Origin of the sequence: Vibrio sp. 10N.247.311.14 (assembly GCF_041467715.1) — a bacterium.
In the GTDB taxonomy this organism is placed as follows: Bacteria; Pseudomonadota; Gammaproteobacteria; order Enterobacterales; family Vibrionaceae; genus Vibrio; species Vibrio crassostreae_C.
The window spans coordinates 1-57,276 of the sequence record NZ_JBFSVE010000033.1; the positions used below are offsets into that span (position 1 = coordinate 1).

Annotated in this window: 48 protein-coding genes and 3 pseudogenes; 27 read left to right on the forward strand and 24 right to left on the reverse strand. The window is 45.0% G+C overall.

Going from position 1 to position 57,276, the window contains the following annotated elements; translation table 11 throughout:
• Positions 1-89 precede the first annotated feature (89 nt).
• From AB6F11_RS13235 to AB6F11_RS13255, 5 genes are all read right to left on the reverse strand, one after another.
• Positions 90-413: a DUF4144 domain-containing protein gene (locus tag AB6F11_RS13235; protein WP_104216019.1), complete on the reverse strand. Its 324-nt coding sequence runs from the start codon at positions 411-413 to the stop codon at positions 90-92.
• A gap of 31 nt (positions 414-444) precedes the next feature.
• Entirely contained in the window at positions 445-711 is a 267-nt protein-coding gene (locus AB6F11_RS13240) for a Txe/YoeB family addiction module toxin (protein ID WP_102393978.1), read from the reverse strand.
• A complete protein-coding gene (locus tag AB6F11_RS13245; RefSeq protein WP_017061616.1) occupies positions 701-958 on the reverse strand; it encodes a type II toxin-antitoxin system Phd/YefM family antitoxin in 258 nt (85 codons plus the stop codon). Before AB6F11_RS13245 ends, AB6F11_RS13240 begins: the two co-directional genes overlap by 11 nt.
• A gap of 186 nt (positions 959-1,144) precedes the next feature.
• Positions 1,145-1,936, reverse strand: coding sequence for a CLCA_X family protein (locus tag AB6F11_RS13250; protein WP_102393977.1), 792 nt, complete (start codon positions 1,934-1,936; stop codon positions 1,145-1,147).
• A 120-nt stretch (positions 1,937-2,056) separates the two neighbouring features.
• A complete protein-coding gene (locus AB6F11_RS13255; RefSeq protein WP_102393976.1) occupies positions 2,057-2,746 on the reverse strand; it encodes a flavin reductase family protein in 690 nt (229 codons plus the stop codon).
• A gap of 233 nt (positions 2,747-2,979) precedes the next feature.
• Here AB6F11_RS13255 and AB6F11_RS13260 point away from each other — a divergent pair, with 233 nt between their 5' ends.
• The 3 genes from AB6F11_RS13260 to AB6F11_RS13270 all read left to right on the forward strand — a co-directional run bounded on the left by AB6F11_RS13260 (position 2,980) and on the right by AB6F11_RS13270 (position 6,702).
• Positions 2,980-4,311 (forward strand): ferric reductase-like transmembrane domain-containing protein, encoded by a 1,332-nt coding sequence (locus AB6F11_RS13260; RefSeq protein WP_017064979.1) that lies wholly within the window; start codon positions 2,980-2,982, stop codon positions 4,309-4,311.
• Between the two features lie 139 nt (positions 4,312-4,450).
• Positions 4,451-4,858 (forward strand): hypothetical protein, encoded by a 408-nt coding sequence (locus AB6F11_RS13265; protein WP_102393975.1) that lies wholly within the window; start codon positions 4,451-4,453, stop codon positions 4,856-4,858.
• Between the two features lie 470 nt (positions 4,859-5,328).
• The gene (locus AB6F11_RS13270) at positions 5,329-6,702 is read left to right on the forward strand and encodes a carbohydrate porin (protein ID WP_102320859.1); all 1,374 of its coding nucleotides are present in this window, start codon (positions 5,329-5,331) and stop codon (positions 6,700-6,702) included.
• A 134-nt stretch (positions 6,703-6,836) separates the two neighbouring features.
• Here AB6F11_RS13270 and AB6F11_RS13275 read toward each other — a convergent pair whose 3' ends face one another.
• The gene (locus tag AB6F11_RS13275; RefSeq protein ID WP_017067468.1) at positions 6,837-7,823 is read right to left on the reverse strand and encodes a LacI family DNA-binding transcriptional regulator; all 987 of its coding nucleotides are present in this window, start codon (positions 7,821-7,823) and stop codon (positions 6,837-6,839) included.
• A 234-nt stretch (positions 7,824-8,057) separates the two neighbouring features.
• Between AB6F11_RS13275 and AB6F11_RS13280 the strand changes: the two genes are divergently transcribed.
• From AB6F11_RS13280 to AB6F11_RS13290, 3 genes are all read left to right on the forward strand, one after another.
• The gene (locus AB6F11_RS13280) at positions 8,058-9,497 is read left to right on the forward strand and encodes a sucrose-specific PTS transporter subunit IIBC (RefSeq protein ID WP_017064972.1); all 1,440 of its coding nucleotides are present in this window, start codon (positions 8,058-8,060) and stop codon (positions 9,495-9,497) included.
• 195 nt (positions 9,498-9,692) lie between these two features.
• On the forward strand, positions 9,693-10,652 hold the full coding sequence (locus AB6F11_RS13285; protein WP_104216020.1) for an aminoimidazole riboside kinase: 960 nt from the start codon (positions 9,693-9,695) through the stop codon (positions 10,650-10,652).
• The gene (locus tag AB6F11_RS13290; protein ID WP_017069759.1) at positions 10,649-12,094 is read left to right on the forward strand and encodes a sucrose-6-phosphate hydrolase; all 1,446 of its coding nucleotides are present in this window, start codon (positions 10,649-10,651) and stop codon (positions 12,092-12,094) included. The genes AB6F11_RS13285 and AB6F11_RS13290 overlap by 4 nt, the downstream gene beginning before the upstream one ends.
• Before the next feature lie 142 nt (positions 12,095-12,236).
• Here the strand turns inward: AB6F11_RS13290 and AB6F11_RS13295 are convergent, their stop codons facing one another.
• Entirely contained in the window at positions 12,237-13,679 is a 1,443-nt protein-coding gene (locus AB6F11_RS13295) for an N-acylglucosamine 2-epimerase (RefSeq protein WP_104216021.1), read from the reverse strand.
• A 143-nt stretch (positions 13,680-13,822) separates the two neighbouring features.
• Positions 13,823-14,470, reverse strand: coding sequence for a glutathione S-transferase family protein (locus tag AB6F11_RS13300; protein WP_017069761.1), 648 nt, complete (start codon positions 14,468-14,470; stop codon positions 13,823-13,825).
• 98 nt (positions 14,471-14,568) lie between these two features.
• On the opposite strand from AB6F11_RS13300, the gene AB6F11_RS13305 reads away from it, so the two are divergent.
• The gene (locus tag AB6F11_RS13305) at positions 14,569-15,420 is read left to right on the forward strand and encodes a LysR family transcriptional regulator (RefSeq protein ID WP_104216022.1); all 852 of its coding nucleotides are present in this window, start codon (positions 14,569-14,571) and stop codon (positions 15,418-15,420) included.
• A 15-nt stretch (positions 15,421-15,435) separates the two neighbouring features.
• Here the strand turns inward: AB6F11_RS13305 and AB6F11_RS13310 are convergent, their stop codons facing one another.
• Positions 15,436-17,226 (reverse strand): sigma-54-dependent Fis family transcriptional regulator, encoded by a 1,791-nt coding sequence (locus AB6F11_RS13310; RefSeq protein ID WP_104216023.1) that lies wholly within the window; start codon positions 17,224-17,226, stop codon positions 15,436-15,438.
• A 327-nt stretch (positions 17,227-17,553) separates the two neighbouring features.
• Here AB6F11_RS13310 and AB6F11_RS13315 point away from each other — a divergent pair, with 327 nt between their 5' ends.
• Positions 17,554-19,074, forward strand: a complete 1,521-nt coding sequence (locus AB6F11_RS13315; RefSeq protein WP_104216024.1) for an aldehyde dehydrogenase family protein — start codon at positions 17,554-17,556, stop codon at positions 19,072-19,074.
• 127 nt (positions 19,075-19,201) lie between these two features.
• Here AB6F11_RS13315 and AB6F11_RS13320 read toward each other — a convergent pair whose 3' ends face one another.
• Positions 19,202-19,939, reverse strand: a complete 738-nt coding sequence (locus AB6F11_RS13320; protein ID WP_104216025.1) for an NUDIX domain-containing protein — start codon at positions 19,937-19,939, stop codon at positions 19,202-19,204.
• A gap of 224 nt (positions 19,940-20,163) precedes the next feature.
• Positions 20,164-20,565, reverse strand: coding sequence for a hypothetical protein (locus AB6F11_RS13325; protein ID WP_017061631.1), 402 nt, complete (start codon positions 20,563-20,565; stop codon positions 20,164-20,166).
• Between the two features lie 306 nt (positions 20,566-20,871).
• Here AB6F11_RS13325 and AB6F11_RS13330 point away from each other — a divergent pair, with 306 nt between their 5' ends.
• Positions 20,872-21,954 (forward strand): pyridoxal phosphate-dependent aminotransferase, encoded by a 1,083-nt coding sequence (locus tag AB6F11_RS13330; RefSeq protein ID WP_017061632.1) that lies wholly within the window; start codon positions 20,872-20,874, stop codon positions 21,952-21,954.
• Between the two features lie 77 nt (positions 21,955-22,031).
• Here AB6F11_RS13330 and fghA read toward each other — a convergent pair whose 3' ends face one another.
• Entirely contained in the window at positions 22,032-22,871 is an 840-nt protein-coding gene (gene fghA, locus AB6F11_RS13335; protein ID WP_104216026.1) for an S-formylglutathione hydrolase, read from the reverse strand.
• A gap of 154 nt (positions 22,872-23,025) precedes the next feature.
• Positions 23,026-24,174, reverse strand: a complete 1,149-nt coding sequence (locus AB6F11_RS13340) for an S-(hydroxymethyl)glutathione dehydrogenase/class III alcohol dehydrogenase (protein ID WP_012601124.1) — start codon at positions 24,172-24,174, stop codon at positions 23,026-23,028.
• 320 nt (positions 24,175-24,494) lie between these two features.
• Here AB6F11_RS13340 and AB6F11_RS13345 point away from each other — a divergent pair, with 320 nt between their 5' ends.
• The 3 genes from AB6F11_RS13345 (at position 24,495) to AB6F11_RS13355 (ending at position 28,668) form a co-directional block, all read left to right on the forward strand.
• Positions 24,495-24,839 (forward strand): multidrug efflux SMR transporter, encoded by a 345-nt coding sequence (locus AB6F11_RS13345; protein ID WP_017069768.1) that lies wholly within the window; start codon positions 24,495-24,497, stop codon positions 24,837-24,839.
• Between the two features lie 232 nt (positions 24,840-25,071).
• Positions 25,072-27,369 (forward strand): formate C-acetyltransferase, encoded by a 2,298-nt coding sequence (pflB, locus tag AB6F11_RS13350; protein WP_104216027.1) that lies wholly within the window; start codon positions 25,072-25,074, stop codon positions 27,367-27,369.
• 369 nt (positions 27,370-27,738) lie between these two features.
• Positions 27,739-28,668 carry a PD-(D/E)XK nuclease superfamily protein gene (locus AB6F11_RS13355; RefSeq protein WP_102398049.1) on the forward strand — a complete coding sequence of 310 codons (930 nt, stop codon included), beginning with the start codon at positions 27,739-27,741 and terminating at the stop codon, positions 28,666-28,668.
• Positions 28,669-29,004: 336 nt separating this feature from the next.
• On the opposite strand, the gene AB6F11_RS13360 is transcribed toward AB6F11_RS13355, so the two are convergent.
• Entirely contained in the window at positions 29,005-30,210 is a 1,206-nt protein-coding gene (locus AB6F11_RS13360) for a hypothetical protein (protein ID WP_017068538.1), read from the reverse strand.
• Positions 30,211-30,568: 358 nt separating this feature from the next.
• On the opposite strand from AB6F11_RS13360, the gene folK reads away from it, so the two are divergent.
• The 4 genes from folK (at position 30,569) to folM (ending at position 32,905) form a co-directional block, all read left to right on the forward strand.
• Positions 30,569-31,066, forward strand: a complete 498-nt coding sequence (gene folK, locus AB6F11_RS13365) for a 2-amino-4-hydroxy-6-hydroxymethyldihydropteridine diphosphokinase (protein WP_102320872.1) — start codon at positions 30,569-30,571, stop codon at positions 31,064-31,066.
• Positions 31,067-31,163: 97 nt separating this feature from the next.
• A complete protein-coding gene (gene folX / locus AB6F11_RS13370) occupies positions 31,164-31,535 on the forward strand; it encodes a dihydroneopterin triphosphate 2'-epimerase (RefSeq protein ID WP_017067658.1) in 372 nt (123 codons plus the stop codon).
• An 18-nt stretch (positions 31,536-31,553) separates the two neighbouring features.
• A complete protein-coding gene (folE, locus tag AB6F11_RS13375) occupies positions 31,554-32,192 on the forward strand; it encodes a GTP cyclohydrolase I FolE (protein WP_102398130.1) in 639 nt (212 codons plus the stop codon).
• A complete protein-coding gene (gene folM / locus AB6F11_RS13380; protein ID WP_104216029.1) occupies positions 32,189-32,905 on the forward strand; it encodes a dihydromonapterin reductase in 717 nt (238 codons plus the stop codon). Before folE ends, folM begins: the two co-directional genes overlap by 4 nt.
• Before the next feature lie 104 nt (positions 32,906-33,009).
• Here folM and AB6F11_RS13385 read toward each other — a convergent pair whose 3' ends face one another.
• Entirely contained in the window at positions 33,010-33,930 is a 921-nt protein-coding gene (locus tag AB6F11_RS13385; protein WP_102393950.1) for a helix-turn-helix domain-containing protein, read from the reverse strand.
• Positions 33,931-34,130: 200 nt separating this feature from the next.
• Between AB6F11_RS13385 and AB6F11_RS13390 the strand changes: the two genes are divergently transcribed.
• Genes AB6F11_RS13390 through eat form a run of 3 tightly spaced genes read left to right on the forward strand, consistent with a single transcriptional unit; the run spans position 34,131 to position 37,827 of the window.
• Positions 34,131-35,543, forward strand: a complete 1,413-nt coding sequence (locus tag AB6F11_RS13390; RefSeq protein WP_102393949.1) for an ethanolamine ammonia-lyase subunit EutB — start codon at positions 34,131-34,133, stop codon at positions 35,541-35,543.
• Positions 35,536-36,405, forward strand: coding sequence for an ethanolamine ammonia-lyase subunit EutC (gene eutC / locus AB6F11_RS13395; protein ID WP_102393948.1), 870 nt, complete (start codon positions 35,536-35,538; stop codon positions 36,403-36,405). Before AB6F11_RS13390 ends, eutC begins: the two co-directional genes overlap by 8 nt.
• 24 nt (positions 36,406-36,429) lie before the next feature.
• Entirely contained in the window at positions 36,430-37,827 is a 1,398-nt protein-coding gene (gene eat / locus AB6F11_RS13400) for an ethanolamine permease (RefSeq protein WP_102320877.1), read from the forward strand.
• A 408-nt stretch (positions 37,828-38,235) separates the two neighbouring features.
• Here eat and mpaA read toward each other — a convergent pair whose 3' ends face one another.
• A complete protein-coding gene (mpaA, locus tag AB6F11_RS13405) occupies positions 38,236-38,943 on the reverse strand; it encodes a murein tripeptide amidase MpaA (RefSeq protein WP_102393947.1) in 708 nt (235 codons plus the stop codon).
• Positions 38,944-39,116: 173 nt separating this feature from the next.
• Between mpaA and AB6F11_RS13410 the strand changes: the two genes are divergently transcribed.
• From AB6F11_RS13410 to AB6F11_RS13425, 4 genes and pseudogenes are all read left to right on the forward strand, one after another.
• Positions 39,117-40,742: an ABC transporter substrate-binding protein gene (locus AB6F11_RS13410; RefSeq protein ID WP_102393946.1), complete on the forward strand. Its 1,626-nt coding sequence runs from the start codon at positions 39,117-39,119 to the stop codon at positions 40,740-40,742.
• 170 nt (positions 40,743-40,912) lie between these two features.
• Positions 40,913-41,398: pseudogene (locus AB6F11_RS13415) on the forward strand (LysR family transcriptional regulator); the annotation flags it as partial.
• Positions 41,399-41,408: 10 nt separating this feature from the next.
• A pseudogene (locus AB6F11_RS13420) lies at positions 41,409-41,632 on the forward strand (GGDEF domain-containing protein); the annotation flags it as partial.
• A 208-nt stretch (positions 41,633-41,840) separates the two neighbouring features.
• A complete protein-coding gene (locus AB6F11_RS13425) occupies positions 41,841-43,346 on the forward strand; it encodes a bifunctional diguanylate cyclase/phosphodiesterase (protein ID WP_102393945.1) in 1,506 nt (501 codons plus the stop codon).
• A 157-nt stretch (positions 43,347-43,503) separates the two neighbouring features.
• Here the strand turns inward: AB6F11_RS13425 and AB6F11_RS13430 are convergent, their stop codons facing one another.
• From AB6F11_RS13430 to AB6F11_RS13445, 4 genes are all read right to left on the reverse strand, one after another.
• A complete protein-coding gene (locus AB6F11_RS13430) occupies positions 43,504-44,919 on the reverse strand; it encodes a fructose-specific PTS transporter subunit EIIC (protein WP_102393944.1) in 1,416 nt (471 codons plus the stop codon).
• Positions 44,920-44,932: 13 nt separating this feature from the next.
• A complete protein-coding gene (locus AB6F11_RS13435) occupies positions 44,933-45,373 on the reverse strand; it encodes a PTS sugar transporter subunit IIA (RefSeq protein ID WP_017071406.1) in 441 nt (146 codons plus the stop codon).
• A gap of 247 nt (positions 45,374-45,620) precedes the next feature.
• Entirely contained in the window at positions 45,621-46,838 is a 1,218-nt protein-coding gene (gene manA / locus AB6F11_RS13440) for a mannose-6-phosphate isomerase, class I (protein ID WP_102393943.1), read from the reverse strand.
• Positions 46,839-46,932: 94 nt separating this feature from the next.
• The gene (locus AB6F11_RS13445) at positions 46,933-48,837 is read right to left on the reverse strand and encodes a fructose-specific PTS transporter subunit EIIC (protein WP_102393942.1); all 1,905 of its coding nucleotides are present in this window, start codon (positions 48,835-48,837) and stop codon (positions 46,933-46,935) included.
• A 379-nt stretch (positions 48,838-49,216) separates the two neighbouring features.
• Here AB6F11_RS13445 and AB6F11_RS13450 point away from each other — a divergent pair, with 379 nt between their 5' ends.
• On the forward strand, positions 49,217-50,056 hold the full coding sequence (locus AB6F11_RS13450; protein ID WP_017061655.1) for a helix-turn-helix transcriptional regulator: 840 nt from the start codon (positions 49,217-49,219) through the stop codon (positions 50,054-50,056).
• A 17-nt stretch (positions 50,057-50,073) separates the two neighbouring features.
• Here AB6F11_RS13450 and AB6F11_RS13455 read toward each other — a convergent pair whose 3' ends face one another.
• Positions 50,074-50,847, reverse strand: coding sequence for a PTS sugar transporter subunit IIA (locus AB6F11_RS13455; RefSeq protein ID WP_372179566.1), 774 nt, complete (start codon positions 50,845-50,847; stop codon positions 50,074-50,076).
• 7 nt (positions 50,848-50,854) lie between these two features.
• On the reverse strand, positions 50,855-51,157 hold the full coding sequence (locus tag AB6F11_RS13460; RefSeq protein WP_017069788.1) for a PTS fructose transporter subunit IIB: 303 nt from the start codon (positions 51,155-51,157) through the stop codon (positions 50,855-50,857).
• Positions 51,158-51,485: 328 nt separating this feature from the next.
• Between AB6F11_RS13460 and AB6F11_RS13465 the strand changes: the two genes are divergently transcribed.
• Positions 51,486-53,351, forward strand: coding sequence for a fructose-specific PTS transporter subunit EIIC (locus tag AB6F11_RS13465; protein WP_102393941.1), 1,866 nt, complete (start codon positions 51,486-51,488; stop codon positions 53,349-53,351).
• A gap of 124 nt (positions 53,352-53,475) precedes the next feature.
• Here the strand turns inward: AB6F11_RS13465 and AB6F11_RS13470 are convergent, their stop codons facing one another.
• Positions 53,476-54,060 carry a TetR/AcrR family transcriptional regulator gene (locus AB6F11_RS13470; protein WP_017087226.1) on the reverse strand — a complete coding sequence of 195 codons (585 nt, stop codon included), beginning with the start codon at positions 54,058-54,060 and terminating at the stop codon, positions 53,476-53,478.
• Between the two features lie 139 nt (positions 54,061-54,199).
• Entirely contained in the window at positions 54,200-54,373 is a 174-nt protein-coding gene (locus AB6F11_RS13475; protein WP_017061661.1) for a hypothetical protein, read from the reverse strand.
• Between the two features lie 495 nt (positions 54,374-54,868).
• On the opposite strand from AB6F11_RS13475, the gene AB6F11_RS13480 reads away from it, so the two are divergent.
• Together AB6F11_RS13480 and AB6F11_RS13485 are read left to right on the forward strand one after the other, a co-directional pair.
• Positions 54,869-56,848, forward strand: coding sequence for a methyl-accepting chemotaxis protein (locus tag AB6F11_RS13480; RefSeq protein WP_102393940.1), 1,980 nt, complete (start codon positions 54,869-54,871; stop codon positions 56,846-56,848).
• A gap of 120 nt (positions 56,849-56,968) precedes the next feature.
• Positions 56,969-57,276 (forward strand): annotated as a pseudogene (locus tag AB6F11_RS13485) (IS4 family transposase); the annotation flags it as partial.

Below are 57,276 nucleotides of genomic sequence, written 5' to 3' on the forward strand. Positions count from 1 at the left end.
CGCTTGTACGGTGGTGTGAGAGGACGGAGGCCGTGAGGCCTCCTCCTACTCGATTAACAGGTTTCGTTTATTAGCTTTTAAATGAACTATTAACGTGGCTCAAAAGCCAAAGACTGAATCGCTTCTTCAATCGTCAGGAAGTGGATCTTCATCAGGCACACTTCGGCTTTCTGGAACTCATGATTTCGTATCAGCTTAGTCACGCTTTCTACTGAATACTGCTCAGTTCGTTTCGCTAGCGACAGTTGATTTGAGTTCGATTGAAGTGCGTAACTGTCACCTTCAGAATCGATGAGGTAATCATCTTCACCCAAGATCATGTCTGAGCATTCTGCCTGAAAATCTTGTTCTGACGCGACGTAAATAAGCTCATCATCACCGTCGAGTTTTACCAAAGATGGCCAATTGATCATTACTGCCCTTTCTATGTGCTGCTTACTGCTTTTAATAGTGGTGACGACAAGCAATTATATAAAAGTTATCGTCATCTGCTTTATACACTAATCGATTCTTGTCATCGATTCGTCTTGACCAAAAGCTAGACAGGTTGCCGACTAGTGGCTCCGGCTTTCCAACCCCTTCAAAGGGCGTTCTTTTGGCGGCTTCAATCAACTTATTTAGTTTCTTGAGCGTTTTCTTGTCTTGGGTTTGCCAGTATAGGTAATCTTCCCAAGCATTATCTGTAAATACAATCTTTCGATCATTCGTCATTATTCAATTCTCGAACGGTTGTATTTCCGGCTTCGAGTTGAGCAATAGATTCAGCCAATCTTTCAGCGTTTTTAGGCGAGCTCATTAGGTACAAGGTTTCTTGCATTGAATTAAAATGATCAAGAGACATTACCACGGCATCTTCTGAATCTCGTCTGGTTATTACCGTAACATCAGAATCGTCTACTACTCTATCGAGCACAGACTTAAGGCTATTTCTGGCCTCAGTAAAAGAAACAATATTCATCACTTATTTACCCTGTTGTTTTTGGATATGTTTAATCTTTCAATATATACAGAATAGTTAATCATTCATGAGTTAACTATTGTACATGTCCCGCTTGTTGTACATGTTATATCAGAGATTAAACATGATCAACTTATGGTACATGTCACTCACTGTAAATCTGCAGAGTGCTACTGACTCAAAATGCTATTTACTTAAAGATCGGCCCAACGGCGCGAAGTAACCTTGAAGCGCTTGATAAATCTCTTTGCGATGCGCCATATCAGGATACACGGGGTACATATCAGGCTTGGTTGTGCCATCCACTAGATAAGCGTTCTTGATATCGGAACACGATTCAATCACGGATTCAAAAGCGCGCGCCATCATCTCTGTGGGTAGTGAGAAGTAACGGGCAGACATCGCTTTGTCGGCAATCACACTGCGAGCCACATAATCGTGTTTGTCCAAGTTATTGTCGCTAAGCAGTGTGGCATCAAACAGAGACATCAAACTTTCGTTTAATGGATGAGGTCGCACCGTTCTATCGTGCAACCAACAGTCGCTGGCGAACAGGATCTGCTTGCGAGGGCCAGAGGTATCGCCGATTTCAAACGCTTTCTCAGCGATATAGTGGTCAAATGCATGCCAAAACTCGTGAGCGAGCGCGCCAGCTCCGGCATTCTTCGCGAGGGCTAATTCTCGTTGGTTCGGGGCATAGTGTGCTTGTACGCCTTTTCTGCCGCCACTGCCGAACGCTAAGCCTAATGTGCCGCGAAGGCCAATCGCTTCTGGTGGCAAAGCCAAGATGTAAGCCAAGTCGGCTAGCGAATCGAATATCAGATTTGCGGCCAACTCTTTTTCTTCTTTCGTCACCCAAGCACCCACACGAATGCTGCCCATACCGAAGGTTTGTTTGATGTCCATGAATGACACCTGATCGCCATGTCGGTAGTCTGGGCCTTCGCGCGTTTTGTATTTAAAGTGAGTTAACTTCAAAAGGGTCCTTGGAAACAGACGTAAGAATGAATAGTGTGCTCAGTGAGATGCGCCTGTGTGAGATGCATCTCTTGGAATTAAAGGACGTTAGCACTTTTGATAGCAAATTGCCGAACAAAATTAGTTTAGATTGAGTTCGAAAGCTTCCCATGAAGTTGGGTTACCTTCACGAGTGAGTGGAAAGAGTGGCTGTTGTGGTTTTGCATAGCTTAATCGGTGCAGTCTTTGAGTTACGTGGTAGCTATCAAGCCCTGATACCGTGACCAAATCCAACGCTTCTAAATCAAGGTAGCCATCCGGCATCACGGCGCGTTTGGGTGCGTGAATCGTTATAACTTCACCGATCAACATTTGCGTTTGATTGCTTTCGATTGTTATCTGTTCTTTGAACGCTAACCCTATCTTTAAACTGCTCTCCAAGACGAAGGGAGCGGGGAATGTGTCGTCATAATAGGCCGTTAAGCCGACCGCGTTGAATTCTGAGACTGGTTTAGGGTAGCGAGCCGAGGTTTGATGGGCCTTTTTAACAAAGTCAGCACCAATGCTGTTAACGGTGAAGTACTTAGTTTCTAGGATGTTTTCTAGCGTATGACGTCGGCTTTTATCTGGGCGAACAATAAAACCAAGCAGCGCGGGATCAGACCCTAGGTGAATGACAGAGCTCACTATCGCAAGGTTTTCAAGCCCCTGTTTATCACAAGTACCAATTAGGTTGGCGCTTTTAAATCCAGATAGGGAGTTAACCAAACGAATGCGGTGGCGCGGGTTCATTGTTTGGATATCTTGTTTAGAAAGGGTCATGTCCTTCATATCTTCTCTTCTTCTCATTTATTGTTATCTTCGAGCATGCTCACTAACGGACTTATATGTACGAAGAATCCGCTTTTATCGATCAAAGAGCGCTTATTGGCCGTGGGCAGTTTGTCTCTTTTATCTCTGCTACAGCACAATGAACGAGATCCTTTGCATAGATTTACGTACGTTGACGTCCCTTTACATCACAGGAGCTAAAGTAATGATGTCGTCTTTATGAGTGTTAACAAATGAAAACAGTCCGCAATATCATTTGGGCAATGATTGCCACAATGTCAGCCTTTTGGTTTGCGATGGAACCGCAATTATTCGCTTCAAGCGATGTCTTTGAATGGCGCTCAGCCATGATTCAGTACTCAGGTATTTTGTCTCTGGTGTTAATGTCCATCACAATGATCTTGGCGATGCGTTTGCCTATGGTTGAGAATTGGCTGAAAGGTATGGATAAAGCATATCGAGTCCATAAATGGCTCGGTATCGGTGGTGTTGCACTGGGTGTGACGCACTGGTTGTGGTACCAAATACCTAAGTCATTGGTGGTGTCTGGTGTGTTAGATAAGCCTGTTCGACACGATGGTTCAGGGCCGCAAGCTGTTTTGACTGGATGGGAGTTATGGGTCAATGAATTACGCGGTATTGCTCAGAGTATTGGCGAGTGGGGCTTCTACTTGTTGCTCATTTTACTGGTGGCGTCACTATGGGCGGCAGTGAAGTACAAACCGTTTAAATTGTCGCACCGTCTGATGTCGGTTGCGTACCTGTTTATCGCTTTCCACTCAGTAATCCTGCTTAAACGAGCGTATTGGGGAGAACCTATTTATTATCTAACTGTGGCATTTGCTTTGGCTGGGTCTATCGCAGCGATTTACAGTTTGTTGGGCTTGGTTGGGCGTCGTAATCGTCACTCAGCGACGATTATCTCGACTCGCTATTTTCCACAAGCTGAAGTGATGGAGCTGGTGTTAAAACCGGAGGCATCTTGGCAAGGTCACAAAGCTGGGCAGTTTGCGTACTTGCGTTTCGGTAATGAAGACCCGCATCCGTTTACCATTGTTTCTGGCAGTGATGATCCAGAGCTGCGCTTTTTGATCAAAGAGCTAGGTGATTTTACTAATGGCCTATATGAACGAGTGAAAGCGGGCGATGCGGTTACGGTTGAAGGACCCTATGGTCGACTTTATTTTGACCTAAGCAAGCCACAAATTTGGATTGCTGGTGGTGTCGGGATAGCGTCGTTTTTTGCAACACTTGAAGCGCTCAAAACAGAACGAGATCATCCTCGTATTCAACTGTTTTATTGTACTCGCGGTGTTGATAAGCAATTAATCGATGAGTTGTGGCACCTAGCACACGCGGTTGGTGTGAAGTTGACCGTGATAGATACCTTGCACTCACCGCGGCTAAACGCCGGAAGAATTGTCAATCAATGTGGCGACCTCAACGAGTACGAGATGTATTTCTGCGGGCCGGAGTTGTTCTCTACATCACTGAAAAAAGAATTAGACACCTATCAATTTGATATTGAAAAGCACTACCACGAAGAGCTGTTTGTGATGCGTTAAAGCCAACTATTGGAGCTGTGATTGTTAAATTAGTCAATCGGCACAGTGTAAAAAGGCGTAAAGTCACTCAATTTGTTATTGCAGCGGTTTGCTATTGAGCGATACCATATAGGGCTGTTTCTTTGGTAAAGATGTAATTATGTCAGATGAAAAACTCGCACTCGAATGGATGCGCCAACAAGCTCATAAAGTTGACCCATACGTTATCGATCCATCGTTTGATGAATGCGTTGAGTTGCTTGATCCTGCCTTCAAGAAAGGCAAGAATGTTGCTCAACTCAAGTATCTGTTATCAGAAGCAGATCGCCGAGCGGGCGCGGCAGAACGTAAGCATGCGGCTTTAAAATACGCCAAAGAGAAAAGCCCAAATGCTGGTCAAATCTTGCGACTGCAAAGCAAGCTTCAACAAGTTCAGTTGGCGTTGAAATTGGCGACTGGCGACAACAACATGACCATCTCTCAGTTCTGTTCAGAGTATGACGTGACTAAGCGTGACGGCAATACGGCATGGAACGAAAAGCTGGTGGAGCAGGGTAAGAGAAAGTAGTCTTTTAAACGCTTTATTCTTCTATAAACTGTCACGTTAGTTAATGTCATACACTTTTCAAAAAACGACCTATTGTTATCAATGAACGCCTTTCTAAAGCCTGAAAAATCGCTTCTCAGGCTTTAATTTTTATAGCCAACCTGTTGCATTTTTTAGCGCCTTTCCTAATTCTCGTACTGGATTTTCTCTCTATTTTTCTGAGATATCTAATGTGCGCGATACACTATTTTTCGCCCATTAATCAATTTCACTTGTGACAAAGTTATCAGAATTATGCATTTTCGGTAACGTTCCCGAAATTATCGATCTATCATCCACTCAGATACAAAAGTGAAGTAATCAACACGACTGATTTCTATTTCTTCTTCGATATAGAGCTTATACATCAAAAGTATAAGCCGAAATGTGCTTACGAATTGTTTTGGGAACGTTTGCAAATAATCCAAAACAATTAACGTGAGAACATCAGAATGAAACGACACATTTTAGCGGTTGCTGTAACAATGGGGCTAATGACTACATCGGTATTAGCAAGTGAAGACGTTGCAGCATTAGAGCAACGTATTAATGAATTAGAACAAAGGGTTGCACAAACAGAGCAGGTCTCTACCGAGGCCAATGAAAAGGCTTCTTCGTTTGAGTTTCACGGCTATGCTCGCTCTGGGTTATTGATCAACGACGACCTAAACGGCGCGACAGGTACTGGTCCTTACATGACAGCGGCGGGTGCCATTGGAGCTCCAATTGGACGTCTTGGTGTTGAAGATGATCATTACGTTGAAGCGAACTTGATTCATAAGCGATTTGCAGACGATGGCTCTAGTGCTTTGTTTCGCATCATGTTGGCCGACAGTACTGAGACAAATAACGAGTGGACTGCCAGCGAAAGCCAGTTGAATGTGCGACAAGTGTATTCAGAACTGAACCGTCTGAGCATGTTCTCTGAATCTGAAGCGTTTTCTGAAGCAACGTTTTGGGCGGGTAAACGATTCGATCGCGACAACTTTGATATTCACTTTTTCGATTCGGATATTGTCTTCTTATCAGGTACTGGTGCGGGCGTTTATGACGTTCAGATGAGCGACAACTGGAAAGCGAATTTCTCTATTTATGGCCGAGATTTTGGTGAGATTGATAGCTCGTCAACAGATGTAGAAAACTACATTGCAACCATGAATAACCGTATTGGCCAATGGCAAGTGATGTTGAGCGGTATGACCTCAGCAGACAACGATAGCCGCCTAAATGGCGCAGCTGAAAGCGGTGTACACGCAATGTTTGCGTACCATGGAGACAACTTCTTTGGTCTGAGCGAAGGCTTCTCTAAAACGGGTATGTTAGTGGGTAGTGGCCTAGGTGCAGAGCTAAAAGGCATCGGTTCAAATGGTGATCTACTGGATGACGCGAAAGCCGTTCGCCTGTTTAGCTACGGTGTCACTCGCATTGGCGACAACTGGCGCTTAGCACCTGCATTAATGGCAGAGCATAGCCAAGACCGTTTGAAGAAGAATGACGAGTTCACATGGGCTTCTTTAAACGTTCGATTAGCTCAAGAGTTCACAGAGAACTTTGAGATGGTTTACGAAGGTTCATTGCAATACATGGATTTAGACAACTCGACAGAGCAAGCGAGCGGCGGTTTCTACAAAGCGACAGTTGCACCAACACTCAAGCTTTCAACTAGCACTGGTTTCTTTGACCGACCAGAACTGCGTTTCGCTGTGAGCTATGTGGATTGGAGTGAAGACCTAAATGGTTACTCGATCAGCACTGAAGCAGATGCTGCAACGATGGGAGAGGGCGGCGAGGTTCTGTTTGCACTGCAGATGGAAACTTGGTTCTAATTGCTTGATATATCGTTTAGATAGAGAGTGTTACTCATGATGTGATAGTCGCATCACCAAATGCCAACCTTATCGTTTCAACTCGAAGGTTGGCATTTTTTATCTTGGGATAACCTGATCTCTGAAATAAATCGCTAGCAAGACTCTCGGTCAATAGTGGTGAAGGTCAACACCATCTTGCTCATTTCAAAGCCTTTTTTCTCAATACGGTCGAGTAGCAGCTTGGCTCCATTTTCTCCCGCTTTATCAAACGCATAGTTAAACGTAGACAGCGTTGGTGTGCATACTGAAGCAAGTTCATCATCACCCACGCCGAGTACCAAGACATCCTTTCCTGGAACGAGGCCCGCTTCTTGAATTGCTCTGATCGCACCGATTGCGATACGGTCAGTGGCGCAGAATAGGCCGTCGAGCTTGGTGTGCTCCTTGAGATACTGCTTCGCCAGTTGGTAACCTGATTCTATGGTGAAGTCGCCACGGGCGTGAAATTGCAGTGTGAGGTCGTTAAATTGAAGCGATTGAGCGAAGCCTTCCGATCTCATCTTATCAACCGCAATATCATCACCTTGCACACCGATGAATCCCATATGCTTACAAGCTTTCGCTATGAGGCGATTACCCGCTTCAAACCCTACGCGAGTGTCGTCGTGCACAATGCTTGGGATGTTAAACATTGACCCGTCTTGACCAACCAATACCACGGGTACGGCAGAGCTTTGAATCGCTTTGACTAATTGGTTGTCGAGGTGGGTCGCGTACAGGATGATTCCTTCAACACGCTTCTGGTTAAATATCTGAATATATTCAAGTTCTTTATGGTGTGTTTGGTGTGTGCTCGCTAATAATACATGCTTGCCCGCTTGCTCTAATACGGCGGTTAAACCATCGACACCCTGAGAGGTGGCATGGGAAGAAACCCTAGGAACAATCACGCCAACCAGGTTGGTTTTTTGGGACTTTAAGTCTTTAGCGACTTGGTTTGGGAGATAGCCACACTCTTCAACCGCTTTACGCACCTTCACCTTGGTCGCGTCTTTTACGCCATACTCATCATTGATTACTCTTGAAACCGTCGACTTGGAAACTCCAGCGAGACGAGCGACATCATGAAGACTAGCCATTATTCATTATCCAATTGTAATTTTAGTTTTGGGATTGTTTGCAAACAGAGCATCAAATTTACCTGTTATTAGGGGATTTTAACCCTGTCTTCTTATCCTAGGGAGATAATTTGAAGATCATTCTCACACTATTGAGCAGTTATCTTTGATCATTTGTTATTTCTAGGCAAAAATTTGTTTTGCAAACGTTCCCGAAAATTCAAAAGCTCAAATGATAATCCAATGGGGTATGTAATGAATTATCCAAAAATAGCAAAAGAGCTGCTTTCTCTATTAGGTGGTAAAAGTAATATCACCGCACTCGCACACTGCGCGACTCGTCTGCGTCTTGCGGTTGCAGACCAAGATAAAATTGATGAACAGGCGATTGATAACCTAGAAGGGGTTAAGGGCCAGTTTAAAGTGGCAGGTCAATATCAGATCATCTTTGGCTCAGGCATCGTAAACCAAGTTTATGCTGAGTTGGCTAAGCTGACTGAAATGACGGAAATGTCGACCAACGATGTGGCGTCTGCAGGTGCTGACAACCAAAATATCCTGCAACGCGCGGTGAAAGGCCTGTCTGATATTTTTGTACCAATCATTCCGGCGATTGTTGCTGGTGGTTTGTTGATGGGTATCTACAACCTATTGACGGCTCAAGGCTTATTCATTGATGGCAAATCTTTAATCGACGCTAATCCGGGTTTGACCGACTTAGCAAACATGATCAATACATTTGCTAATGCTCCTTTTGTGTACTTACCTATTTTATTAGCATTTTCAGCGAGTAAGAAGTTTGGTGGTAACCCATACCTTGGCGCGGCTTTAGGTATGTTGATGGTTCACCCAGACTTGCTTAACGGCTGGGGCTTCGGTGGCGCATCAGTGTCGGGCAGCATTCCGGTTTGGAACATTTTAGGTTTCGAAATCGAGAAAGTAGGCTATCAAGGTTCAGTACTACCCGTTCTTGTTTCTGCGTTTATTCTAGCGAAAGTTGAGCTTGGGCTGCGTAAAGTTATTCCTTCGGTTCTGGATAACTTGCTAACGCCGCTATTGGCGATTTTCATAACTGGTTTGTTAACATTCACGATTGTTGGTCCATTTACTCGTGATATCGGCTTCCTGCTTGGTGACGGCCTAAATTGGTTATACAACAGTGCTGGCTTCATTGGCGGTGCGGTGTTTGGTTTGATTTATGCGCCGTTTGTTATTACTGGTATGCACCATAGCTTTATTGCTATTGAAACTCAGTTGCTTGCGGATATTGCAACAACTGGTGGTACGTTTATCTTCCCTATCGCGGCGATGTCTAACGTGTCACAAGGTGCAGCGGCACTGGCGGTTGGTTTCATGAGTAAAGATAAGAAAATGAAAGGTATCGCGATTCCTTCTGGTGTGACTGGCTTGCTTGGTATTACTGAACCTGCAATGTTCGGTGTGAACTTGAAGCTTCGCTATCCATTCATTGCTGCGGTTTGTGCCGCTGCGATTTCAAGCGCGTTTATCACGATGTTCAATGTGAAAGCACAAGCACTGGGTGCGGCGGGTATTCCTGGCATCATCTCAATATCACCAGAAAAGATTGGCTACTACGTGGTAGGTATGATTATCGCGTTCGTGACTGCCTTTGCTCTGACCGTTGTTTTAGGTCTGCGCGAGCGCAGCAAGCAAAACATTAAAGCAACAGCTTAACGTTTCTCCCTAGAAGTGAAGCCCCCCTTTTCACTTCATTTCCTAAGCTTTGGGGTGCTAGCTAGGTGATTTGGCTTAGCTAGCCTTTTTATATTTTTACATGACAGCGTGAAGTGTCACCTTGCTTTTGGTTGCTACTGCTTTCGATTGCCATCGCTTTCGGTTGTCATGATTTTCAGTTTTAAGGTAAGAAAGATGAATCAAGTTTGGGTAACTGGAGACGCCGTCGTCGACCTCATTCCGGAGACTGACGCGACATTATTGAAATGTCCGGGCGGTGCGCCTGCTAATGTCGCGGTAGCGATTTCTCGCCTTTTAGGCAAAAGCGCATTTTTTGGCCGAGTGGGTAACGATCCGTTTGGCACTTTTATGGAAGTGACTCTGCAAAAGGAAGGTGTGAATACCGATCGCTTGGTGAAGGACCCTGAACAACGCACGTCAACCGTGGTGGTCGCTCTTGATGACCAAGGCGAGCGTAGCTTTACGTTTATGGTTAAGCCAAGTGCCGACCAGTTTATGTCTGTTGAAGACATTCCCGAATTTAAGAAAAACGAGTGGCTACACGTCTGCTCGATCTCTTTGGCTAATGAACCAAGCCGAAGCAGCACCTTCGAAGCCATCCGACGCATGAAAGCCGTGGGCGGTTACATCAGCTTCGATCCAAACCTTCGTGATGAAGTGTGGCAAAACCCATCTGAAATTAAGTCTGTGGTCATGAAAGCGGTTGAGTTGGCGGATGTGGTTAAATTCTCAGAAGAAGAACTGGACTTCTTAACCGATTCAACTTCGATGGAACAAGGCTTGGCTAACATTGCAGATCTTAACAACACGCTTGTTCTGGTTACGCAGGGCGCGAAAGGCGTTTGGCGAGTATTTGAAAACCAAGGTGTGTTGATTTCAGGTCGCTCAGTGACGCCAGTGGATACCACGGGTGCAGGCGATGCTTTTGTTGGCGGTTTGCTTGCAAAGCTTTCTCAAGATGATGAGTGGAACAATCAACAAGTCGTCGATTCTGCAATTCAGTGGGCGAATGGGTGTGGTGCACTGGCGACCACGCAAAAAGGCGCAATGACCGCACTTCCAACGCAAGAAGCTCTTACTCAGTTTATTCAAAAAGACTCTTCAAATACGAATGCCGTAGAGGAGAGTGTATGAGTTTGAACTCGAACTGGACAGTAGAGCAAAGATATCGCCGTATAGAAGATATTTCTCTAGAGAGTATTGATGCGATGGTAGAGCTTCGCAAACAAGACTCTGGCTATCCAAGCTACCATATTGCGCCTAAGTTTGGTCTGCTTAATGATCCGAATGGTCTGTGTTTCTTTAATGGTGAACACCACCTATTTTACCAATGGACGCCAGTTGGCCCCGTCCATGGTATGAAGTACTGGTACCACCTTTCTACCAAAGACTTCGTTCATTTCGAAGACCACGGCATTGGCTTGCACCCAGACCAAGATTACGACTCTCACGGTGTTTACTCTGGTGGTGCATTGGTTGAAAACGACAATGCATTGTTGTTTTTTACAGGTAACAAGCGCGATGGAAATTGGTTGCGAGTGCCAACTCAATGTTTTGCCAAGATGTCTGCTGACGGCAAAATAGAAAAGCACGGCGTGGTTATCGAAAACGATCACTACACCGAACATTTCCGAGACCCAAAAGTGTGGAAACAGGGCGGCGATTATCTGATGGTTGTGGGTGCTCAAACGCCTCAAAATACTGGCTCTATGGCGCTATATTGCAGCCGAGACCTGATGAATTGGCAGCACAAAGGTCCAATTCAAACTCGTTACAACAACCTTGGCTATATGTGGGAATGCCCAGATTTCTTTGAAATAGAGAATCAGTCGGTGATGCTGTTTTCTCCACAAGGTGTGTCTAGCGAAAATCCATACGATTTCAAAAATATCTACTCGGTGGCTTATATCGTCGGTGACCGCCTAAATCTCGATTCGGTAGAACTGGAAAACCACCAAGATATTGCGCAACCAGATTATGGCTTCGATTTCTATGCACCACAGACTTATTTAGATGATACAGGCCGCCGTATTCTGATTGCTTGGATTGGTCTGCCTGAGATTAATACACCATCTAATGAGTATCAGTGGGCGGGCATGTTGTCGTTACCACGCGAACTTCAAATCCAAGATGGCTATCTTGTTCAGTCTGCTTTACCTGAATTGAAAGCGCTACAGGGTGAAGCTGTGGTGGTTGAAAATGCTCTTGAATTGGATACAACCAGCTTCATGGTTGAGCTCGAAACTGATACTGACGAGTTTGAGTTTACACTTGCTAACGTTGCGGGTGATAACATCGTGTTCAGTGCTACAGAAAAGGAGTTCATGCTTGATCGCAGTAAGATGTCTCAGCTCTACGCGGAAGAGTTTGGCTCAGTGAGAAAAGCACCGAGGTTGAGCACCAAGCAAACCATCGAGGTTTATGTTGATAAGTCAGTGATCGAAATCTTTATCAATGGCGGTAAGCACACAATGACCAGCCGTTTCTTCATTGATGACTTGAGTTCATTGTCGATGACTGGTGACGTGAACACCGTTTATCACTCGATGAACCCAATTAAAGGGTTGGACAACTAACCTCCGCTTATCTCCATCAAGAAAGCCGCTGATCAACAGCGGCTTTTGTTTGGTCTGCGACATCACTATTGTGCTAACTCTTTGACCTTGTCCATTCCCCGTAGCCCTGAATCTCAAGTCCATTTAGAACAAATAACCAACGCTAAGGTCGAATGTTATTGAAACTGACCTTCTGCGTTCCGTCATCTTTATTCAATAGCTCCACCACATCGCCTTGATAGTAATACGGTTCCATTGGCATCTCGCTGTTGGTCGGCCTTGCGTAATGCAATACTGCTGGCTTCGCGTCAACTTGCTGTGCGTATAGATAGCCAATCAGCGCATGTTCAAACTGGTGATAACCGTTGCCCCAATGGAAAGCTTTGGTGCGTTTTGGCTCAAGCCCGACACCGCCGTATTTATGGTCGACCCATACATCATGAAAAGTGGGTAGGGTGTATTGCAGGACGTCTTTCATTGAATCATCGACAAGCGAAACCGTCATGGCTGCTTGATCAAGCTCCGCCCATTCCCATGATGAAGCCCAATTTGTGTTTGGTCTGCTTTGCCAGCCAGTTATCTCTTGTCCTTTCCACGCTTTCTGAAGTTCTTCGCCATAATATTGGGATACACTCACGAAATTTTTCTGATATTGCGCATGAACGAGAGTGTGTTTCATCCCTTTGATGCCAAACTCTTTCCATTCAGAGTTATTCAATGTTTGGCCTGTAAGGTAAGTCATCCAATACGCTTTGATGGTGTGCCCAAAATCGTTGTGATTAGCATTCGGCATCTTGGTGGCTTTGCTGTGAATGGCCCCGTAGAAGCGTTGTTCATCTTCAGAGTGGTAGTGCTCGACCATGGTTTGTGTCAGCCAACTTAGATCATCAAGCCATCTTGTCTTGGTGGGCTCTTTTAGCAGGGGAGCGACTAACAGCATGTAACCGTTAATCTGATCAAGTTGCGCGACCAGTTCACGCTGTGTGGCTTTGCCATCTTCACCATCCGCAAGTACCCAAGCAAGACCGCTGTTGTCGCTAAGTCGATATTTATCAAAGATAAAAGCTTGTTGTGCGATGAGTGCTTCTTCTACCTTTTTGTCTTGAGTCAGGTAGTAGTACATGGCAAGGCCAACTAATGCATACGCTTGATCTTGAGAAGTACGCTGCTGCCAATTTTGGCCTACTTTTCCCTCTTTTGTGTAGCCGATAAAGCCGCCGTTTTGCTTATCTTCTAGCTTATCAATGATGTAGTAGGCTCCTTGCTTGGCAAGCGCTAAAGCCTGCTTATCGCCACTAAGGTGGTAGAGCACGCCATAGGCATAAGTTTGACGTGACTTCATCCGCGTAAACTCTTTGCCAAAGTGTGGCGTGATCCAGCCTTTGTTTAGTTCATGGCACACATCAGAAACATCGAGCAAGGTACCGTCATCACAGCGGAAAGTAGGGAAGTTTCCTACCGGTTCTCCTTGAGCGCTAGGCATTAACCAATAAGGTGCAAGCCCTTCAGTCGCATGGTTGAGCCACTCTTCTCCAGAAGGAAGATGGGCGTTGGCAGATACGGCGAAGCTAGTAATACTGAGTAATGCGATCGTTGCTCGTAACATGATGTTTATCTTAACTATTTGAATTTCTTTGAATATAAACAATCACATCTGCACATTGTGATTAGGCGATCACAATCGACCAAATTAATAAGGTTTAGATAAAAGCTCACAGACTAGTGAGCTTTGGAAGGGTGTCTTGTATTTTATACTGGCTTGCCCGCCTCATCTTCTTCAACCACATCGGTTTCTAAGCTTGCCTCTGCCAGCCATTTTTGTATTGATGGACTGTTAAGCACACGTTGTTGATACTGCGATGCCTTTTCGGAAAGTTGTATTCCATAGGTTTCTACGCGCAATGCGACGGGTGCAAACATCGCATCGGCAATCGACCATTCACCAAATAACCATCCCTCTGGGTATTGTTCCATTTGTGCAGACCATATTGCATCAATACGAGCGATGTCTTTCAGTGCGTCTTCACTCAGTGTGAGCTTTCGTTGTGCGCGGCAGTTCATCGGCATTTCATTTCTGACGGCAAAGAACCCAGAGTGCATCTCGGCGGAAATTGCTCGGGCATGGGCGCGTTCTTTCACTGAGCTAGGCCACGCTGCACCGTCCAAATAGGCATCGTTAACGTATTCGAGAATCGCCAATGAATCCCACACCGCAACATTACCATCAACTAGGGTTGGAACCTTGGCCGTTGGCGTCACTTTCGCCAGAGTGTCGTAAAAATCAGAGGTGAACAGCTTGAGCTTGATGACTTCTGCATTCAGGTTGTAGTTGTCGAATATTAGCCATGCGCGCAGTGACCAAGTTGAGTAGTTCTGGTTTCCAATATAAAGCTGCATCGTTGCTTCCTTGCGTTTGGTGGGCATGCATTTGAGATTAGGGGATTGTATTGCGGCGCACTAACGGATAATTTTGATGCAATACATTAACAAAAACGATGGGTGGTGATTTCAATATGGATATTGATGCTTTGCGAGGCTTTCTCGCGTTTGTAGAAACCAGTAGTTTCACTCGTGCAGCGAAACAGATAAATCGCACCCAATCGGCATTCAGTGCTCAGATGCGTAAGTTGGAAGAAGAACTCAACGTCACTCTTTTCCAGAAAGAAGGACGTAATTTAATACTGACTGAAGCTGGCTTAGCGCTGCGATCTCATGCCGAACAGTTGGTCGCCCTTCACAATACCGCACTTAAGCAAGTAAAGCGTTACGGAGACAAACAACCTCTGCGACTCGGCTGCCCTGAAGACTACAATGACACCATTCTGCCGAAAGTGATTCGCCTGTTGCAGAAAGCAGAACCCACCTGTTCAATCCAAATATTCAGCCTGCCCAGCATTACGCTGAGAGAGTGGTTGGATGACGGCAGGCTTGATGCGGCGATTGTCACCCGAGCGCCCGATAGTGAAGAGGGTTACTGGCTCACTCATGATATCGGAGTATGGATAAGCAGCCCTGATTATGTGTTCGATGAGTCTAAACCAGTGCCATTAGCCTTGTTTCAGACCGATTGTAAGTACCACGCCGCGGCAGTGAATGGCTTAACCAAGCAGGGCACGCCTTATCAGTTATTGGCGTGTAGCAATACCGCTTCAGCGCAGCGTGCAATCGTGAAAGCAGGATTAGCGATTGGTGCGATGGGTAAGCTAAGCGTGACTTCAGATTTGAAAATTCTTGATGATATGCCGCCGTTGCCTTCGGTCGATATTGTGCTGATCCTAGCGAGTAAGCATCACCCGGTATTGGATAAAGAAGTGCTCAATCAACTTGTGGAGCTGGGTTCTGAGTAGCTTAGGTTCATCTTCCTATTGGAGGATTCCCAAGCTTTTCAATTTTCGATAAATGGTGTTGCGGCTGATACCGAGTATTCTCGAAGTCTTACTTATGTTGCCTTGGTTGGCTTGATAAGTTTGCAACAAGGTTTCTTCAACGGTGCTTCTTAAATCGTTACTCGCTGTACCTTTTATGGCATTAGAAGTCATTAGCTGGTGCTGATTATCGTGTGCTAATGACGTGAGATGTTGAGCAAGGTGGCTGGGCACATGCTCGAGTGTGAGTTGGGGTTCATCACTTGCTAATAGAGCAGCAACCTTAAGTAAGTTGTCTAATTCGCGGATATTACCCGGCCAAGAATAGGCGCACAGTAAGCTCATCAAGTGCGGGCAGATTGTCTGTTCGTCTTCGGCGTATTTACGATGAATGTGCTCGATTAAAGCGTGCTTGTCTTGTCGGTGTTGTAGGCTTGGCAAGGTGAAGGCTAAGCCATTGAGTCTGTAATACAGGTCTTGCCTAAACTCACCTGTTGCGACTAACTGCTCGAGGTTTTTGTGAGTTGCAGCGATGATCTGACAATCGACTTGATAGCTTTGATTAGAACCAACTGGCACCACGGATTTGTCTTGCAGAACATGCAGTAGTCGGCACTGAGCTTCTAAAGGCATGTCGGCGATCTCATCTAGAAATAGAATCCCTTTATCTGCTTGACGGATCTTACCTTGGAAGCCCTTGTGGCTTGCTCCCGTAAAGGCGCCCGGCGCGTAACCAAACAGTTCAGATTCGATAAGGTCTTTAGGCAGCGCGCCACAATTTACCGCTACCAAGGGCGAAGACTTACGCTGGCTTTGCTTGTGCAGCGCTTTAACAAACTCGCCTTTGCCAACTCCTGTTTCTCCTAAGATCAACAAACTGATCCCTTTATCGATTACCTTGTTGGCTTGCTGCCAAGCGTGTTCGATTTGTTGCTCGCCATGGTGCAAATCACACGATGCTGAAATGGAGCGCGTGCGTTTGGTGGTTGGTTGTTTGAGGTGTTGTTTCTCAAATACAAAAGGCGTGTCTAATGAGGTTCGGTTGAAGAGGGTATCGATACTCTCACCGACGATCGAGGTTTGATCCAATAGTTGAGAGGCGACCTGATTGTGTGCCACCACCTCCCCAGCTTCATTGGCTATTACAATCCCTTGCCAACCACTGTGTAATAACGATTTCTCACATGCGAGGTCGATGCGAGTGGTGCCTTGTGGGATGTGGCTCAGTAGCTGGTTTTCAACAAGCTGAACCATATTTTGAACCAGTAGCTGCACCGAACTGTCGTGCTGTTGCTGCTCACTGGTAATGTCCAATACGCCAACCATGTTCCCTTGGTGATCAAACACAGGGCTTGCTGAACAGCTGATAAATCGATGCTGGTGGATGAAGTGCTGCTCACCAATGATGGTCACGGGTTTAGCTTCAACAATCGCGGTGCCAATCGCGTTGGTGCCCTTAAGTTGTTCCTGCCAACACGCTCCTGAGCTGAGTGCAATTGATGTCAGCTTCTCCTTAAACCGCTCCTGTCCCCAACTCGCCAGAATCACCCCTTCAATATCGGTCAGAATCAAACGACTGTCGGTACGAGCAAACATCTGATTAAACAAAGGCAGCGCATTGCGTTCGACGATGTGGATCAAGTCAGCCGATTGATGACGTCGCTGCTTAAGAATCGATTGTGGTAGGCGAATGTCTTCAGGAAGTCGTCTCTGTTTTAGACCCGCTTCTGTGCTGCGGTGCCAAGAGGACGAAAGCCAATCTGAGGTGTTTGCTTGTTGAAGGTGCATGACTGTTCCATGTCGTAACAGTGAGGGTGTACCAATTTGGAACAGTTGAACACTGGAGTGGTTTCCATACGTCCGTTCAATGCCAACTCACTTTGGGTTGTAAACGTTTGGTAATCATAGTTTTACAATTTATTAACAACAAGTTTTGAAGTTCTGGCGTGTGATTTGCGTTGTTACTGTTGTGAAGAAAACACGAAGTATCAGTGTTTTAAACAGAAAGCATAAACATGGGCGTCTCGCCATGAGTTCTTTTCTCAAGGGGAGCCGCCACAAAAATAAGACAGCTCTAGCTCAATAACGAATATCAAATCGAAGAAGGATCTAACTATGATTTACGCACAGCCGGGTAGTGACAACGCAGTGGTGAACTTTAAAGCTCAATACGATAACTTTATCGGTGGCGAGTGGGTGAAGCCTGTCAGCGGCGAGTATTTTGATAACACTTCCCCAGTGAATGGTCAGGTGTATTGCCAAGTGGCACGTTCAACAGAGGCAGACATTAGCTTGGCACTCGATGCGGCGCATGCGGCTCGTGCTAGTTGGGCTGCGACCAGTGTGACAGAACGTTCCAATATCCTACTTAAAATTTCCGATCGCATTGAAGCGCACCTAGAAGAAATCGCGGTGGCGGAGACGTGGGAAAACGGCAAGCCTGTGCGTGAAACTCTAGCGGCAGACATCCCGTTAGTTGTTGACCACTTCCGTTACTTTGCAGGCTGTATTCGGGCGCAAGAAGGCAGCGCAGCCGAGCTAGATTCAAACACCGCGAGCTACCACTTCCCAGAACCCATCGGTGTGGTGGGGCAGATCATTCCTTGGAACTTCCCGATTTTAATGGCGGCTTGGAAATTGGCTCCAGCACTGGCTGCGGGTTGCTGTGTTGTGATGAAGCCAGCGGAGCAAACACCGACATCGATCTTAGTGATGATGGAGAAGATCGCTGATCTTCTACCTGCAGGCGTAGTCAACATCGTCAATGGTTTTGGTAACGAAGCGGGTCAAGCGTTAGCAACCAGCGATCGTTTAGCGAAATTGGCCTTTACCGGTTCGACAGAAGTCGGTCACCACATCTTGAAATGTGCGGCTGAAAGCTTGATTCCATCAACGGTTGAGCTTGGCGGTAAGTCTCCAAATATCTATTTCCCAGACATCTTTAACCATGAAGACGAATACCTTGATAAGTGTGTCGAAGGCATGTTGCTGGCGTTCTTCAACCAAGGTGAAGTGTGTACCTGTCCATCACGTGTGCTGATCCATGAATCGGTGTACGACAAGTTCATCGCCAAGGTGGTCGAGCGTGCTCAAACTATTAAACAAGGTAACCCGCTAGATACTGATACTCAGGTTGGCGCACAAGCTTCAAAAGAGCAGTTCGATAAGATTCTGAGTTACCTTGAAATCGGTCGTCAAGAGGGTGCGAAAGTGCTGATAGGTGGCGAAGTTGCGCAGCAATCTGATGATCTCGGTAATGGTTATTACATCCAGCCAACAATGTTGGAAGGGCACAACAAGATGCGAGTATTCCAAGAGGAGATCTTCGGTCCTGTTATCGCGGTGACGACGTTTAAAGATGAAGCAGAAGCACTCGAGATAGCCAATGATACCGAATATGGCTTGGGTGCAGGCGTGTGGACGCGTGATGCAAACCTCGCGTATCGAATGGGTCGCAACATTGAAGCCGGCCGTATCTGGGTGAACTGCTACCACGCTTACCCAGCTCATGCCGCGTTTGGTGGTTACAAGAAGTCGGGCATCGGCCGTGAGACACATAAGATGATGCTCGATCACTACCAAAATACTAAGAACCTGTTGATCAGCTACGATACTAACCCACTAGGATTTTTCTAAAATAGATAGGTTCTAGAACAGTCTAATTAGGAAGTCACTAGCAACGAGATGGCTTAAACAATATAAGTAAAATGAAAAGCAAAACGCCAAGTTCTTATGAGCTTGGCGTTTTTATGTTTGAATCGCTTTAGTTTTTCGAAAAGAAGATCTCTGGCTTATGGTTCGGGCCATAGTTGCCTTCTAGTTGGGTAAGTTCTAATCCTTGTTTGCCTATCAAAGAGCCGACCAATTGGCGGTTAAACGGGTAGCTGTCGGGGTTGTTAATATATTCTTCAACATCTATCCATTTAGCTTCTGCAATTTCATCAGTGTCTTGAATCGCAATTTCTTGAGTTTGAGCGATAAGGTGACAAATAAAGTAGAGGTTTGATTTACCGAATTGATACGGGTGTCTTGTCGCCATGCCAACCACAGAAACGAACGTTGCCTCGATACCGGTTTCTTCCAAGGTTTCACGAACCACCGATTCTTCAATGCCTTCACCCAACTCAATATGACCGCCCGGTAATTTGTAGCCCGTCATGCCGTGCTCTTTGATCATCAGAACTTGATTGTGTTCGTTAGTGATTAACGCACCAGCACCCAAGGTGTGGGTCGGAATGAAAGGCACAAACTCTACAATCTCGGATTTGTGGATCAGCGTAATCTCGTCTTCTAAGCAGTTGTGAAACACAAAGCCAAGCTCAGTCGCCACCGGAATAAGGTGCGAGAGTGAAATAGGTAAGCTAATCCAAATAATGCCTTTGCTATTCTGCTTTGAAAATTCGGTGATCTCGCTGAGTTCGGCATTGAATGAGTCAACATCGTGAGGGGCTGTTGCTGGGTCAATGATGATGCCGTTAAATTTGTCGAGCGTAAATTCCACGGGTGATCCTTTATTATTTTGATTTATTGGGCGTCGAGCATGGTCTGAGCTTATCGTATCTAAAGAGCTTATAACACCTTGAGAGCAAGGGCAGCAGTGAATCAAAAGTAGGCAATGCAGTTTATGTCGAACGGGTCGGGATAAGTGGAGGGTGTTGCTAGAAAAAAAAACTGCGCTTGGAAGCCAAAGCGCAGTTTTAAAATGAGGTTTATTGCAGTTCGATTTTAACGAATATAGTTCGCGTTAATACTCACGTACCAGTGTTGAAGCTTGCCATCAGATTTCTTGATCCACAAATCGTTGGTGTAGCTATCAATCTTGCCGTTAACCGTAAGGTTGAATGTGTTCTCGTCGAATTCGCCAAGCTTCACGAACTGGTCCGTGGTAATCAGGAATGGGTCCATGTCGTCTACACCAACCACATCTGAAATCACATAGTAGTGGTAAGTCAGCGGCTTGCTCGCATCATTCGGGTTGCTGCGATACGCAACAAGCTTGAATGGTTCCGTTAATGGAACGTCGAGCGTTTGCTTGTCCATGGTCGCTGGAATTGGAATAAACAGCCAAGCGGTAAACAGACCGCTCAATAAAACCATCAGGAAGAAAAGAGTCTTAATTGCTTTCATAGCAACCTTCAAAATATGGGGGATGTTAATGGGGCTATGGTAACTAGGGAGAGTAAAGATGCAAGCTCTGTTATTACCCTATCTTATCTCAGCTTAATCTAGCGCAAAGAAAGCGGTTCGGTTAACTCGAAATGTAAACACGAGTGCTTAACTCTTGATTATGGCTTAAGAGAATTCGTTATTTGAACCAATCTTGGTTTTTAACCAGTCTCTCGAAACAAGGCGAAGAACTGTCGCGAAATGACCTATATAGATAAAATTCAGTACGATAAGAATAGCGCATGAATATTTTTTGAGCGTTTTCTTATGCATTTAAATCCACGGTTAAGTGGCGAATACCATTCTTATGTCGATCACTCATTTCGTATCGATTGTTCACTTGGCTCCAATCCATTTGGCGCACCAGAAATTCCTGAACATGTGATCAAAGATATTATCTACGGTATTGATAAGTACTATTGCCACAGGGAGCTTTCGGAGCTGACTTATCTGACTCGCCAGTTTATTGGGATTGAAGATTGTCGTATTACGTACACCACGGGCTCTCTTGGGGCGCTAGAACTTATCTTCAATAAACTTATCGATCACAACAATCGCACCATGATAGGCATTGGCCCTCAGTTTGTTGAAGCAGTATCAGAGTTCACTTTGGTGGGCGGGAAGTACCAGTCCATCAACATGTTTGATTATCAAAACGAGTCGGATCTGTTCGGTGTGTTGGCATCAAAAATAAGCAGTCAAAATCCTGCCTTAGTGTATATCGATAATCCCAACAACCCAACGGGTCGAATCTACGACAGAGCTTATCTGGTCGAGATAGCGAGAGTATGTGAGCGTTCTGGCGCTATTTTGATTGTCGACGAGGCATATGGTGAATACCTGACCCCTGAGCAGTCTATGCTCGATCAGACCTTAGTCTTGGACAACTTAATAGTTTTACGAACCTTTTCTAAAGGTTTAGGGCTCGCTGGGATTCGACTCGGTTACTTAGCCAGCAGTGAAAACCTGACTTCTGCAATCGAAGCTGCGGTGAGTGTGTTTACGCCGACTTACCCCTCAATAAAAATCGCATCGGCGACCTTACCCAATGCAAAACACTTCTTAGAAATGAACCGCAGCAAAACTGAATACTTTAAGCAGCAAATGATCGGCTTGTTGTCTGAGAACAATATTGAGGTGGTTGGCACGTCAATATCGACGCCCATTATGTTGTTGAAAAAGAGAGGAACTCACCTTTCAAAGCTATTTGAGAGTATCGGTATTAAGACATGTTCGGGTGTCGATTTTGCTATTACGTGCGACGCGATGACTGAAGAGTATGTTCGATTACGAATTGTTGGCAATGATATAGATTTAGAAGCGTTAAAGCAGCGTATTAAGCAGTTATAAAAGCAACCGTTATAAAATCAGTAGGCATAAAAAAGCCCGCACCTTGCGTTTACAAAGTGCGGGCTAAATTCATCTGGCTACTTGTTTAAGTAAGCAGCGTGGAACTCAATGTGTTCATCAATAAAGCTAGAGATGAAGTAGTAGCTGTGGTCGTAACCAGGCTGCATACGTAGATCTAAATCGGCATTGGTTACCTTAGCGGCTTCGACTAATTGCTCAGGTTTAAGCTGTTCAATCAGGAAGTTATCGGCTTCACCTTGGTCGACCAACATTGGCAGTTTAGTGCCTTTGGTTTTTAGAAGCTCAGAGGCATCGTAGTGTTTCCACTCTTCAATATCCAAGCCTAGGTATTGGTTGAAGGCTTTTTGTCCCCAAGGGCATTGCATTGGGTTGGTGATTGGGCTGAATGCAGAGATAGAACGGTAGCTATCTTCGTTTTTAATGCCAATCGTTAGGGCACCATGTCCGCCCATGCTGTGACCAGAAATCGATTTTACGGATGTAACAGGGAAGAACGACTCAAGTAATGCAGGGAGCTCTGTTACCACGTAATCGTACATGTGGTAATGGCTGTCCCATGGCGCTTGAGTGGCATTCACATAGAAGCCTGCACCTTGGCCGAGATCGTAATTTTCATCGTCGGCAACACCTTCGCCACGTGGGCTAGTGTCTGGTGCCACAATCGCGATGCCTTGCTCAGCCGCGGCTTTGAAAGCGCCGGCTTTTTGCATGAAGTTTTCATCGGTACAGGTTAAGCCTGACAACCAATACAAAACAGGAACTGGGTTTTCTTTGCTTGCGTTAGGTGGCAAGAAAATCGCAAAACGCATGTTGCAGTCAAGCGTTGCAGAAAAGTGGGTGTATTGTTTGTGCCAACCACCAGCAACCTTTGCTTGGCTAATGTTTTCGATTGTCATCTATTGTGCTCCGTTAGGTTGATGGTTTGGGAGTAAATTTGTCTATATTACATAAAGTTTCACCACCCACCGGGCAGGAGGTGGTGAAGACAGTTTGTTGCTATTCATTTGTAGCTGTGGCCTCGATGCTCGAAAGAATCGAGGCCAAGATGTGTTACTTATCCATGTGTAGAACAGTACGGATAGATTCACCTTTGTGCATTAGGTCGAATGCTTCGTTTACGTCTTGCAGACCCATTGTGTGAGTGATGAACTCTTGAAGACCAAACTCACCCGCCATGTAACGGTTAACGATTTCTGGAAGCTCAGAGCGGCCTTTAACACCACCGAAAGCAGAACCACGCCATACACGACCAGTTACTAGTTGGAATGGACGAGTTGAGATCTCTTGACCTGCACCTGCAACACCAATGATGACTGATTCGCCCCAACCTTTGTGACAGCACTCAAGTGCTTGACGCATCACGTTTACGTTACCGATACACTCGAAAGAGTACTCAACACCACCGTCTGTCATCTCTACGATAACGTCTTGGATTGGCTTGTCGAATTTAGTTGGGTTGATGCAGTCTGTCGCGCCAAGCTGTTTTGCTAGCTCGAATTTGCTCTCGTTGATATCAACACCGATGATGCGGTCAGCACCAGCCATGCGAGCACCAATGATTGCAGATAGACCGATACCACCTAGGCCGAATACAGCAACGTTGTCGCCTTTTTCAACTTTAGCTGTATTTAGTACAGCGCCCATACCGGTTGTTACGCCACAACCTAGAAGACAAACTTCTTCAAGTGGTGCTTCTTTGCTTACTTTCGCTAGAGAGATTTCTGGAAGTACTGTGTACTCAGAGAAAGTAGAGCAACCCATGTAATGGAAAATTGTTTCGCCATTGATAGAGAAGCGGCTTGTACCGTCTGGCATTAGGCCTTTACCTTGCGTTTCACGAACGGCTTGGCATAGGTTAGTTTTACCAGATTTACAGAACTTACATTCGCCACATTCAGCTGTGTAAAGTGGGATAACGTGGTCGCCAATCTCAACACTTGTAACGCCTTCGCCGATCATCTCAACGATGCCGCCACCTTCGTGACCAAGAATTGAAGGGAAGATACCTTCTGGATCGTCACCTGATAATGTGAATGCGTCAGTGTGACAAACACCAGTAGCAACGATGCGAACTAGAACCTCACCAGCTTTAGGAAGTTGTACATCAACTTCTTCCATTTTTAGTGGCTCTCCAGCTGCCCATGCAACCATTGCTTTTGATTTGATATGCGTTTGACCAGGTTTAATTTCGATTGTCATTGGATGTTTCCTATATGTCAGTACAGCGGATAACTGTGCAATTAAATTCAACCCGTTAAGCGTAGTTGAGCTTAATTGTTTCCGCTCTCTCGTTTTGTTGGAGCTAGTATAGGTGTGAGTGCATGTTTTGATAATCCCCTTAAATAGAAAATGATTATTACTTATTTGTAATAATAGAGCATTTAGGTTCCTCGTGTTAACCGAAAGTCACATTTAAGAATTTTTAAGGCACTTCATAATAATTGCTTACTGAAAATCGCATGAATTGGAAATAAAACTACAATATTCTGAGCGCCGTATTTAATGTTGTGGACTCAAACATGCTTTTATCTCTTCCGCCTCCAGTGATGCTGTCACTCGCCATCGTGCTTGAAGTTGTCGCGACTTCTCTATTGCCTAAAACGCAGCAATTTACTTCCCTTCCTGCTACCGCCGCAGTACTCGTCGGTTATGGCTTTGCTTTTTATCTGTTGTCTCTCACGGTTCAAACCATGTCTTTGGGTGTCGCCTATGCGATTTGGTGTGGGGCAGGGATAGTGTTGGTCGCGGCGTTGTCTTGGTTGGTCTACGGGCAAAAGCTAGACATCTACGCGATCATTGGCATCGCTTTGATTCTGTCTGGTGTGGTGATCATCAACCTGTTTTCAACGTCGGTGAGTCACTAAGAGTCTATTTCCTACTTCTGAAGGAACAAACTAATTGGAATCTAGAGTAGTTAACCTTCAACTTAAGGTATTGAATATAAAATAGTAATTTCAATAAATGCATTTTGTGCATGTATTTTATGAAAACAGCTCACTTTACTCATAGATTGGTCGGTTTAGTATAGCCAGCAGAAACCAATGATTATAAATAATCATCGATATTGTCTGTTTATCAATAACTTAGGAGGTCATTATGACTATTCCGACAACCGATATGATGGAAGCTTGGGCGGGATTTCAAGCTGGCGAGTGGCAAACATCCGTTAATGCACGTGATTTTATTCAGCGAAACTACACCCCTTATGAAGGTGATGAATCTTTTCTTGCGGACGTGTCGGACTCGACGACACAGCTATGGGAATCGGTGCTAGAGGGTATTAAAGAAGAAAGCCGCACTCATGCCCCTGTCGATTTTGATACTGATATCGTTTCCACTATCACCTCACACGATGCCGGTTACATTGTAAAAAACCTCGAAAAAATCGTGGGTCTACAAACCGATAAACCACTGAAACGCGGCATCATCGCCAATGGTGGTATTCGAATGGTGAAAACGTCGTGCGAAGTGTACGGTCGTGAATTAGAGCCACAAATCGAAAAGATCTTCACTGAGTACCGCAAAACGCATAACCAAGTAGCGTTCGATCTTTATACCGACGAAATTAAAGCATGTCGCCGTTCTGGTATTATTACTGGTCTGCCGGATGCTTATGGTCGTGGACGCATTATCGGCGACTACCGTCGTCTTGCTTTGTACGGTATCGACTTCCTAAAATTAGACAAAAATGAGCAATTCAAATCGACTCAGAAGATGCTTGAAACGGGTGGTGATTTAGATAAGACATTGCGTCTACGTGAAGAGCTTACTGATCAAATTCGTGCCCTTGATGAAATGCGAGAAATGGGTTTGAAGTACGGCATTGATATGTCTTCTCCTGCTCGAACTGCGCAAGAAGCAATCCAATTTACCTATTTTGGTTACTTAGCTGCGGTTAAGTCTCAAAATGGTGCTGCGATGTCGCTAGGCCGCACATCAACCTTCCTAGATGTTTACATCGAACGAGACCTTAAACTTGGTCTGATTGATGAAAAACAAGCGCAAGAGTTGATTGACCATTTCATCATGAAGCTTCGTATGGTTCGTTTCCTTCGCACTCCTGAATACGATTCATTGTTCTCTGGCGACCCAATTTGGGCAACAGAAGCAATGGCTGGTATGGGCGTTGATGGTCGTACTCTTGTTAGCAAAACGACTTTCCGCTACTTGCACACATTGCACACGATGGGCCCAGCGCCAGAGCCGAACATGACGGTTCTATGGTCTGAACAACTGCCTATCGCGTTTAAACAATACGCGGCTAAAGTGTCTATCGAAACCTCATCACTTCAGTATGAGAACGATGATCTAATGCGTGCGGATTTTGATAATGACGATTACGCGATTGCGTGTTGTGTGAGCCCACAGGTGGTTGGCCAACATATGCAGTTCTTTGGTGCTCGTGCAAACCTTGCTAAAGCGTTGCTTTACACCATTAACGGTGGTGTTGATGAAAAATCTAACATGCAGGTTGGTCCTCAAGTTGCTCGTATCGAAGATGAAGTTCTCGATTTTGACCGCTTAATGCCACGCTTTGATGACATGATGGATTGGCTTGCAACGCAATACGTCACTGCGCTGAACGTGATCCATTACTCGCATGACCGTTACAGCTATGAAGCATCGTTAATGGCATTGATGGATCGCGATGTTCATCGCACAATGGCTTGTGGTATTGCAGGGCTGTCGGTTGTTGCTGACTCGTTAGCGGCTATCAAATACGCGAAGGTAACACCAGTACGTAACGAAGATGGCATCGCTGTCGACTTTGAGATTGAAGGTGAATATCCAAAATTCGGCAACAACGATTCACGTGTTGATGATATTGCTTGTGATTTGGTTGAACGTTTTATGAAGAAAATTCAGAAAATGAACACCTACCGTGAAGCGGTTCCAACTCAATCTATCCTTACGATTACTTCAAACGTTGTATATGGTAAAAAAACTGGTAACACACCAGATGGTCGCCGCGCAGGTATGCCATTTGGCCCGGGCGCAAACCCAATGCACGGTCGTGACGAGAAAGGTGCGGTTGCTTCACTTTCTTCAGTTGCCAAACTGCCGTTTGAATTCGCTAAAGATGGTATTTCTTACACCTTCTCAATCGTACCAAATGCACTAGGTAAAGATGACTTAAGCCAAAAAGTGAACCTAGCAGCACTAATGGATGGTTACTTCCACCACGAGGAAAATGCAGGTTCGATTCGTGTTGAGGGTGGACAGCACCTTAACGTGAACGTGCTTAACCGTGACATGTTGTTGGATGCCGTCGAACATCCAGAAAAATACCCACAGTTAACCATCCGAGTGTCGGGTTACGCTGTGAGGTTCAACTCGTTAACACGTGAGCAGCAACAGGATGTAATTAGCCGTACGTTTACTGCTAAGATTTAACCGTAAACTTCAAGATATACGGTTCTAAAAAAGCGCGAGAATGACATCCGTTTCTCGCGCTTTTTTGTGCGTGGAGTATGGCGCTAATGATGTCGTTGGGCGTCGCGTTGTCTTGGCTAGTATATGGGCAAAACCGATATTTACGCGGTGATTGGAATTACTTTGATGCTTTTTTTGGGGGGGGGGGGATTCGCTTGTTTTTTATGTCAGAGATCACTAGGAGCTCTAACTTATCTTTGCCCCTTACCTTGCTAGCCGAGCTCAACCTCACAAATCATAGTGAGGTGATTTGACCTACTTTTTCTTATCTATGTAATGTCTAGGTTAGTAGACGTTTACCAGATAACAACGATAGGAAAGCTATGGCTAATGAAAGAACTAAATACATTTCAGAGTATTAATGAGCGTGATGTTGATCTATTAGTGCTAGAGGAGCTCAATGTTTCCGACTCATTTGCTCAATGGTTTGTTTGTCGTGTTCGAGAAGAAATAACCTCAGTTAAAACGCTCGGTGCTTGGCACTCTGTCATAGATACTAATCTAGGTGAGTCAGACTTAGTTTATATCTATCAATCAGATGACTTATCTTCCCAAGCAATACTTATTGAAAACAAGATTGATGCTTCAGCTCAGGCCCAACAAGGAGATAGATACAGGCTTAGGGGTAACAGAGGTCTAGAAGATGGTTTTTGGCAAGATTTTAGAACATGTATTATTGCCCCAAAAGCATATATCGCTCGAAATTCTGAGCCGTACGACGCTGCCATTTCATATGAAGAAATAATGGTTTACCTTGCTGCCCAAGGTGATAAGCGAGGACTCTATAAGGCACAGACATTAAGAGATGCTATTAAAAAAAATAGAAGAGGTTACGTTGCTACTGTTTGCCCCAAAACAACAGAATTTGCACAGCAATACTTAGCTTATGTCTCAGAACATTTTCCTCAATTGAATCCTGAGCAATCAAAACCTCGAGCTAATGGGCACGATTGGATTCATTTCTATCCCGCTCCAGTAAATAAAAAAGTACGAATCATTCACCAGATCTACGGCAAAGTCATTAAGTTGCAGTTTCTAGGCCAAGCAGACAACTTTGACGATATCAAAAGTCACTTTGAAGGTTTGGAATCCAGTGGATATCGAATCATAAAGTCGGGAAAATCAGTAAATATAGAAACACCATTGCCTGAAATATTAATCGCAGAACAGAGTTTTGACTCTGTATTAGAAGAAATCAGTATTGCTCTAAACAAAGCCAAGCAGTTGCATTCGTGGATGGAAAACTACCATTCTGTGTGACCCTTAAAGAAAGGGTGTGTAGAAAACTTATGTCCAAAGACGTGCTGGCGTCGATCTCGGCAAACACGTCTTTGCCCCATTGTTGGTTAGAGTTCGAGATAGTAAATATCGTGTTTATATATATTAACCCTATAAGAGGTAATCCGACCGAGTCTACCCTTCAGAATTTCTCAGATATGCAGTATCGACCATAGGGATATTTAAAACTTTTGAGTTAATTTTATGCGGTGAAGAAAGGCGTTACTATATATGGAGTACTTTTGGTACTTTAGCTGAGAATTCATGCCGCCTAGCATGTTCAAATAGCAAGGCGGCAATAGACTTTTGAACGAAATGTTAGTTCGCTTCGACGCCATTGATGAATGTCTTCCCAAGTGATTGCTTGATCGTTGTGGTGTAGTTACCTGACTCTTCTTCGTTCCACAGTCTGTCCAATGCGTTTTGGTTGATTTCAAGTAATTTAACTAGCTTTGGTGTGATAGTGACATTGAAGTCAACTTTAAGGGACTTCTCAAATGCCTCTTCTGATTCTCGGTTAGTTAAGCCTTTATAATTTTTAGGCATTATTTCAATTTCTCCATCGGAACTTGAGTCATTAACGAAGATGTTGATATTCTCGAATTTGATCCCATTACCTATTATGGATTTAAAAGCAGCCTCAATTGTTTCCTCTGTAGGATTTCTTTCAATCAAACCGATGAAGCTATTAAGCTCTTGAGTATTAACTCCTTTAATCTCACCACTTAAGCCAAGTTTGTTCGATAGTTGGGTGATGTTTGGAGATTGAAGATCTAGTGAGTCAACTTTCCAATCAAGCTTCAGGCTCGTATTGTCTTCAATTGTAATTGCTGAATGAAACTTCGCGTCTTTGAAGCTAAATCCACCAGATCGATCGTTGAAACCTCCATCATTTGCAATTATTTCAGTATTATGGGTGTCATTAGTGATATTTGACTTAAGCTCAATGCCGTTTATATAGGCCTGTTCTCTTCTTTCAGAGATTCTAATTCCGTCAATTTTTGTGGATGTAGTGAAGGCTTCTTTATTGCCTTTAAACAGAATCTCAACATCGCCAAGTTTGAAGTTGCTTGAGCGGCCTGTATTGATTTCTCCAAGTGAGAAGTTGCTTTGTAGATCTAAAGACTGATTGCTGGTATCGAATGTGTATTTTATGCTTTCATTTAAGCTTGCTACCTCTCTGATTAACGTTGAGGTAAGTCCTTTATCCTTCGGGAGACTAAAATTACCTTCAACGCTAAGTCCGAATGGCGCAACCGTTGCTGTGTGGCTTAGGTAGATTGGTTCAGGAAGTCTTTTTGAACCATTGTTTATGTAGATAGCGAAATTCTGCTTGATATTGTTATTGTTGATTTCCGTATCGATCAGTTGGGCATCAATGAATTGGTTTTTTAGTCCAATTAGTGAGCTTTCAACTTCACTGGTCACAGTTTCTGCTGCATTCTTAATCAACATGTTATTGGCAACCAAGGCACCACCACCGATGATCGCTGTACAGCTGATTGCAATTAAAGTTTTTTTCATCTTTGCCTCTGATAAATATAGGAATCAATTAGTTATGCTATTTTATATGAATTCAGTTGCTTTCGCACCATAAACCAATTCTTCCCATTAGCGCTCAACAATTACTTTGTTATACCTGTAGTTATTCATTAAATACTAATTTAGAAAAGTCACTGACACGGAATTGTCCAGAACCTTCATAAGCTGAATTTTTACCCGTGGTACTTCCTAGTTCGAAAGTCCCTCTTTCCAACTTAGAACCGATCTCAATATGAGTTGTCGGGAGATTTTCATTTACCCTCCCGACATCAAACGGATACATAGCTGATCTTCCTAGCGACTTACAACGTAAGAGGTTAGCTAAAAGGGAGAAAACAATATGTCCACCGTCTATGTCAGCATCGGAAGCAACATTAACCGCGAACATCACATCACAGAATCTCTCAAAGCGTTGAATAGTCACTTTGCACCTCTGAACATTTCTAATTTCTACGATTGTGAGCCTGTTGGTTTTGAAGGGGACAACTTCCTAAACCTAGTCGCAGGGTTTGAATGTGACCTTTCTATCGCTGAACTGGCTAAGGTTCTGCATCAAATCGAATTAGAAAATGACCGCAAGCGAGAAACTAAAGAATATGCCTCGCGCACGATGGATATCGATATCCTTCTTTACGGTAACGAAGTAGGCATTATTGATGGAGTAGAGCTGCCTCGAGGTGAAATCACCGAGTACGCTTTTGTGCTTCGACCGTTAGTTGATGTTGCCGCGCAAGAACTTCATCCCACTCTAGATATCTCTTTTCAGCATCTCTGGAACAACTTCGATCAGCTGAGTCAGAAAACCGAACTTATACCGTTCGAGGTCAGCTTCACTTAGTCCCTGTAACTGCTTTAAACAGAACGCTTGAGCTTTATTGATCTTTTCCGCTAATAGGCACGTAACTCACTCTACCTTCTAAGGATCGGAAACTTTTATGAATCACAATGCGATTATCACCATCACAAATCTCAGATTAAGAACCTTCATCGGCTTCAACGAAGAAGAAAAAACCAAGCAGCAAGACATCGTCATAAATGCGGAGATCCATTATCCCGCGAACAACCTTTGCCTCTCTGATGATGTGGAGAACGCACTTAACTACAAAAATATCTGCAAAAAAATTATTGAACATGTTGAATCTGGACGGTTTCTGCTTTTAGAAAAGTTAACCAGCGACGTACTCGGTATTTGTATCGACCATTCATGGGTCCGATACGCTCAGGTGAGAATTGACAAGCCTCATGCTCTACGTTTCGCCGATTCCGTCTCGCTCACCCTGAGCTATGAAGCAGAACTTGAAGATTAACTCATAAGGAGCGACTCAATGCTAACCACAGAAGCTGAAAAAGTAAGAGAAGCTTTGCTCGAAAAGGGGCTTGAAACCCCGATGACATCGAGCGAAATGAACCCCGACCAGAAGTACAACCGCATCAAAGGGCTTTTGACGGAAGTTGTCAGTACGCTCGGGCTGGATTTAACCGATGACAGTCTCGCTGAAACACCTCATCGCATTGCAAAGATGTACGTTCACGAGATATTTTCAGGGCTCGACTACAATAACTTCCCCAAAATTAGTGTTATCGACAACAAAATGTCAGTTGATGAAATGGTTAAGGTATCGGATATAGATTTAACTTCGACGTGCGAACATCACTTCATCACCATCGATGGTTTAGCACAAGTGGCTTATATCCCAGAATCCAAGATTCTTGGGCTATCTAAAATAAACCGTATTGTTCGATTCTTTGCTCAGCGTCCGCAGGTTCAAGAACGCCTTACACAGCAAATCCTGGTCGCGATACAGACTCTAGTCGAAACAGAAAATGTGGCTGTGACGATTAAAGCAACTCACTACTGCGTTAAATCGAGAGGCGTTATGGACGCTAACTCTGAAACCACCACAACCGCGCTTGGTGGCAGTTTCAAAACTAACCCTCAAACTAGAGCTGAGTTTTTACGATGAGTGGAACGATTCTAATAACTGGAGTGGGGAAGCGTTTAGGATTCGCTCTGGCGCAGCAACTTATATCTGACGGATACAATGTGGTTGGCACTTACCGAAGTGACTATCCTCATTTGCAATTACTGCGCGACAGTGGAGCCGACTTACAACAGGTAGACTTTTATCAACAAAGCAGCCTAGAGGGCTTTCTTCATTACGTTGGTCAAGAATATAAGACACTTCGTGCCATCATACATAACGCTTCCGACTGGAAGCCTGAGAACAAGACAAACCCCAGTGAAAATGCATCACAAATCATGCACCAGATGATGACGATTCACGCCACCGTGCCTTATCTGGTTAATTTAATGCTCAAAGACCAACTAATGTCTGGCGATAAAACGTCGGACATCATCCACATCAGTGATTACGTTGCGGAAAAAGGCAGTAAAAAACACATCGCTTACGCGGCCAGTAAAGCCGCACTCAACAACTTGACGCTGTCGTTCTCAGCGATGCTGGCTCCCAAGGTGAAAGTCAATACTGTCTCTCCTGCCATGATAAAATTCAATGAACATGATGACGAGGCGTACAAAACCAAAGCTCTGAAAAAAGCACTGATTCCCGCAGAGGCAGGCTTTGAAGAAGTGATAGATGGCATTAAGTTTGTTTTGGCTAGTCACTATATGACAGGAAGGACTTTGCACCTTGATGGCGGCAGGCACTTGAAGTGAAGTTCATGCGTTGTGATCTTGAGGCAGGATAGTCAACTAATCTATTCGTCTTTCATATCGTCTAACTACATTTTTTTAAGTTGTCCCTCGACACTTTTTGGGTTTTAGACATTAGAACGTGTTTGCATGGGCGACTCACCAAACAACTGCTTGTAGCTTTGGCAAAAATATCCCAGATGAAAAAAACCAAAGTCAAAGGCGATTTCATTGATGCACCGTTGTTCGCTCGGATTTTGCAGAATGCGCCGTACCTGGTTGAGACGTACATTTTGTATAAATTGTTTTGGTGATATGTCACAACAGGACTCAAAGGTGTATTGCAGCGTACGGCGACTGACATAAACCGCATCGCACAGTTCAGACACGGTGACGGGTTTACGGTACTGCGAGTTATCTAGGTACTGCCTAATTCGACGCATTGTGTTCTCACGCTGTGAGGCATTGGTTTTTTGCATATTTTGATTAGACGATTGAGCGAACAATTCGACCAACATATCTTGAACAATGGATTGATGAGTTTGAAAAGACCAGCGAGATTTACTCGGGGAGAGTAGTAAGCTCAAGTAAGCTTTTATTTGTTGGGTGTAGTGTTGAGAGCAACCAAGAAAGTGGCTCTTGCTGTTTAACGATTCAATCTCTAGCTGTTGCTGAATCATTTCAACCAGTGAAGGGCTTATGACTAACCCATAAATAGAAAAGGTTTCTGGCGTAAGTAGCTCAAAATCCGCCCCAGCCTCACGGATCAAAATACTATCAGGATTACCTTGTGCGTAATTGATGTGTAAAGGTCTATCGTTAGCACTGATCCCTAACCAAATCCCTTCATTAATACGACATTGCTGCTTGAGTTTTCGGTTGCTGTCTTCTCGAAATAGGTGCACGTGAGAAAATTTTCGTTCACGGATCTGACCTAGAAAACTTCCTTGACTCAGTTGGTCATATTCTTGCTGCCAGTTAAAGAGGCTGGCTGCCTGCTGATTTGCATCAAATGTGTTGAATGTGCACAAATTAGGTGCATAACGCATCAATTCTTCATCCTTTCTCATCATTCCATGACCTACCCATGTGACCCATATTAGTACAGTGTGTCTTTAAGTTTATGTTTATTAATGCTTTTTTATGTTTGCCGATTCTTGATATTAATTCGGTTCAAAAATCGCTTAATTACTCATATATACAAAAGGTTATTGAGCAAGAACTGAACCAGTTTATGAAGAGGGAATTTATGACAGCAGCTTATCGCCGACAACAAGGGCACCTGGTTTTTAACTTTGAGTCGTTAGCAGATCTGATGGCAAAGGCTACGCCAGAGCGTTCAGGGGATGTTTTGGCTGGTGTATCTGCGACTTCTGCTGCAGAGCGTGTTGTAGCTCAGATGACACTGGCAGACTTGCCCCTAAAGACGTTTTTAAATGAAGCGGTGATCCCTTATGAAAGTGATGAAGTTACTCGTTTAATCATTGATAGCCATGATAGAGAGGCGTTTAAAGCGATTGATCACCTTACAGTGGGAGACTTTCGGAACTGGCTGCTAAGTGATGAAGCCGATAGTCTCACGCTTGCAAAGCTGCGTCCTGGTTTAACTCCAGAAATGGTGGCTGCAGTGAGTAAGATCATGCGTAATCAGGATTTGATCCAAGTCGCCAAAAAATGTCGGGTAGTGACTGCGTTTCGTAACACCATTGGCTTGCCTAGTCGTTTATCCACCCGTTTACAGCCCAATCATCCAACCGATTCTCTCAATGGCATTGCCGCCAGTATTTTTGATGGTTTGATGTATGGCAATGGTGATGCTGTGATCGGCATTAATCCCGCAACAGATAATGTACCACAGGCAATTAAGTTGATGAATCTGATGGAAGAGGTCATTCAACACTACCAGATCCCGACCCAATCTTGCGTATTAACCCATGTTACAAACACGATTGAAGCGATTGAGATGGGCGCTCCGGTGGATCTCGTCTTTCAATCTATTGGTGGCACTCAAGGTACGAACGACACCTTTGGTATTAACCTTTCGATCCTTAAAGAAGCAAACGAAGCGGCGCTTTCGCTGAACCGAGGCACCGTTGGAAGTAACGTCACGTACTTTGAGACAGGGCAAGGAACATCTCTCTCTGCCAATGCTTTTCATGGTGTGGACCAACAAACTTGTGAGACACGGGCTTATGCCGTAGCGCGTCATTTTAATCCATTGTTGGTTAATACCGTGGTCGGCTTTATCGGCCCTGAATATCTCTTTGATGGAAAACAGATTATTCGAGCAGGGCTTGAGGACCATTTTTGTGGCAAATTGCTTGGCCTGCCGATGGGGTGTGATATCTGCTATACCAACCATGCCTATGCCGATCAAAATGATATGGATAACTTACTGACATTGCTCGGTGTCGCTGAGTGCTCGTTCATTATGGGGATTCCGGGTTCCGATGACATCATGCTCAATTATCAAACAACCTCGTTTCATGATGCACTTTATGCACGCAAGGTGTTGGGTTTAAAACCTGCGCCGGAGTTTGAGGAGTGGCTAACTCAGATGCAGATTTTTGATGATGTAAAAGATGTGCGCCTAAATGAACGACTCTCCGGCTCATTTGCTGGCGCTCTAGCACAACTTAATGGAGGCCCTGCACATGGGTAAGGTGGTCTCTATGGCAAAGCATTCTGCTTCTAAGTTGGTAACTCAAAACCCTTGGCACGAGCTTAAAGGTTTTACATCGGCACGTATTGCACTGGGTCGAAGTGGAAATAGCGTTCCAACTAAAGAGTTGCTTTCATTTCAACTCGACCATGCACAGGCGATGGATGCCGTTCATTGTGCTTTAGATGTGGATGCATTGGTTGAGCTCATCGCTCAATCAAACTCGGTCATTCAACACACTTCTCAGGCACCCATTAAGGTGCACAGCAAAGCGACAGATAGATTCATGTATTTGCAAAGGCCGGATCTTGGTCGTGAGCTTGATGACGTCTGTTGGAATCAGTTGCAAGCCGTTCTTCATTCAGAGTCTCCCCCGTTTGATCTCGCGATAGTAGTGGCTGATGGCTTGTCTTCAATTGCCATTCAAAATCATGCAAATCCAGTCATTGAGCATCTGCTTTCTTTATTAGGGGAAGACGAAGTGCCGTGGCATGTTGCTCCTATTACTGTTGTGAGGCAGGGCCGAGTGGCAATAGGAGATGATGTTTGCGAGTGCTTACAAGCCAAGATGGTGGTGGTTTTGATTGGTGAACGCCCGGGACTGACCTCTCCAGATAGCATGGGTATGTACCTGACTTGGCAGGCGAGAAGAGGAGTAAAAGACTCTGATAGGAACTGCATTTCTAATATTCGCCCTCAGGGGTTGGCTTATGAGGATGCGTGTAAGCGAGCGGTATACCTATTGAAGGAAGCTCGTCGGCTAGAGCTTTCTGGAGTCAACCTTAAAGATCGTTCGAGTATCGAGGAAGAAGGTGGTGAGCAGTTAGAAGACAAGCACACAGGCAATTTTTTAATTGGATAAAAGATAAAAATAGAGGGATTTACAATGTCAGAACATCAGGAATATTTGGCGCAAAGACAACTTAAAAGGGGCACCGCTGGGTGGATTTTGCTAGCAGGGTTAGGCGTTTCATACGTGATCTCTGGTGACTTTGCAGGCTGGAACTTTGGTATCGGTCAAGCTGGTTGGGGAGGCTTTCTTATTGCAGCAATTGCTATGGCGGTGATGTACTTCACCCTTGTCCTTTCTTTGGCGGAGATGTCTGCGGCTATTCCCGCTGCAGGAGGTGGCTATAGTTTTGCTCGACAAGCCATGGGACCAACGGGGGGATTTTTTACCGGCTTATCCGTCTTAATTGAGTATGCCCTTGCACCTGCCGCGATTGTCATTTTTATTGGCTCAGCGGTGAATGAACTAATGGGTATCGATGGTCCTCTTGTTTACGCGATCTTTTATGCCATCTTTATCGGTATTCATATGGCAGGGGTGGGAGAAGCTCTGAAAGTCATGATGGTCATCAGTGGGTTAGCCGTACTAGCAATTCTTATGACAGCAGGCGTATTGGTTAGTGAGTTTGATGCTAATAATCTGTTTGATATCGCTCCGGCAACCGCACAAGCCACAGAACTACTTCCTTTTGGTTGGTATGGTGTATGGGCGGCACTACCGTTTGCAATGTGGCTTTTTCTTGCGGTAGAAGGGGTTCCATTGGCTGCTGAAGAGGCGAAAAACCCGGCCAAGGATGTACCCAAAGGCATTATCGGCGCAATGCTATTCTTACTGGTCACCGCTACCTTAGTCGTTCTGCTGCTTGCGGGCGCTGTGGGTTCTGAAGCGATTGCGAATAGCGCCGTTCCTCTAGTCGATGCATTGAAGTTGACCGGTAATCCAACCGTTGCAACGGCTGTTAATATACTAGGACTTGCAGGACTTATTGCTTCATTCTTCTCGATTATCTACGGTTATAGCCGCTTGGTGTTTGCATTGTCTCGTGCGGGTTACTTGCCTCAAAGCTTGTCGCTTACAAACCAAAACAAAGTGCCTGCTCGTGCTTTAGTGGTGCCGGGTGTGTTTGGTTTTGCTGTGTCATTGACCGGAGAAGGCGACCTGATCTTGGCGATGGCGGTAGTGGGGGCGACAGTGTCTTATGCATTAATGTCGCTTAGTCATATATTGTTGCGTATCAAGCAACCAGAGCTTCACCGTCCATACAAAACACCGGGTGGCATGCTGACTTCCGGCACTTCACTAGTGCTGTCGCTTATTGCAATGACGGGTGTTTATGCTTTTGACCCATCTGCATTCTTTATGACTATGGGACTCTTTGTGATTGGTGGTGCTTATTATGGCCTATATAGCCGTAATAAATTGGTCGCATCGACCGCTGAGGAAGAGTTTGAGATGCTGTCGGTTGCAGAGAAAGAGCTTGAGGCTACTAATTAGATTCAATTTCTAATGGTATTTAAGGCTCTAGTGCTTTGCTGGAGCCTTTATTACACTACTTGTAGTAACTTGCGTGTAAACCCCAATCGTCATCACCTCTAACGATAAATATTAATTTAGAAATAGTGCCGTTTTAGGATCATTTTCTTGGAACGTTTTTGTCCAGACACTTGTCATGATTTTTTATAACGAGTTAGATTCATAGCGACGAGCCCCGAAGTTCATTGATAGTGAAGTTTTCATCGCGCTAATCATGTCGATTGCCTTTCTCTAAAGATAAGTTGAAATGATGCAAAGGAAGAATTCGGCATAGATTATGAATGGGATTGATTCAGTAGACGGAATATATGATTCACTAGTAATTAGGATGAATTACTGTTCGCATGTGTATATGTAGCCTACTCCAGACTAATTTCCCTCACACCCCAACACCGCCACAAATGCATCCAAATACTGCTCTATCGTCAGATCAGCAGAAACGGGCGGTAGCTCTACGGTAATACACGGTAGGTTTCTTTCTTGGCACCATGTGCCGAATGAGCCTGGGGTTTCGTAATCGACGTCTTCGACGAGTGGTAGGTTGAACTGCTTGCCTAGCCAAGAGGTGAGTTCTGATTGGGTTGGGTCGTCGACCATAGCGAGTGGTTCGTGAAAAGATATGACGAATTTAGGCTGGCGCTGTTCGATGAGTTTGATGAGCGATTGCACTTCAGGTTCGAGTTGATCGGCTTGCCCGGTTTTCACTTTTACATCTCTTACTGGGGTGTGAGAACTCCAGCGATAGACAGTGCCGTTTTCTGTCCAGTTTTGAGTTGGGAAGGCGCGGTTTAGATCGACTTGGTTTGCGTTGGCACGAGTACCCAATTGATTGCCGTCTGGGTTCATCGACAGAATCACATCGTGTCGTAAGTTGGCCGCTGGCAAGCTTCTTAGGGCGCAAGACAAACCTGCGATTGAAGCGGTTTCATCGCCGTGTGTGCCTGCTAAAATCAGCCCGCGAGATTCGCTTTCTACTTGTGCGGGGAAATAGAGCAAAGGGGCACCCAACACCGATTTTCCATATGACAGCGGCTTTATCGAAAACGCAGCTCTTTCCGTTCTTGGAATTAAACTCACCTTAATCTCCTGATTGATCAAGTACTATCAAGTATTCACTATTGGCTATATTAATCGTTAACTAAGTCCATTAGATGAACCCCTTTAAATAAACCATAGCGTCAAAACTCGTCAACCGTCGCATTGTTAATTTTATTACTTGCTTCAAAGATAGGCTAGGAGAGCAAACAAACATGGATTTTAAAAAACATTCAACGGCTTTACTCATTTCATTTTTATTGACCCCTTTTATATCAGTGACTGCCGTTGCTGAAACCTTACCTGCTGGTGTTTCGCTGGCAAAAGACCAACATTTAGTTCGTGCTAACGATGCAGAAGCGGCGACGCTTGACCCTGCGAAAGCAGAAGGCCTGCCAGAAATGCACATTCTACGTGACCTATTTGAAGGTTTAGTGATTCAAGATCGCGATGGCAATATCACCCCAGGTGTTGCACAGTCTTGGGAAACCGAAGACAACCAGACGTTTGTATTCCACCTACGTAAAGACGCGAAATGGTCGAATGGCGATCCAGTGACGGCCGATGATTTCGTGTATGCGATAAGACGCGCGGTCGATCCTAAAACGGCATCGCCGAATGTTTGGTATCTCAAGCTTACTCAAATCAACAACATTGCTGACGTAGCCGAAGGCAAAAAGCCCGTTGAAGAGTTAGGTATCTCTGCCGTCGATAAACACACGGTGAAATTCGAACTCGATAGTAAAGTGCCTTACTTTGTGGCGATGACAGGCCACACATCCATGATGCCAGTGCACAAAGCAACCCTAGAAAGTAGTGACAAGCCGTGGAGCGATCCTAAGCAATTTGTTGGTAATGGTGCATTCGTACTAGATGAGTGGGTGGTGAACGAGCGCATTGAGCTTAAGAAGAACCCGACGTACTGGGACAGTTCAGATACCCACTTAACCGAAGTAACTTATATTCCGTTTGAGAATCAGAATGCCTCGATTAACCGTTATGCGGTGGGCGAGGTCGATATTACTTCGGACGTGCCTACACACATGGCGCAGCAGCTTAAAAGCAAATATCAAGATGCGTTTACCACAGTGCCTCTGTTGTGTACTTACTACTACGCATTCAATACTACGCGACCACCTTTTGATGATGCGCGAGTACGTAAAGCTGTCTCTTATTCTATGATGCGTGACGTTATCACCAATGGTGTGACTCAGGTGGGCAACTTACCGGCTTATACCTTTGCTCATGAGTACACGGCTGGTTTTGATGCAACACAACCTGAATACAGCACGTGGACTCAAAAGGAACGAGACCAAAAGGCGAAGGAGCTGTTGAAAGAAGCGGGCTACGATGCGTCTAACCCATTGGATTTCAAACTGCTTTACAATACCAGTGAATCGAACAAGTCGATTGCAGTGGCGATTGCATCAATGCTGAAAGGCAACTTAGGCGCACAAGTTGAACTAGAAAACCAAGAGTGGAAGTCTTACTTGGTATCGCGTCGCCAAGGTGATTTTGATGTGATGCGCGCCTCTTGGTGTGGTGACTACAATGAAGCATCAACCTTCTTGAGCCTGTTGCGTTCTGGCTCTTCAGGTAACTTTGCTCGCTACAACAATGAAAAGTACGACGCAGCAATGGATAGCGCACTAGCCGCAACCAGCGAACAAGATCGCCAAGGTTTCTACGACCAGGCAGAACAGTTACTGGCAGAAGACATGCCGATCGCGCCAATTTACTACTACATGCAGGCTCGTCTAGTACGACCAAGTGTTGGTGGTTTTGCGAAGAACAATGTAGAAGGGCATATCTATTCTAAGGATCTCTACATCAAAGAGTAATTGCGTTTGATTCACGCGGCGACACACCGCTAAGAACATGAAATAAAGAAAAGGGACGTTGATCATAAATATCTGATCAACGTCCCTTCGTCATTAATCTGTAACGGTAAGCGCAAAAAACTGAAACCTGATTGAAGTATTTTTCACTTTTATTTCAATCAGGTGAAGCCATGTTACCCCCTCTACGTGCCCTTGTTGCGTTCGAAGCTGTTGCCCGCCTCGGTTCTATTGGCGCTGCTGCGCGCGAGCTTTGTGTTACCCAAGCTGCGGTGAGTCAGCAGCTTAAAAGTTTAGAAACCTTTCTCGATACCACATTGTTTGAGCGCAGCTCCAAAGGCGTAAAGCTAACGTCAGCTGCTCAGCATTATCAACCGATTGTGGCAGGCTCACTTGCTCACCTTAAATTGCAGACTCAAATCTTGTTCGGGGAAAAAGAAACCGACGTGTTGAGCCTGCGCGTTAATCACACTTTTTGCCATAACTGGCTGTTACCTCGCCTGCCATCTTTTTATCAAAAATACCCTTTTATCAGGCTCGATATTCAGCTGGTGGACTGGCCATCAACCAATCCTTGTCAGAATGTCGATATCGAACTAACCAACGGCAAGGTCGAAAGCGAAGACACCCATAGTGAGCGACTGTTTCAGGAGCATAGGTAACTGGTGTGCAGCCCTTTCAGAGAAATTACGCTCAGCAATTCAGAAGATCAAACTTGAGCAACAACCAACTCTAACAATTAAGTCTAGTTTTGGTATTAGCTTGCTATCAGAAAAGGAAAAGTGGAAAGACTGTGCGATCGCGCGCTTTATCAAACAAAGCTAAAAGGACGAAATACAATTGTGATTGAAGAGTCATACCCGGCATCAACAAAAGCGATCGGCAGCTCTTAGTTTGACTAAGAGCCAACATCCACACAAATTATTTTTGGCATGTTTAGCCCTAAAAGGCTTTCGTCGTGCAAAGTGATGACGAAAATCGGTAAATAAAAGTCAAAAATAAAAACGCGAGCGGTAGATTGCGATTTATGTTGGTGCTACGTTATGAGCAATTTATAACATATAAGTCATGACACATTAGACTGAGAGATAGCAGCTAACGATGAACAAGACAAAAAGATATCCGGCCAGCATAGTATTCAGCTACCTAATACTTTCATCTTTATGGGTTTTATTTTCTGATCTCGCGGTTGAATCATTATCAAATGACTTGCGTGAACATGCCTTAGCACAGACAGTCAAAGGTCTGGTATTTATCATTCTAACGTCTGCTCTGTTATGGGTAATGGTTCGGAAAAATAATCGCGATTTAGAGAGCGCCAACGATCTTGATAGTGTCACCGGACTTCATAGCCCTTCAGTCTTTTATCGATATTTAAATAAAAGACTGAAAAATTCTCAAGCCAGTGACCATTATGTCCTCTTCTTATTAGACATTGATAACTTCAAATCTGTCGCTGACCAGATCGGATTCGAGAATACTAATTCATTTTTAAAAGATATCGCACGATCTATTGAACTTCCTATAGAGCATCAACCGCTTTCATCACGAGTGCACTCAGATGGCTTCGCGTGCTTGGTTAAACTCAACCACACGGAGCATATTGAATCCTACATTGCCCTCGTACATCGTAGATTTAACCAGTGTGCTTATCGTTATGATATCCACGCCACTTGTTGTATTGGCGCTGCTCTATTCCCCTCGGATGGGAATAATGCCAAGCAACTCATGGCATCTGCTACCCACGCCTTAACTGAAGCAAAGAAAAGCAAGGACACGATTGAATTTCATGACCCAAAACTCACTGAGCTTGAACGTCAACGTCAAGAAATGGTGCAAGAATTACGTAAAGCGATTGATGACAAAGCGATTGATATTGTGTTTCAGCCTAAATTCAACATTGAAAGTAGACTCGTCGCAGGTGTGGAGGTGTTGTCTCGTTGGACGCATGAGCGCTATGGTGTCGTTTCACCGGATATCTTTGTCGCGCTAGCAGAAGAGAATTATTTTTGTCGTGATTTGACTACGTTAGTTCTAGAGAAGACTGCGTCACAACTTAGGGCTAATGGCTTGCTAGGGAATGAGCTTAATAGTGTCTCGGTCAATATTTCAGCGGTAGAGCTAAATAGCGTTGATGACATGAACCATCTGGACGAATATCTACGAAAGGATCCCGAGTTTGCTCGCTTACTTTGTCTGGAAATCACTGAAACCGCTATTTTGAAAGATATAGATCAGTGTGCAATCGCTGTTCAGAAGTTAAAAAAACAAGGGGTGTCCTTTTCGATAGATGATTTTGGTGTTGGCTACACGTCTTTTGGTATATTTAGCAAATTGGATGTAGATGAAATCAAAGTCGATCGCAGTTACATCAGTGGGTTAGAAGATGATTATCGTTCTAGAGCTATAACGTCTGGTATCATTGATATAGCGCGAGGGTTTGGCATTAGTGTTGTGGCTGAAGGGGTTGAAAATGCTCAACAACTGTCAATTTTGAAAACGTTAAATTGCGAACAAGCCCAAGGTTATTATCTGGGCTACCCGATGCCATATAAGCAGTTGAAAGAAAGTCTCACCTCTGAAATAGAACCATGTTCAACAACATAACTTAATACTTTTTCATCTAGGCTACAGAGATACAGATGACTTGTATCGAGAAGGATGCTGTTGGCCTAACTATAAGAAATCCCCATTCGCTGACAAAACGAATGGGGATTTTAGTTACTAGGGGGTAGTAATTTTATCTTCTAACTTGTTTCAGGTTTTAAATAGCCACCATAGTCGCGGCTTTCTTCATTGCTTCTTTGGTTGAACACTCAATCACGTTCGCGTTAGCAAAGCGGTGAGCGTCTTTCACTTGAATATCGTGAGCTAAGATAACTAGCTTCGCGTTCGCTACATCTAGGTCGGTGATGCGGTTCTGAATACCGTTTTGACCTTGAGTTTCTACCTTGATCTTAAGGCCTGCTGCTAAGCCTGCTTTTTCCAGTGCTTTCGCTGCCATGAAGGTGTGTGCAACACCTGAAGGGCAACATGTTACTGCTACGATGTCGTACTCGCCTTCGCCTGCTACAGGTGCTGTTTGAGCTTGAACTGGCGCTGCTTCAACCATGTCATCTTCTGTTTCTACTGCGACTGGTTTCCAGAAGCCAACGATAACCGCTGTGGTTAGCGAGCCAAGCGCAATACCGACGACGTACATTGGAATGTTGCTTGATACTGGCGCCGTGATTAGACCGCCCCACGGTGCGTGCAGTAGAACGTCTGTCATGAAGCCGAATACACAGCCCACGATACCACCGGCAACGATTGAAGGAAGTACGCGCATTGGGTCATTCGCTGCAAATGGGATAGCCCCTTCAGAGATACCGATAGAGCCCATGATTGCTGCTGCTTTACCTGCTTCTTGCTCTTGTTTAGAGAACTTGTTTTTGAATAGGAAAGTTGCCAACGCCATGCCTAGAGGTGGAGTACAAATCGCGATGCCAACGCCGCCCATTAGCCAAGGTTGTGTGTCTACTTGAGTTTGAGCAAATAGGGTCGCGACTTTGTTGATAGGGCCGCCCATATCAAACGCCGTCATACCGCCAAGGATTGTGCCCAGAACCATCTTAGATGCACCAGCCATTGAAGCTAGGAACTCGTTCATTGAATACATGAACAGTTTGATTGGCTCACCGATGCCCCACAGTACGATACCTGCAGAGATTAACGTACCTAGAAGCGGGTAGATGAAGTACGCACCTAGAGCCGTCATGTTCGCAGAAAGTGGGATCTTCTTAAGTTGGAACACCACGCCACCGGCGATAAAGCCTGCCACGATACAGCCAAGGAAGCCGCCGCCCATGTCAGCCATGATGCCAGAAGAGATCATCGCAGGTGCTAGTGCTGGTTTATCTGCAATTGAGTAACCAATAAAGCCGCCAAGAATGATTGGGAAAAGAACAAGGCCTTTGATACCGATATTAGAGATGTCTGCCAGCAAGCCGTCTGCTGGTACGGCACCTTTGCCTGATGCCATTACCGCTAACGCCAACAGAACACCACCGGCTACGATGAAAGGCAGCATGTGTGAGGTTCCGAAAAGCAGGTGGCCTTTCATGGTACTAAGGAGTTTTTTAAAGTCGCTACTACTGTTTTTATTATTAGTATTCGTAGCTTGAGTTGTTAGGGTGCTCATAATTTTCTATGCCTTATGAATTAATTAAAATATTAAGGATCTGTTGTTCGTCTTTTGCGTTATGGATATCTTGAATAAATTCATCGCTGAATTTTCCAAATAGTTCTTGTAATACATAAATATGATGGTCAGCACCGTTGTCTGGTGAAGCAATCATAAAAAATACGGTTGGATTAATGCCGTCTTCATCGCCATATTCGATGCCTTCGCACTTTACACCGACAGCGATTGCCGGCTCAGTGACCGCCTTGCTTTTTGAGTGTGGGTAAGCGATGCCGTCCATCGAGGTAATGCTTTGAGATTCACGAATTTCGATGTCTGCCAAGAAGGCTTCTTTATTACTGATTCGGTTGTTCTCAAATAACATGCTTGCCAATTCTTCAAACAGTTCTTTTTTATTATTCGCTTGAAGGTTGTTATTAATTAAGTTGACGTTAGTTAGCTGTGTGATCATTTATTAACTCATTCACTATTGAAGTTCTTGAATTAAAATTAATGGATTAACCCGATTCGCGAAATAGCAAATAAAAGCCCTTCACTGTACATTTGTACCAAGCAAAATTAAGTGTGATTTGCATCATTCATCCAGTGTGAGATGAGTCATATTTAATGGTGTACTTCGGTGTTGAAATAACTTTCTGTAGGAAGAAAAATGCCCCGCAAAGCAGGGCATGATCAGTGTTTGTATCTACTCGGGAGAGCTAACTGTAAGCACGCGCCACGCGTCCAACGCAATCGAGTTTGTAACTCTCAGCGTAAGCGGGAATGAACACCGATTGGCCTTTCTCTATTACGCAGGTTTCACCACATTGATGGGTTAGCACCATGGATTCATCGAGTGGCAGTAGGATCTCGGCACCTTCGGTAGTGATCTTCCTCTGATGTGAGTTTTGCACGATAGAGAACTTAAAATCTTCGACTGGAATTTGATATTCCATCACATCACCTTGCTCAATCGGGCTGAGCAGTAATCTATCCGCAGGCTTTTCATTGAATTGAGTACAAGAGACTAATTCATTGATATCCATGTACTTAGGCGTCAACCCTGCGCGGAGTACATTGTCTGAATTCGCCATCACTTCTAAGCCCGTACCTTTAATGTAAGCGTGAGGTGTCTCGGCATCCAGATACATGGCTTGTCCGGGCTTTAAGGTGAGCACGTTCAATAGCAGCGGAGCAAACAGGCCGACATCCCCTGGATACTGCTGTTCTAATTCTGAAATCAACTGGAACACGGGTGCATCAGAAAGCTTGGCCTTCATCAGCAACATGGTCAGCGCCATGCCTTTTTGTTCACCTTGCAAAGACAATAAGCTCGCGAAGAAGCTGGCTAATCCATTGGGCGTTTGGTCGCCCGCGAGATCGTTAACCATCGAATGAAGCTCTGCAATGTCGAGATAATGGAAGTGTTCAAGGATCTCGTTGATCGACCTAAAGCCATTCATCGCGGTGTAGTCGGTTAATGCATACACCAGCTCCGGCTTGTGGTTGGGATCCTTGTAGTTGCGGTTGCCAGCCGTCATCGGAATGCCTTGCTGCTCTTCAAGAGCATAGCCAGATTCGGCTTGCTGCTTGTTCGGGTGAACTTGAACAGAGAGCGCTTTCTCAGCCGCTAATACCTTAAACAGATACGGAAGTTCACCAAAACGACTTGCGACTTTCTCACTTAGAAACAGGTTTAGGTTCTTGGAAATAAGGTTCGACAACGTGGTTTGCTGACCATTGTCAGTGACCATCGAACAACCATTAGGGTGAGCACCCATCCAGATCTCCGCTTGCGGCTCACCAGACTGGTTATCAGTACCAAACAGTTGGCTGAACGAAGAAGGGCTACCCCATGCGTAGTTCTGAATCACGTTAGTCATAGGGTAGAAAAAACGTTGGACGAACGAATCGTTCGCTAAAGAAAAATCAGACATCGAAATCACCATGAAGGGAAACATGGCTTGAGCTCTACTCGGCTTAATGAAATGCGAGACTAGAGTGGGCTCAAGCCATTGGAGTTGAAATGGCTTAAGCCGCTGCTGTTGCTAGCTTGGCTTTGCGTAGATTTTTAAGCGCGATACAAGTAACCGCAGTCACACCTGCACCTGATGCCATGCACAGCAGTGCCAGCATTGGGTAGTTCATTGCGCCGAGCAGAGCCACAACAGGGCCACCGTGAGCAACGCTGTTGGTGATGCCAAATGAGAACGCCATTACCGCAGCAGTCATTGAGCCAAGCACGTTGGCTGGGATAACTGACATTGGATCTTGAGCCGCGAATGGAATCGCACCTTCAGAGATACCCACCAAGCCCATCGCGCCTGCTGCTTTACCTGCTTCAATCTCAGAAGATTCGAATAGGTCGAACTTACGGCCAAGTCTGGTTGCGATAGCCATACCAAGGGGAGCGACAGGGATTGCACACGCCATTGCACCCATGAACTGAGTTTGACCGCTGGCAATCATGCCGACTGAGAATAGGAACGCCACCTTGTTGAACGGGCCGCCCATATCAAAGCCGGCCATGCCACCAAGGACAATACCAAGCAGAACCACGTTGCCTGTACTCATGCTGGTTAGCAGTGCAGTAAGAGCATCCATCAGCCCAGCGATAGGTGCGCCAATAACAAAAATGAACAAACCTGCGATGAACAAAGAGCCAGTGATCGGAGCGATCATGATAGGCACAAGCGGTTGAACGAATTTGTGGTAGTTAAACGAAGTAATCCATTTAACGAAGTAACCCACTAATAAACCCGCGATGATTGCGCCAATGAAGCCAGTACCTGCGTCAGCGCCATAGAAAGAACCGTTGTTGGCAATCCAGCCGCCAATTAAGCCAGGGGTTAGGGCAGGGCGGTCAGCAATCGCGTAAGCAATGTAGCCAGCCAAGATTGGGATCATCAGGGTGAAGGCCACCACACCCACCTCTAGGATTTGGTTCCACATGCTGCCAGCAGGAATTGCCATGCCAGATTCACTCGGCTCACCGCCAATGGCTAGTGCTAGGGCAATCAAAAGACCGCCCGTCACCACGAATGGGATCATGTGAGATACGCCATTCATCAAGTAACGGTAAAGGTCTGAACGTGCTTGCGAGGCTTTCTCTGCAACAGATTGGTTGGTCGGTGCTTGTTCTGCTTGGTAGCTTGGCGCGTTGAGTGCTTGCTTAATCAAGCCTTGCGCGTCTTTGATTGGCGCTTTTACGTTGGTTTTGATAACGCATTTTCCGGCAAAGCGAGCCATGTCGACCTGTTTGTCACAAGCCACCACAATCGCATCTGCGCGTTCGATCTCTTCTCGAGTTGGGCTGTTCTTAACGCCAATAGAACCGTTGGTTTCGACCTTGATGTCGTAGCCAAGAGCCGCCGCGCCTTTTTCTAGTGCTTCGGCTGCTAAATATGTGTGTGCGACGCCAGCTGGGCAGCCTGTCACACCAATGATGAAGCCTTGCTTCTCAACATTGGTTTCTGTCTCAGCAGGTTCAGGTTTGGTAAGCAGTAGCTCTAATGCCGCTTGTCCAGATTGAGCATTCATGAAGTTTTCAATGAAACCTTCTTCAATCAATTTTGAAGAAAGCTCTGCCAGTACTTCGATGTGGTGATTATCGCCGCCATCAGGAGAGGCAATCATGAAGAACAGTTTTGATGGCTGGCCGTCATCGGCGCCGTACTCGATACCCTGTTGATGGACACCGATAACAACCGCGGGTTTGATGACCGCAGCGCTTTTCGCGTGTGGCAGAGCAATACCTTCTTCAAATCCGGTATTACCTTGTTCTTCACGAGCTTTAATGTCGGTAAGGAACTGTGCTTTGTCTGAAATTCGACCTTGTGCGTACAGCACCTCGATCAGCTCTTCAAATACGTCTTCTTTTGAATTAGCGCTAAGCGAAAGCTTAATCAAATTTTGGTTGATCAATGTCGTGATCATAATGAACCCCTACTCTGTTTTTATTTTGTTAGGGGTATTCTGGAATCTACGGCTTGCCTTCTGTAGTGAAGAAAAAATGCATTTACTGGATGATTGTTGCCTTATAAATGGAGTGTGATTTTGATCGGTTAGGAGTGCCTGTTTGGGGGAGTGTTGACAGCTTTTATGAGGTTATAACGCTTTTATTGATAAGGGCTTAGATTGATTTTTCTATCATGATAACAGTGTTCTAAATCTGGCCTTAGACTGGAGATTTATTTCCACTACTGGATTTTTGTAACCTAGATCTCAAATTGTGATTTTGCTCAATAGCGCTATGTTTCACTAAGGAGTATATCTATTCCCGTAGCCTTATTGCTGCTTATAAGAGTTCGAAACAATGATATTTCATGACCTAATCTCGTCGGTATTAAACGAGCGAGAACCGTTTCATAACATCTGGTTTGCGGGAGATTTTCACACGCCTTCAGCATTCAGTTATCAGGTGAACTTTCCGCGTTTAGAGCTGGTGCTCGACGGTGAGTATATTAATGAAATGGAGAGTCATGATCGCAAGATCACCAATGTTGTTGCGAAAGCAGGGGATGCGATTTTCATCCCGCCTAACTGTTGGAACAAGCCGAACTGGGATACTGATTGTTCGGTACTGAGTATGTTGTTTGGGCGTCGTCAGCTTGGTTTAAGCTTGGTGAGCAAGCGCAAAGGGGAAGAGAGCTTCTACGATATCCAAAAGCATAGTATTCAGACTCGCTCTGGCTTTGCGATTGATAATATTTTGGAGGCGCTCAGCTCGTTAGCGCGCGAGAGCAACAAGCAGCCGATGGATGAATTATTGCTGCAAGCGTTGCTTCAATACAGCAAGACGATGCTGGATGCGCCTGTCGAGAAGTCTCACAGCCGCGTACAGGATGTGTATCAAGGGATCTGTATCTATATCCAAGAGAATTTCCACCGCCAGATAACGCGAGACAGCATCGCTTTGCGCTTTAGTATTTCATCCAACCATTTGTCGCGAATGTTTCGTCAACAAGGCCACATGACGCTGGCTGAATATATTACACGTGTGCGAATCGACCGCGCCAAGTTCATGCTCAAGAAATACAATTTCAAGCTCAATGAAGTGTCGGTACGTTGTGGCTTTAAGGATGTGAATTACTTCTGCCGAGTATTCAAAAACCGCACCGGAAGAACCCCGACTGAATATCGAGGATCCATCTAGAACTAACGAGCTGGTAATCAAATCAGACGTGAAGAGATATACATCAGAAGAGCTTGTAGGTCGACACTGCTTCGAGTCTTTTGCAGACGTTCATTGACCTGATCGTGAAGTAGGTTTCGAGTTAGGTTGGTCGCCGCCACAATGTGCTCTCGCTGTGGCTTGGTTGGCAATACCAAAGCAATAGCTACATGCACTTCGCCAATACGTGATGCCCAGTCAATCGGGTCGTCACTGACAATAACGGCAATTGAGAGATCTTGAGTCGATTCAAACATCACATGCGGCAGTGCGATACCCGGTGACACGCAGGTTGAAGAGCGTTCCTCCCGCTTAATAAATGCCAGAATCAACTCATCCGGATCTTCCGGATACACTAGGTGAGCGAGCCCTTTTAAGCACTCAAATTTGGTCAGTTGGGTTTGCGCCTTAGCGTGGTGCCATTTGATGTCACAAGGCGGGCATATTTGTGGCATTCGCTGGATTAAATCTTTAGAGAATTCATGGTTCACTTGTGACCCAACCATGTTGTAATGCTCAGCAATTACATCTTTGAGAACGAAACAGACCAGCTCCGCATCAATCCCAACCGCGGTTATCTGACACAAGTCACCACGAAGTAAACCTACTTGCAGCATCGCGACGGATTTGGATAGATCAGCGGTTCGATTTTGAGTGATGTTGATAATGCGGATGTTGCTTTTGAACTTCTTCGCTAAGCGAGTCAGCGGCTGCGCGACATGTGAGTTTGCGGCAGGATCGTTAACGAAGAAGGTAATCTGATATTCGTTCATGAAAAGTTTAAGTTCGACAATGCTTAATAAAGACTTTATCGACACTCAACAACACCTCTTCCATGGGAATGAATAAGGTTTTAGCTGGGTCGAACCGGCTTGGTTGTTCAATATCGATATCAGATACGATTAATACTTTGTCTGCGAGAGTAATATCTTGGGCGGTCAGTAAGTTTTCAATACCCATAGCGCCTTGCGTCTCAACCTTGATTGAAACGTTGAACTTAGGGGCTGTTTTATTTAGAGCATCAGCTGCCATGTAGGTGTGCGCAATGCCTGTAGGGCACGCAGTTACCGCTACAATTCTCATTATTATTCTCGGCTTAATCTCGTCCCTGTTACGTTACATAAGCTACCTTTCAGAAGTTACCTTGGAAAAGCTATCTTGCATGGGAACTCCAGTATGGAAAGCTCGCATGGCGGAGGGACGATATTGTTATGGGTTCTGTGGATTTTATGGATTGGCGTTTTTTATTCCAAGGTGAAAGTCACACTCTGAGTTCTTGGTTACAATAATCCAGTTAATGCACCTTTCGTCCTATATATTGAGTGCCTTCACACCGTTAATCTTTTCATCTTATTAACCTTATCACTTACGTAATTACTTCAGTCTGAAATCAGGCGAGGCAGAGCAGCATATGGATATCACCAACATTATCGAGCCCGAGATCATCTGCTTAGATTTACAAGCAGACTCAAAACAGGCGGTATTTGAAGAGCTTGTTGAACTGCTCGACCGTGCCGGTAAGCTCTCTAATAAACGTGAATTCCTTGACGACATCTGGAAGCGTGAAGCCATCGGTAATACTGGCTTTGACGATGGCATCGCCATTCCACACGCGAAAAGTGCTGCCGTCGCTAAACCTGCTGTCGCTGTAGGTATCAGCAGGTCTGGTATCGATTATGGTGCAGACGGCGGCGAACTGTCGGACGTGTTCTTCATGCTCGCTTCGCCAGACAACCACGACGACCACCATATCGAGGTACTAGCTCAGATTTCGACCAGACTTATCGAAGATGGCTTTGTTACAAAATTAAAGGCGGTGGAGTCGGTCGAGGAAGCTCAAGAGCTATTTCTCGAAGCCAATTTAGAATCGTTCGATAGTTACGCCTCTAGCCATCATGAAGTGTATGTCGAGCCACTCAGCCCTTGGGCACAATCTCTTAATCGCCTTAAAGAACACTTGTTATACGGCACCTCACACATGATTCCATTCGTGGTCGCGGGTGGTGTGCTTTTGTCTTTGTCGGTAATGATGTCGGGTCATGGCGCAGTGCCTGAGAGTGGCGTTCTGGCTGACATCGCACAAATGGGCATCGCAGGGTTAACCCTGTTTACCGCCGTGCTCGGTGGTTACATTGCGTATTCAATGGCCGACAAACCGGGTTTAGCACCGGGCATGATTGGTTCTTGGGTCGCGGTCAATCAATACAACACCGGCTTCCTTGGTGCGATCGTGGTCGGCTTTTTCGCGGGCTTTGTGGTTAATCTACTCAAGAAGATCAAGCTGCCAGACAGCATGATCTCGCTGAGCTCAATCTTCATCTATCCACTAGTCGGTACCTTTGTTACCTGTGGGGCTGTGATGTGGGTGATTGGTTCTCCTATTGCCCAAGTGATGCTAGAGATGAACCAAATGCTAACTGGCATGGCAGGCTCAGGAAAAGTGGTGTTGGGTAGCATTTTGGGTGCGATGACGGCCTTTGATATGGGCGGCCCGATCAATAAGGTCGCAACGCTGTTTGCCCAAACTCAGGTGAATACTCAACCATGGTTGATGGGCGGCGTCGGTATTGCGATCTGTACGCCACCATTAGGCATGGCTCTTGCCACTTTTATATCACCTAAGAAGTTCAAACGAGACGAACGCGAAGCCGGAAAAGCTGCGGGCATTATGGGAATGATCGGCATTAGTGAAGGTGCGATCCCATTTGCAGCCGCTGATCCTGCGCGCGTTCTGCCTGCGGTTGTTGCTGGTGGTATTGTCGGGAACGTGGTCGGCTTTATGTTCCATGTAGTGAACCATGCACCATGGGGCGGCTGGATTGTATTGCCAGTGGTTGATGGTAAGATTGGCTATATCGTCGGCACACTAGCAGGTGCTCTAACGACGGCTCTTATCGTAATTCTTCTGAAGAAGAACGTGGTCGAAGGTGAAGTGAATTCTAATCAGTTCACGGGAGGCTCGGTAACGGAAGAGGGGCAAGCGGATGTATTGGCGATTACTTCTTGTCCGTCAGGAGTTGCCCACACTTTCTTAGCAGCGAAATCCTTAGAAAAGGCGGCGCATCATCTTGGGGTTCGGATTAAAGTCGAAACGCAGGGTGCCAACGGAATAGGCAATCGCATTACCCAGAAAGACATTGAAAGGGCGAGATTGGTGATCTTTGCTCACGACGTGGCGATTAAAGAAGTTGAACGCTTTGCGAACGTGAAAACCTTAGATGTCAGTACTAAGGAAGCGATGCTTAATGCGCAAGCGTTGATCATGAGAAAGGTGTAATCCTTAAACCGCAAAGTTTATCATCTATAAAGTTAACTAGATCAAAACTAAAAAGACTCCGCTCAGGCCGGTTAAGGTGAAAGTGGAGTCTTTTTGTATTGTGCCCAATCAGTCAGGTCAGACGCTAAAAAGGGTGGTACTTAAATACGTCTTCAACCATTGAGTTGAGTAAATCGATATCGTCACAGGTTTTGGCGTAGGTACGCAGGCCTGCGATTTGAACCTGAACATGACGAGCAAGCTGAGTCGGTTCGCGCTCTTTGCTTATCTCACCCAATTCTTGTGATTCTGCAATCAGCTTGGCGAACTCACCTTCCATTATCTTAAGTGACTTCTTCGCTTCTGCTAACAATTCTGCGTGTTCATCAGTTAGCTCTGCGACCGTTTTAGCCAACATACACATGCCGTTTGGTGCGCTCTGTTTCGATTCGACAACCGCACGTTTTACGAAGTTTTCTAACGCTTTGATAGGCGATTCGGTTTCACTGCGGAAGCGGTTCAGATTAAGGATGCCAAGTTCGGTATAGCGAGCAAGCGTTTCTTTAAACAGACCTTCTTTGCTGCCAAACGTAGCGTAGATGCTGCCCGGACGCATATCAATCACGTCTTGCAGGTTACGCATAGAAGTCGCATGAAAGCCCTTTTCCCAATACAGGTTCGTTGCTTTATCTACTACGTCTTGTCTATCGAACTTAGCGGTCTTAGCCATAACATCTACTTCATTAATCTGAACATATGTTCAATATTTTATGCTGAACGCCCGTTCTAGTAAAGGTGTGTTTAGCTGCTTTGCGCAGGCTTAGAACATCAAAGAGTTAATAAAACATCCCGATCATCAGGAAATCATCTTAATCATCAATAACTTCTACGGTCTTGTGCTGAGCGCCGTAATAGGTGCCTTCATCGATGGTGTACATCAATGTTGCTTCGCACTCTGGACAATCGAATTCTTCATTGGGTTCAATGGCCGCTTCTTCTACCCATTCCCAACCGATATGTTCTTCGCAAGCGGGACAATCCATACAATATCTCTCAGTTGTTATCGCATATTTATTGCGAATCTCTACTTTAATAATTCGGCATTATACATATTTAGTTAACGAGGAATAGACAGTTAATAAGCGCAGAGATAAGGAGTTGGTTAGTTGTGAATCAATCGCTGGTGAGCGTTGAATCTATAGTTAGTTCTGAATATATCGTTTTCTCTGAGCACATAATTGGTGCAGGCCTACCCCTTTTGGGTAGCTAAAATATGTCATATTTCAGTCGCTTACGTCAATAAAATGTTGTTGCACGTGTTTTTGGTATCGTTAGGTCGCTTAGCTAACAGTTTTATCGGTAAATCAATGAATTTTGTAAGGTTAAATGTTACCTTCATCGCATCGCGATCTGTGTGGCACGGTAATTGATGCACATTGATCAAGTTGAATAATTATATAGTCACAATTGAGGCGCATCTTATTAAGAATGTGCGAGTTAGATGACTGAAAAAATTTGTTAGCTGCTAGGAAATAAAAATGAAATTAACCGATATGTCTTTTAAGCAAAAAATCATCGCCTTGCTTATTTTACCGATCTTAGGGTTTCTCTGGCTCAGTGTTTCAGCGATATCCAAGGGCGTGGAAACCAAGACTGAAATGTCTTCATTAAACCAACTGACACGTCTTTCGGTTGTGTACAGTGAGTTAGTGCATGAGTTACAAAAAGAGCGAGGCATGACCGCTGGCTTTATTGGTTCTCAAGGAACCAAGTTTGTCAGTGAATTAGCCTCGCAGAGAACCAGTGCTGACAACCGACGCAACCAAAGAAACGATTACTGGCAGTCTGCTAACATCGAACTGCCACAGATCAACCGTTTGAATACAGAGATCAGCCAAAGCCTTAATCAACTTTCTTCTATTCGAAATCGAGTGGATTCTCAATCGATTCCTCTGTCTGAGGCTTTGGGTTACTACACCCAACTGAATGCAAAGCTGCTGAGCGTATCGGCGTTAATTGCTGAGCTTAGCTCTGATGCTGCCATCACCACAGAAACCATCGCTTACTACAACTTTTTACAAGGTAAAGAGCGAGCGGGTATCGAGCGTGCTGTCCTAAATAATACCTTCTCTAAAAATGAATTTGGCCCAGGCATGTTGGTTAAATTCATCTCTTTGGTGACTGAGCAAAATACCTACTTCTCAAACTTTGAGGTATTGAGCAACCCAGCTAATGTTCGTTTTTTTGAACAGCAATTGAATGATCGTTCGGTGGCAGAAGTAGAAAAGCTTCGTGGTTTGGCTGAATCTAAGATGAGCGGCTTTGATGTTGACCCTGTGTACTGGTTCTCGCAATCTACCGCTCGTATTGTTCAGCTGAAGAAAACAGAAAACCACTTAGCAGATTCACTTATTGCACTGACGGAGAAAAAAATGTCAGAGGCGCAGTCTGCGATGATGATGAGTATTGGTCTGTTTGTCTTGATTACATTGTTCGCGACCTTCGTGAGCTATAAGGCGATCAGCGACCTGACGATGAGAGTAAAAGATCTTACAGTGATGCTGTCTAAGGTTCGTAATGACAACGACTTAACAGTTCGTGCTAAGTTCGTTGGCAACAGCGAGCTTGGACTGATCTCTTCTGCACTCAACGAAACGCTAGAGAAGTTTTCGAATGTCATCGATAACTTGTCTCAGTCGAGTTTGACCTTGGCTTCTGCCGCTGAAGAAACCTCACAAACCTGTCACTACAATTCGAACACGCTAGTGCAACAACAAGACCAAATTGGCTTGGTTGCAACGGCGACAGAAGAGCTATCGGCAACGGTGAACGAAGTCGCGGCGAAAACACAGCAGACAGCTAGCTCCGCTAAAATGGTCGATGAGCAGTCACAAGAAGGTTTGAGTACAGTTCAGGATTCTTATCACTCGATTGAAAAACTGGCATCTGAAATTAATGACCTCGCTGAAAAGATCACGCACCTACACGAAAGCAGCAACAACATTAACAGTGTGATTGATGTGATTAAGTCGGTAGCAGAACAAACCAACTTACTTGCGTTGAACGCGGCAATTGAAGCGGCTCGTGCGGGTGAGCAAGGCCGTGGTTTCGCAGTCGTCGCCGATGAAGTTCGCACGCTAGCGCAGCGTACTCAACAATCGACAGCTGAAATTGAAGGTTTCATCAGCTCGCTACAGTCTGATGTGCAAACCGCGTTTAATGTGATTGATAACAGCCAGAAGATGTCGTCTAAAGCGGTTGAGGATTCAAAAGAGGTGGAACACACCTTACAAGGTATCTCAGCATCGGTAAGCGAGATCTTTAGCATGACAGAGCAGATCGCAACCGCTACCGAAGAGCAAGCGGTAGTGACTCAAGACATTGCTCAGAACGTAATGGCAGTAGAGCAGAAGTCGACAGAATCTACGACAGGTGCAACGCAAATAGCTGCAACAGCCAAAGAACAAGCTCAGTTAGCAGCTTCATTGAAAGATATTGCGAGTACGTTTAAGAGCTAACTAGCAAGCACTCATAGACAGGATCTTAAGAGCTAACTTATTTATTTAGATAGAAAAAAGGCTTCATTTATGATCAGATAATCGTCGCCAAACAAACTACCTACATCAATAGTGAAGCCGATGACGATTATCTCCTTACAGAAGCAATTTAAGCAATTCTTTAATGCTGACACCCTCCAAAAAATGGCGAAAAGTACAGGCCTGATGAAACGGTGTCGGGCGATATTACCCGAGCAGCTAGTCATTAGCTTAGTGGCCGCGTTAAGCAAAGGAAACTGCACTTCCATTGCGGATTTACTGCGACAATTCAATGGGATGTGCTTGAGCCCTGAAGGTGCCGTGGCATACAAGCCTTACCATAACCAGTTGAGGAAAAATGAGTTTCCTAATTTCATGCGGCAACTTGTTATGCGAGCAATAGCTCAATT

What these genes read in the sequence shown, in the direction of transcription:
- AB6F11_RS13235 (WP_104216019.1), bottom strand. Translation starts at nt 413, where the DNA reads ATGATCAATTGGCCATCTTTGGTAAAACTCGACGGTGATGATGAGCTT.
- AB6F11_RS13240 (WP_102393978.1), bottom strand. Translation starts at nt 711, where the DNA reads ATGACGAATGATCGAAAGATTGTATTTACAGATAATGCTTGGGAAGAT.
- AB6F11_RS13245 (WP_017061616.1), bottom strand. Translation starts at nt 958, where the DNA reads ATGAATATTGTTTCTTTTACTGAGGCCAGAAATAGCCTTAAGTCTGTG.
- AB6F11_RS13255 (WP_102393976.1), bottom strand. Translation starts at nt 2,746, where the DNA reads ATGAAGGACATGACCCTTTCTAAACAAGATATCCAAACAATGAACCCG.
- AB6F11_RS13260 (WP_017064979.1), top strand. Translation starts at nt 2,980, where the DNA reads ATGAAAACAGTCCGCAATATCATTTGGGCAATGATTGCCACAATGTCA.
- AB6F11_RS13265 (WP_102393975.1), top strand. Translation starts at nt 4,451, where the DNA reads ATGTCAGATGAAAAACTCGCACTCGAATGGATGCGCCAACAAGCTCAT.
- AB6F11_RS13270 (WP_102320859.1), top strand. Translation starts at nt 5,329, where the DNA reads ATGAAACGACACATTTTAGCGGTTGCTGTAACAATGGGGCTAATGACT.
- AB6F11_RS13275 (WP_017067468.1), bottom strand. Translation starts at nt 7,823, where the DNA reads ATGGCTAGTCTTCATGATGTCGCTCGTCTCGCTGGAGTTTCCAAGTCG.
- AB6F11_RS13280 (WP_017064972.1), top strand. Translation starts at nt 8,058, where the DNA reads ATGAATTATCCAAAAATAGCAAAAGAGCTGCTTTCTCTATTAGGTGGT.
- AB6F11_RS13285 (WP_104216020.1), top strand. Translation starts at nt 9,693, where the DNA reads ATGAATCAAGTTTGGGTAACTGGAGACGCCGTCGTCGACCTCATTCCG.
- AB6F11_RS13290 (WP_017069759.1), top strand. Translation starts at nt 10,649, where the DNA reads ATGAGTTTGAACTCGAACTGGACAGTAGAGCAAAGATATCGCCGTATA.
- AB6F11_RS13295 (WP_104216021.1), bottom strand. Translation starts at nt 13,679, where the DNA reads ATGTTACGAGCAACGATCGCATTACTCAGTATTACTAGCTTCGCCGTA.
- AB6F11_RS13300 (WP_017069761.1), bottom strand. Translation starts at nt 14,470, where the DNA reads ATGCAGCTTTATATTGGAAACCAGAACTACTCAACTTGGTCACTGCGC.
- AB6F11_RS13305 (WP_104216022.1), top strand. Translation starts at nt 14,569, where the DNA reads ATGGGTGGTGATTTCAATATGGATATTGATGCTTTGCGAGGCTTTCTC.
- AB6F11_RS13310 (WP_104216023.1), bottom strand. Translation starts at nt 17,226, where the DNA reads ATGCACCTTCAACAAGCAAACACCTCAGATTGGCTTTCGTCCTCTTGG.
- AB6F11_RS13315 (WP_104216024.1), top strand. Translation starts at nt 17,554, where the DNA reads ATGATTTACGCACAGCCGGGTAGTGACAACGCAGTGGTGAACTTTAAA.
- AB6F11_RS13325 (WP_017061631.1), bottom strand. Translation starts at nt 20,565, where the DNA reads ATGAAAGCAATTAAGACTCTTTTCTTCCTGATGGTTTTATTGAGCGGT.
- AB6F11_RS13330 (WP_017061632.1), top strand. Translation starts at nt 20,872, where the DNA reads ATGCATTTAAATCCACGGTTAAGTGGCGAATACCATTCTTATGTCGAT.
- fghA (WP_104216026.1), bottom strand. Translation starts at nt 22,871, where the DNA reads ATGACAATCGAAAACATTAGCCAAGCAAAGGTTGCTGGTGGTTGGCAC.
- AB6F11_RS13340 (WP_012601124.1), bottom strand. Translation starts at nt 24,174, where the DNA reads ATGACAATCGAAATTAAACCTGGTCAAACGCATATCAAATCAAAAGCA.
- AB6F11_RS13345 (WP_017069768.1), top strand. Translation starts at nt 24,495, where the DNA reads ATGCTTTTATCTCTTCCGCCTCCAGTGATGCTGTCACTCGCCATCGTG.
- pflB (WP_104216027.1), top strand. Translation starts at nt 25,072, where the DNA reads ATGACTATTCCGACAACCGATATGATGGAAGCTTGGGCGGGATTTCAA.
- AB6F11_RS13355 (WP_102398049.1), top strand. Translation starts at nt 27,739, where the DNA reads ATGAAAGAACTAAATACATTTCAGAGTATTAATGAGCGTGATGTTGAT.
- AB6F11_RS13360 (WP_017068538.1), bottom strand. Translation starts at nt 30,210, where the DNA reads ATGAAAAAAACTTTAATTGCAATCAGCTGTACAGCGATCATCGGTGGT.
- folK (WP_102320872.1), top strand. Translation starts at nt 30,569, where the DNA reads ATGTCCACCGTCTATGTCAGCATCGGAAGCAACATTAACCGCGAACAT.
- folX (WP_017067658.1), top strand. Translation starts at nt 31,164, where the DNA reads ATGAATCACAATGCGATTATCACCATCACAAATCTCAGATTAAGAACC.
- folE (WP_102398130.1), top strand. Translation starts at nt 31,554, where the DNA reads ATGCTAACCACAGAAGCTGAAAAAGTAAGAGAAGCTTTGCTCGAAAAG.
- folM (WP_104216029.1), top strand. Translation starts at nt 32,189, where the DNA reads ATGAGTGGAACGATTCTAATAACTGGAGTGGGGAAGCGTTTAGGATTC.
- AB6F11_RS13385 (WP_102393950.1), bottom strand. Translation starts at nt 33,930, where the DNA reads ATGCGTTATGCACCTAATTTGTGCACATTCAACACATTTGATGCAAAT.
- AB6F11_RS13390 (WP_102393949.1), top strand. Translation starts at nt 34,131, where the DNA reads ATGACAGCAGCTTATCGCCGACAACAAGGGCACCTGGTTTTTAACTTT.
- eutC (WP_102393948.1), top strand. Translation starts at nt 35,536, where the DNA reads ATGGGTAAGGTGGTCTCTATGGCAAAGCATTCTGCTTCTAAGTTGGTA.
- eat (WP_102320877.1), top strand. Translation starts at nt 36,430, where the DNA reads ATGTCAGAACATCAGGAATATTTGGCGCAAAGACAACTTAAAAGGGGC.
- AB6F11_RS13410 (WP_102393946.1), top strand. Translation starts at nt 39,117, where the DNA reads ATGGATTTTAAAAAACATTCAACGGCTTTACTCATTTCATTTTTATTG.
- AB6F11_RS13425 (WP_102393945.1), top strand. Translation starts at nt 41,841, where the DNA reads ATGAACAAGACAAAAAGATATCCGGCCAGCATAGTATTCAGCTACCTA.
- AB6F11_RS13430 (WP_102393944.1), bottom strand. Translation starts at nt 44,919, where the DNA reads ATGAGCACCCTAACAACTCAAGCTACGAATACTAATAATAAAAACAGT.
- AB6F11_RS13435 (WP_017071406.1), bottom strand. Translation starts at nt 45,373, where the DNA reads ATGATCACACAGCTAACTAACGTCAACTTAATTAATAACAACCTTCAA.
- manA (WP_102393943.1), bottom strand. Translation starts at nt 46,838, where the DNA reads ATGTCTGATTTTTCTTTAGCGAACGATTCGTTCGTCCAACGTTTTTTC.
- AB6F11_RS13445 (WP_102393942.1), bottom strand. Translation starts at nt 48,837, where the DNA reads ATGATCACGACATTGATCAACCAAAATTTGATTAAGCTTTCGCTTAGC.
- AB6F11_RS13450 (WP_017061655.1), top strand. Translation starts at nt 49,217, where the DNA reads ATGATATTTCATGACCTAATCTCGTCGGTATTAAACGAGCGAGAACCG.
- AB6F11_RS13455 (WP_372179566.1), bottom strand. Translation starts at nt 50,847, where the DNA reads ATGAACGAATATCAGATTACCTTCTTCGTTAACGATCCTGCCGCAAAC.
- AB6F11_RS13460 (WP_017069788.1), bottom strand. Translation starts at nt 51,157, where the DNA reads ATGAGAATTGTAGCGGTAACTGCGTGCCCTACAGGCATTGCGCACACC.
- AB6F11_RS13465 (WP_102393941.1), top strand. Translation starts at nt 51,486, where the DNA reads ATGGATATCACCAACATTATCGAGCCCGAGATCATCTGCTTAGATTTA.
- AB6F11_RS13470 (WP_017087226.1), bottom strand. Translation starts at nt 54,060, where the DNA reads ATGGCTAAGACCGCTAAGTTCGATAGACAAGACGTAGTAGATAAAGCA.
- AB6F11_RS13475 (WP_017061661.1), bottom strand. Translation starts at nt 54,373, where the DNA reads ATGGATTGTCCCGCTTGCGAAGAACATATCGGTTGGGAATGGGTAGAA.
- AB6F11_RS13480 (WP_102393940.1), top strand. Translation starts at nt 54,869, where the DNA reads ATGAAATTAACCGATATGTCTTTTAAGCAAAAAATCATCGCCTTGCTT.